Origin of the sequence: Mariniflexile maritimum, from assembly GCF_009746565.1 — a bacterium.
Classification (GTDB): Bacteria; Bacteroidota; Bacteroidia; order Flavobacteriales; family Flavobacteriaceae; genus Mariniflexile; species Mariniflexile maritimum.
This window is the reverse complement of record NZ_WRPN01000002.1, coordinates 1-57,671: the sequence shown is the minus strand read 5'-3', so window position 1 is coordinate 57,671 and position 57,671 is coordinate 1. Positions and strand designations below refer to the sequence as shown.

Sequence of the window (57,671 nt, the reverse complement as noted above, 5' to 3'; positions counted from 1 at the left end):
TAAAATCAAGGGTCCACGCATATATTTGTTCGGCAAGCATATTGGTAAGTACGGGGCTTATCCCTTTTTGGTCCAGTGTTTGTGAAATGCTATTGTTAATAACGCCGGTTACTGTTTTTTCAACATATTTAATGGGTTTCCTACTGGTGTAGGCATGAATGGAGTCGTGAAAACTGATAACCAAATACTCCTCTTGATTGGGCTGATAAATAAAGGTTTTTGGTGTTTGCAAGGAATCTTTTGCGCACAACATCGTATAGGGTTTACCTATTTGAAGATTTCGTATATCAAAGGTATCCTTCGCTTTTTCAGCAATGGAAAATATTTTTGTATAGTCTAGTTTGTAGCGTTCTAAAATGGCACCAAAGCTATCGCCTTTTCTTATCGTATCCCTTTTTACAACAAAGTTGCTTAGGTTGAAACCGAATTCATAAATATCGGCAGGTTTTTCAACTATTACTTCTTCAACGGGTTGTTCGTTTTGTTTGCAGCCTACAAAAACCGACACGATTAGTGCTATTAGTATGCCGTTAATGACTGTTTTTCGAGCTATAAATTTGAAATTAAACTTCTTTTTTAATGCTTTGGATGCATGTATTTTACCCATTCAATATTTTGTTATATCGGCAACTAAATCCGGTTATTATGTAATTATTTGGTGTTTTGGCAAGCAAAATCCCGTTCGTTTGGTTTAAACCCGGTAAAGGCCAATGGAATTGTGCTAAAAATTTTCCAAATTTAGTGAATTCGTATTTATAACTTTCTTCAAAAACTGTTAATATGTTGCTTTTTTTAGCCGAATTATAACGGTTTTTAACAAGAAATCTACGGATAGACAGCGGCCAACGCGCTATAAGGCGTTTTTCTGTCTTTTTTGAATCAAATAACCTTGTTTGAAGAAACCGGTAGGTTATTAATTTTACAGATGGCTAAGAGGTTGCCAGTTAATTGTTAACCTGTATTTTAAAGGGGTATTTCAAACCTTTAAAAGCATCCAAATCGGCGCGTAATGAGCCTATCCGTAAATCGGCCTTCAAGCGTAAAGGCACTTTATTTTTGTCTTTCGATACCCAAAGCGTTAGGCTTTCTTCTTCTTTAAATACGCGTCCTGCCATTACATAGGGCCTAAATTTAAGGGCTTCAACTTTGCCAAAATCGGTATCAATAACATCCTCGCCTAAATATTGCAGTTTAAACCCGTAGCTCTCTTCATCAAAAAACATATTGGTTCTAAACTCATCGCCCACTTTAAGTTTGTTAATATCGATGGTATTGCGCAAATAATAATACGTTGAAACCATGTCCTGGATGTTTGCCGGTGTGGAAAACTCTTTTTTGGTATTGTTTTTTTTATCGTTTACTAAAGCCTTGTTTGCACTTTGGTTAAAATCAATCTCAATATCTTTCGTGTAGCCACCTTCGTCAATATTCCTGATAAACTTATAGGGCACCAATGCTTTCTTATCAAAATAGCTTTCATAGCGATCCTTCACCTTAAAAAACCATTTAATCATGCCCGATGTCCAGCCTTTTCCTACCACATGGTACACATCTTTACCGTTAAATTTTGTTTCGTTTACCGTAAGGGTGGCGGTGCCTGCTTTTAAAAAACCGCTATAACTCATTTTAAACCTAATCCATTCGCCCTCGGCAAATGCCGATTCTTGTTGTGCAAAAGCTAGTTGCGCCACACATATTGTTGTTAGTATAAGTAGTATCTTTTTCATTTCTTTATTGGGGAATTGTAATGTGCTTTTATAAACAACTCTTTTTTAAACCAGTGAATTACAATTACTGTTCCAAAAATATAAAATTTCTTTTAGTGTTCTTGGTTTCCACATATTATTGTTTTTGCGATATGCTAGAGGCTGAAAGAAAGACAGAAAACAACACATCATGGCCGAATATAGGTTTTAAGCATGGCATGATCTGATTTGAAAGTGTGTATTTTTTTTGTTTTAAGAATTTTTAAATCTTTTGATATCCAAATATGATCGAGCGAAAGCAATGGCAGGTTCCAAAACCATGTTTCCCTAAAGCCATTCCCCTTTTTATTAAATGCATGGTTAAAATTTGTTTTTAGGCGCTTTAGGTGTTTGGATTCGTATGGCAAATTGAAATCGCCCAAAATAACGGCTCTTTGGTTTGTGCTAAGCAACTTGTTAACAAAACCCAGTTCCCATTCACGGGGTACATCCATACTACCGGTAACATCGACGGCATAAAAATGAATGTTGCGTGTTTGGAACTGTATGACCGTTGAATTGTATGGGGAGGTATGCTGACTTTCAATATGAAGGGGTGTTTTAGAGAACACGTACATTTCCCGTTGCGATTTATAAAGGTAATACGATGGGTATTTCGCTTTAAAATTTTCAATGTTGTTAGGTTTCGATTCTACCAAAACCAGAATATCAGGAATACCTTCATTTTCACTAAAGGCACCTTCAAGGCCGTTATCGCGCGATGCATTCCAGAACACGATTTCTAAATCGGTGCCATCAACCGTTTCCGGAATATGTATTTTAAAACTTCGCCCAAGCCAAATAACCAATAAAATACCTGCCAATATCACATTGTATTTTCGTTTGTAAAGAAAAATGGACAGTCCTAAAATAACCGCAATAATTACGGGCAAAGGATATTTATAGAAGTTTATCGAATCGGTATAACTACGTTCCTTTATAATAAAATGAATGGCCAAAAGCCTTGTTATTATTGCAATATTTACAATCCAATAACCAATTTTTAAAATCTTGAGCATTATCTAAGTGAAAATCCTTTAGCGGCCCACCACGGGTGTATTTCTATAACCAAACGTCCTGCTTTAACCATGGGGTCGGCATTTGCCAAACTATCGGCCATTTTAAGTGTAGGCACATTGTAAATGGTTATGCCCCTAATATCGCCGTTATCTCCAAAAGGACCAGAAATATCGGCATACCCTAACTTGTACATCTTGGTTAAATGTGCTAAATGTAACGTTTGAAGACTATCCGCTTCTTTTTTTGTTTGAGAACGGGTGGGGCCGCTTTTTAAAAAGGCCATAAAATATTGCTGCATTAAAATGGTGTCCTTTGTTGTTTCATCAACATAATCGAAGGTCTGGAAGCCTTTTGCACTGAGTGCTTCTTTCATGTCCTTCATCGATTTTTTTACGGGTTCACGGTGCGTTTTGCAAGCAATAAACCCAACAGTTGCTATTAAAATAAATATAATACGTTTCATCTTTTTTCAGTATTTAAAGAAGGTGTTTTGCGTTATTCCCCATGCTTTCAACAACCAAAGGTAGTCAGTATTTTAAACATCATTCAGCCTTATTTGCTTTTGAAACTATTCAAAATTTTATTGACCCTACCAACTCATCTCAATGGTCCACACACTAAATTGCCCATAAAAATATGGCATTTAATGCCTAAATTTACACTATGTTTAGCGATTTACCAATTCGAAAAATCATTCATGTTGATATGGATGCGTTTTATGCGTCTGTCGAGCAAATGGATAACCCCCAATTAAAAGGAAAACCGCTTGCGGTGGGTGGCCATGGCAAACGTGGCGTTATTAGCGCTGCCAGTTATGAAGCACGAAAATTTGGCGTAAAAAGCGCCATGTCTGGAAATTTGGCAATAAAATTATGCCCGCAGCTCATTTTTGTCAGACCTAATTTTGAACGTTACACCGAAATTTCAAAAAAAATACGCAAAATTTTTTATGATTACACCGATTTGGTAGAACCGCTTTCGCTGGATGAAGCTTATCTGGACGTTACAAACAATAAAAAAGGCAACCCAAGCGCATCGCTAATTGCAAAAGAAATTCGGGAACGTATTTTTAATGAAATTGGGCTAACGGCCTCTGCGGGCATTTCCATTAACAAATTTGTGGCCAAAGTTGCTAGCGATTATAATAAGCCCAATGGCCAAAAAACCGTAAATCCTGAAGATGTTATTGCTTTTTTGGAACAACTGGATATTAGGAAATTTTATGGCGTTGGAAAGGTAACTGCCGATAAAATGTACCAATTGGGCATTTTTACAGGAAACGATTTAAAACAAAAATCCATCGATTATTTGGATGAACATTTTGGAAAATCGGGCAGATACTATTATTATGTGGTTCGAGGCATTCATAACAGCGAAGTGAAGCCCAATAGAATACGGAAAAGTTTGGCTGCCGAACGTACTTTTAATGAAAACCTGTCAAGCGAAATCTTCATGCTTGAAAAATTAGACCATATTGCCGATGAAGTATCGCGCCGTTTAATAAAAAGTAAAGTTTCAGGCAAAACGGTAACCTTAAAAATAAAATATAGCGATTTTACGCTTCAAACACGCAGCAAGACCTTGCCCTATTTTATTAATGATAAAGCCTTGATTTTTGAAACCTCCAAAGAGTTGCTGTACCAGGAACGGTTGAGCAATTCGGTTCGTTTGTTGGGTATTTCGTTATCGCATTTGAATACTGAAACCAAAAAAACAGCAGAGCAAAAAACGGTGAGCGTACAGTTAAAATTCGAGTTTTAACACGTGTAAAAAAAATTAGCCATTACGCAACAACTCTTTTTGCCTCAACTTCCTGTTTCTTGACAAAAAGCGTAATTCCAGTAAATGCCACGATAAAACTGCCAAAACAAGCGTGGTCAATAACACCAACACACCCACCAGAAATGGTTTGTTTGAATGAAACAACCCAAGAAACACCGCTAGTTGAATTAATGGAAAATGGTAAATATAAATGCCGTATGTAAAATCGCCATACTTCCCAAAATTATTTAAAAAGCTAAAACCATAGGCAAAATAAAATACCATAAAACCGTAGGTTATGGGCTTTAAAAAGTGGGTGCCCCAAACGTACTGTTCCAAAAAGAACAAGACCAAACAAGGCACAATAACATAGTGCTTTTGCTTAAGCAAATATGAAAAGTTTTTATAAAACAGTATGCCAACTACAAAAAAGGCAAGTGCACCGGGCAATTGCTTGGCAATTCGGTAGTGGTCAATGGCTACGAAATAATTAAAATAAGTAACGGAGCCCACATAAACGATGCCGCTCAAAACAAAAATATTTATTTTCTTGTTTTTTACCAACCAATAAAAAACAGGCAATAAAAGGTAGAAAGCCTCTTCAATTTTAATGGTCCACAAAGCACCGTTTACAGCACAAATGGCATTGGTTTGAAACACACCGGGTAGGCATGGCTGTAAATAATTTTGGAAGGTTAAATTGGCTGCCAAGTAGCTCCAAAATTGACCACTAAAAAAATAACTTTGAATGGAATAACTTGAGATTAACGAAAAAAGCAGTGCGCAAAATACAATTACAAAAAAATAGGCCGGTACAATCCTTTTAACTCTTCTAAAAATGTAATCATTGACACTTTGACTGTTTTCATAACTTTTAGCAATTAAAAACCCACTAATAACAAAAAACCCGTCTATTGCTAAACGGGTATTAAATAAGTTTAAATAGGGCTGAAAAACAGAAACTTCACTTAATTCGATAAGATGGGCAATTGCTACGGTTGCAGCAAAAACAACCCTTAAAAAGTCAAAATTATTCCTGTTTATTTTATTCAAAAAAACTAAATCTTGCAGTTTGTTATTTCGGTTACACGAAGGGTGTTAACCATTCCTTTATCTTGAATTGGCATAGCGGCTAAACTAATGAGCATATCTCCTTCTTCCAAATATCCTTTTTTGCAGGCTATTGCATTCACATCTTCAATCGTTTCGTCGGTGCTTACAAATTTATCATAGTAAAAAGCGCGTACGCCCCAAAGTAAGCTCAATCGTGTTAAGATGCGCTTGTTTGAGGTAAATACCAAAATATGGCATAGCGGTCTCCATGCCGAAATTTGAAAAGCGGTATAACCACTGTTGGTTAATGTTGAAATGGCCTTGGCGCTAATTTCATTGGCCATATTTGCCGCATGGTAGCAAATAGATTTGGTTATGTAGCGGTTTGTACGAATATGCGGAGGCAATTGTGGCACCTTTATTAACGAGGAGTTTTCCACACTTATTAAAATATTGCTCATTTGCCTAATTACCTGAATAGGATACTCACCTACCGATGTTTCGCCTGAAAGCATCACCGCATCGGCACCGTCCATTACCGAGTTGGCTACGTCGTTAACCTCGGCACGGGTTGGTGTTAAACTATTAATCATGGTTTCCATCATTTGGGTGGCTATAATTACAGGGATTCTAGCTTTTTTTGCACGTAAAACCAACTGTTTTTGAATAAGTGGCACTTCCTCGGCAGGAACTTCCACACCCAAATCGCCACGTGCCACCATGATCCCATCGCAGTGCGCCACAATTTTATCGATATTGGCAACCGCTTCGGGTTTTTCAATTTTAGCAATAATGGGAATTTTGTGGTCGCTATGCTTTTCTATTAAATCGCGAAGTTGCATTAAATCTTCGGCATGGCGCACAAAGGAAAGCGCTATCCAGTCCACATCTTGCCCAATGGCAAAAATGGCATCTTCAATATCTTTTTCGGTTAAGGCGGGTTGTGAAATGTTGGTATTGGGCAAATTAACCCCTTTTTTAGATTTTAAAGGACCACCTTGTATAACACGTGCTTTAACTTCTGTTTTCTTATCGGTTGAAACGACCTCAAAAATCAGTTTTCCGTCATCCAAAAGAATGCGCTCACCGGGTTTTGCATCTTGGGGAAACCTATCATAAGTCATGTAAACGCGCTCTTTGGTGCCTTCAAAACGTTTGCCCGTTACAAAGGTTATTTCATCGCCGGGGTTTACAAAAACTTCTTCTTTCATAACGCCCACACGAAGTTTAGGCCCTTGTAAATCTGCCAAAATTGCCGCGGTATAGCCAAATTCTTCATTAAGTTCACGTATCATTTTAATGCGTTCGGCAACATCGTTATAATCGGCATGTGAAAAGTTTATTCTAAAAACATTAGCTCCTTCTTCAAGCATTCCTTTTAAAACTTCCTTATTGCTTGTTGCGGGTCCTAACGTGGCAACTATTTTGGTTTTTTTTCTTATTGGCATTAGCTAAAAATTAAATTGTGTTTTGATTTTAATTGATCACTATCAACACCAAAGGCCGTAGCTATTTGAGGTATCTCCACTATTTTATTTAAAATATATGTTTCGTTGCTTTCGCTACATTCATTTTCTATCTTTAAAAAATAGTTAACAGCCTTGAACTCTGGTATTAGATAGGTTGTTTGTATTATTTTTTCTTGTGCATCGAACAATGATTTTTGATTGCCTTGATGCACGATTTCGTTTTTGCAGGTATTGGACACTAAACTCCATGTAATAAGTCGTTTTGCGTCTTCCCATTCAAAAATTGAAAAGCCTGTTTTTCCGTTACCGCCATCTAAATCGGAACGTTTTCTGGCGAGACTGATGTTCAGTTTTTTGTTCAAAAGATATGCCAAACGGTAATCTTCGATGTTACAATGGATGCCTATTAACGTGTAATCGGCATCATCAAAATCAGCATCCAATATAAGTTTGTGAACAGCCATGTTTCATTTTAAATGCCGTAAATATAGTATTTAAAAAACATATCAATAAAAAACTAATACGAATATTGAGGAACAGAGCAACTAAAACGTTGTAGTTAACAGCTTATTTTAAAAAAATCAAATCATTTTCGACATTTTGTTCTGGAACACAAAAAACGCGCGTTTTGATGCTTTTTCTTCGGCTTTTTTCTTTGAGGTTGCTCTTGCCTTTGCAACTACTTTATTGTCTATGGATAGTTTTACCGAAAAGTGTCTAATATCATCATTGCCAGTATCTTCGTAAACATGGTAGCTAAATATTTTCTTTTCTTTTTGGCACCATTCAATAAGAAGGCTCTTATAGCTGATAACCTTGCCTTCTAGGGTTTCAATATCAACATACGGTATGATGATTCGATTGTAGATAAATTTTTCACAGTAGTTATAGCCTCGGTCCAAAAAAATGGCGCCCACTAAAGCCTCAAACAAATTTCCGTGGATATTGTCGCCAAATTGACCTGGCGGAATTTTACTTTCAACCAAGCCAATTAAGTTGAGTTCTTTTCCAAGTTCGTTCAAATGTTCCCTGCTTACTACTTTAGAGCGCATTTTGGTTAGGTAGCCTTCATCGCCCGATGGTACTTCGCGATATAAATGCGATGCGATAACGGCGCTTAACATGGCATCGCCCAAAAACTCCAAGCGTTCGTAATTAATGGCGTTCCCTTTGCTGTCCTTGATGTTCATGGAACGGTGCGTGAAGGCTTTTCTATAGAATTTTTCGTCCTTGGGCTTGAACTCCAGAATCTTGATTAGGGCCATAAAAAAATTCCCGTTGCGTTTAAAACGGGAATTCAATATGTTACGAATGTACTTCATTCGGGATTTAGTCTAATTTCTTGAATAATACACAAGCGTTATGTCCGCCAAATCCAAATGTATTACTCATTGCTACTTTTACGTTGCGTTTTTGTGCCTTGTTTAAGGTTAAATTTAATTCTGGGTCAATGTTTTCATCTACCGTTGTGTGGTTAATGGTTGGAGGCACGATGCCGTTTTCCATGGCCAAAATGGTAGAAATGGCTTCAATAGCACCGGCAGCACCTAATAAGTGGCCGGTCATTGATTTTGTTGAATTAATATTTATGGTCTTTGCATGACTGCCAAATACTTCTGAAATTGCTTTTAGTTCTGCAACGTCACCTAGCGGTGTTGATGTGCCATGGGTATTTATATGGTCCACATCTTCTGGTTTTAAACCTGCATTTTCTAAACAATTTCTCATAACGGCCATAACGCCAATGCCATCAGGGTGTGGCGCCGTCATGTGGTAAGCGTCGGATGACAGACCGCCTCCAACAAACTCAGCATAAATTTTGGCACCTCGCGCTTTGGCATGTTCGTATTCTTCCAAAACGAGTGCGCCAGCGCCTTCACCAAGAACAAAACCATCTCTGGTTGCGTCAAATGGACGTGAGGCCGTTTCTGGACTTTCGTTTCTGGTTGAAAGGGCATGCATGGCATTGAAGCCACCCATTCCAGCAATGGTAACCGCTGCTTCGCTTCCGCCAGTTATTACCACATCACAATGCCCCAGCCTAATGGCGTTTAAAGCATCGAACATGGCGTTTGCAGATGAGGCGCACGCAGAAACCGTTGTGTAATTAGGCCCCATAAATCCATATTTTATGGAAATGTTACCTGGCGCGATGTCGGCAATCATTTTAGGAATAAAAAACGGATTAAACCTGGGCGAACCATCTCCTTTGGCGAAGTTTAAAACTTCATCTTGAAATGTTTCCAAACCGCCAATACCTGCTCCCCATATAACACCTGCCCGCAATTTATTAATGGCGCCAAGGTCTAGCTTTGCATCGGCAATGGCTTCATCGGCCGCTACCATGGCGTATTGGGTAAACCGGTCCATTCTGCTTGCCAGTTTCCTATCGATAAAATCGGTTGCCACAAAGTTTTTTAGTTCGCAAGCAAATTTGGTTTTAAACTTTTCGGTGTCAAAATAGGTTATAGGCGCAGCGCCGCTTTTACCACTTATTAAGCCGTTCCAAAAATCATCCTTGGTATTGCCAATAGGTGTTAAAGCCCCTAATCCTGTGACTACAACTCGCTTTAATTCCATAAAATGTTTTTGCTTATTTTGCAGCTTCTATATAAGAGATAGCTTGACCAACTGTTGCGATATTTTCAGCTTGATCGTCTGGAATCTGGATATCGAATTCTTTTTCAAATTCCATTATTAATTCTACAGTGTCTAAAGAGTCTGCTCCTAAATCGTTAGTGAAGCTCGCTTCAGTTACAACTTCGTTCTCATCAACTCCTAATTTGTCCACGATAATCGCTTTTACTCTTGATGCAATGTCTGACATAATCTTTTAATTTAAGGTTTTAATTAAGTCGCAAAAATAAAAAACTTTATTTTTAAAACACATCTTTACTACAAAAATGTGATTGTAATTTAGTAAATAAGTTTTAACTATTTTATTTTAGCTATTAATTTGTTAATATTTATTCTTTTTTTTGCCTGAACAAGTTCGCATTATTGGTTGTAATGTGATAAAAAAAATGAAAAAATCTGGAAAACATAGGTTGTTTAACGTGATAATGCCCCTAAAACTTAAAAAAAATAGAAGTTAACATGAAACGAATAGTAATTTTTGCGTCTGGAAGCGGTACGAATGCTGAGAATTTAATCAAATTTTTTCAAAACAGCGATAAGGCGTGTGTTGTTCAAGTGTTAACTAACAATCCTCATGCCAAAGTTTTAGATCGTTGTAAAGCACTTGGCGTAAGTGCGCTTTCATTTAATCGTATTGCATTTAGCAAAACCAATGATGTTCTCAATATTTTAAAGGCCTCCAAGCCCGATTTGATTGTTTTGGCTGGTTTTTTATGGAAATTTCCTGAATTTATTCTCAATGAATTCCCAAATAAGGTTATAAATGTGCACCCGGCACTACTTCCAAAATATGGTGGCCAAGGGATGTTTGGTATGCATGTACACGAGGCCATTGTTGCCAATAAAGAAACTGAAACGGGCATTACCATTCATTATGTTAATGAACATTATGATGAAGGCACCGTTATTTTTCAAGCAAGATGTGAGGTTGAAGCCCATGATTGTGTTGAAGATGTGGCCGCAAAAATACATGAACTGGAAATGGAACATTTTCCGAAGGTGGTAGAAGGAATTTTAAATTCTGAAAATGGAAACTCGAAAAAACCAAAATAGATTATTTTCAAACAAAGAAATTTAGCAAAAAAATTTTGATGAATTGAGGCTTCTACCAGAATCAGAACTGTCGAAGTATTGCGACAAGAGTTACTCAAAAAAGCAATTTAATATTGACTTTCCGCTTTTAATCAGAGCATCAAAGAATCTTTCTAAAGTTGAAAAAAGGGAACTAATAAGAAATCAAAATGTAAACAGATGGACTTGGAAATTTGAAATCGAACATGATAACTATTCCTATGCTATTTCAACTCAATGGTATCCACATAATGATAAATATGTAAGAGATTAGTTAAGAAATTTTCAATAATCTGTAAAAATCCGTGAAATCTGTGTCAAAAAAAAAGAAAAAATACTATACCGTTTGGAAAGGCCACAAAACGGGCATTTTTGAAACCTGGAACGACTGTAAAGCACAAATAACCAATTTTGAAGGTGCACAATACAAAGCGTTTGAAAGTTTTGATGCCGCCAAAGAAGCTTCAAAAGGCAACTATTTTGATTATATTGGAAAGAAAACCGAATTTAAAACCAGTTTATCAGCCGAACAATTAAAAAAAATAGGGCAGCCTAACCTAAATTCCATAGCGGTTGATGCCGCTTCCAGCGGAAACCCCGGAAAAATGGAATACCGCGGCGTGGACACCAAAACCAAAAAGCAACTTTTTATTCAGGGCCCTTTTGAAGAGGGCACCAACAACATTGGCGAGTTTTTGGCCATAGTACATGGGTTGGCATTACTTAAAAAAAACAATAGCGACCGTATTTTATATACCGATAGCAAAACCGCCATGAGTTGGGTTAAAAAAAAGACCTGTAACTCTAAATTAGTTCCCAACGAAAAAAACAAAGCACTTTTTGAGTTGGTTAACAGAGCTGAAAACTGGCTTAAAACCAATACTTACACGACTATTATCGTTAAATGGGAAACCAAGGCATGGGGCGAAATTCCTGCCGATTTTGGAAGGAAGTGATCTTATTTTTGTTTTATCGTTTTTCCCTTAATATTTGGATTTCTGTTGTTATTCCAAAAATATTCAATTTCAATAATATCATTATTTAAAATCCTGTAAAACAAACTGGTATGCTTCGTAATAACTGCTTCTCTACTTTCTTTATCAAAAACAGAAGCTTTAAATAATTTTGGATTTAATGCTACTCTATCAGTAATCGCTTCTGTTAAGTCGATAAAATTTTTGGACTCTTTAACCGTCCAAGTTTCCAACAAATAATCTATAGTTGCACTAAAAGAATCTTCAGCTTGCTTTGTCCACACTATGCGCATTTACTCTCTTTTTTGCAGCATTAATAACATTTTCATTGGTTTTTACCAATCCCGCTTCACTTTGGGTCCTACTTAAAAGTAAGGCTTTTCGTATCTCTAAAGCTTTGGGTTCTTCTAAAAAGCTATTTGCATCCTCACACAAAACAAACTCCATATAATTTTTCAGGTTTCTTCCTTGTCTTTTTGCCTTTTCTTGAAGTATCGCTATCGTTTCTTCATTTAAAATAACTTCTTTGCGTTTTTTATTTGATGCCATATCGTATTATTTACGATAAATATACATATTTTATACATTAAAAAACAAAATTTCATATTGTTTTACATTCCAAAAAATATTCGTGCATTAGTGGCTAAAAAACTTATATTTGCACAAAAATATCACACACCCTTTAATGAGCAAATTAGTTATTGTTGGCACCGTAGCGTTTGATGCTATTGAAACGCCTTTCGGGAAAACCGACAAAATTCTTGGTGGTGCTGCCACATTCATTGGCTTAGCGGCTGCCCATTTTGATATCGATATTGCTGCTGTTTCGGTGGTTGGAAGCGATTTTCCACAAGAATATTTAGACCTTCTATCTCGCAAAAACATAGACATTTCGGGCATTGAAATTGTTAAAAATGGTAAAACTTTTTTCTGGAGCGGTAAGTATCATAACGACATGAATTCGCGCGACACCCTTGTTACGGAATTAAATACCCTGGCCAATTTTAATCCCGTTGTTCCAAAACATTACCGCGATGCCAACATTGTGGTGTTAGGAAACCTGCATCCCATCGTCCAATTAAGTGTGTTGGACCAAATGCTGAACAAACCAAAATTAGTTGTTTTGGATACCATGAATTTTTGGATGGATAGCGCCTTAGAAGACCTGCACCAAGTTATGAAACGCGTTGACGTTATTACCATAAACGATGAAGAAGCCAGACAACTTACCGGAGAATACTCGTTGGTTGTCGCTGCCAGAAAAATACATGCCATGGGGCCAAAATATGTAGTCATCAAAAAAGGAGAGCATGGTGCCCTGTTATTTCACAATGAACATGTGTTTTACGCCCCAGCGCTACCTTTGGAAGAAGTTTTCGATCCCACGGGCGCCGGCGACACCTTTGCGGGCGGTTTTGCGGGCTACCTATCCAAAACAGGCGATATTTCTTTTGAAAACATGAAAAACGCCGTAATTTATGGCTCGACTTTAGCATCATTTTGTGTTGAAAAATTTGGAACACTGCGCATGGAGCACTTGAAAAACGAAGAAATCCATAAACGCTTGTTACAATTTAAGCAATTAACACAATTTGAAATAAAATTAGGATAAACCAGCGCGCTCAAATCAGGGCGCGTTTTTAATTTGAATAAAAATTTAGCATATCTGTGAAACCAAGGGTTTATAAATTCAACAATTTCACACAAAATTAATTCAGTAAAGCCAAAATCTTTTTAAAATGAGTGATGCAATAAAACACGAATGTGGCATAGCGGTAATCAGACTTTTAAAACCGTTGGAATTTTATAAGGAAAAATACGGAAGCGCATTTTATGGTGTTAATAAAATGTACTTAATGATGGAAAAACAGCACAACCGTGGGCAAGACGGCGCGGGTTTTGCAAGTATTAAGCTAAACACCAAACCGGGCGAACGCTACATTAGCCGTGTGCGCTCCATTGCCCAACAACCCATTCAGGATATTTTTGCCCAAATAAACGAACGCGTAAACAACGAGCTCATGGCACATCCTGAATATGCCGACGATGTTGCGCTTCAAAAAAAGCACATACCCTACATTGGCGAAGTACTATTGGGGCATGTGCGCTATGGCACCTTCGGAAAAAACAGTGTGGAGAGTGTCCATCCCTTTTTAAGACAGAACAACTGGATGCACCGAAACCTTATCATGGCAGGAAACTTTAACATGACAAACGTTAAAGAGCTATTTGCCAACCTTATCCGTTTAGGGCAACATCCAAAAGAATATACCGATACCATTACCGTAATGGAAAAAATCGGGCACTTCCTTGACGACGCTGTGAGCAAAATTTATAAAGACGTAAAAAAAGAAGGTTACAGTAAAATGGAAGCGTCGCCCTTAATTGCAGAGCGTTTAAACGTTGCCAAAATTTTAAGAAAAGCCGCAAAAAATTGGGATGGTGGGTATGCCATGGCAGGACTTATTGGCCATGGCGACGCCTTTGTTTTACGGGACCCCGCAGGTATTAGGCCCACGTATTACTACCAAGATGAAGAAATTGTGGTGATAGCTTCAGAACGTCCTGTGATACAAACCGTTTTCAACGTTGCTTTTGAAGATGTGAAAGAATTAGAGCCCGGACATGCCATCATCACAAAAAAATCGGGCAAAGTTCTCATCAAAAAAATATTAGAGCCCTTAGAGCGCAAAGCCTGTTCGTTTGAACGTGTTTATTTTTCCCGCGGAAGCGATGCCGAAATTTACCAAGAACGGAAAATGCTAGGAAAACTATTAATGCCAAAAGTTTTGGAAGCCATTGATAATGACACCAAAAACACCGTGTTTTCATATATACCAAATACAGCGGAAACTTCCTTTTTTGGCATGATAGAAACGGCCGAAGCAGCACTTAACAAAAAGAAAACCGCAGCTATTTTAACGGGGCAACGCTCCATTTCGGCAGAAAAGGTAACCGAAATCTTATCAGAGCGCATCCGTGTTGAAAAAATAGCCATTAAAGACGTAAAGCTAAGAACCTTTATTACCGAAGACAGTAGTCGCGACGACCTAGTTGCCCACGTGTACGACGTAACCTATGGCGTTATAAAACCAACCGATAACTTGGTAATTATAGACGATAGCATTGTAAGAGGCACGACCCTTAAAAAAAGTATCTTAAAAATGCTAGATCGCTTAAACCCTAAAAAAATAGTAGTGGTTTCATCGGCACCGCAAATTCGCTATCCCGACTGTTACGGCATTGATATGGCAAATCTTGAAAGTTTGGTAGCTTTTAGGGCTGCACTTGAGTTATTAAAGGACGCCAATAAATACCATATTGTAAAAGAGGTTTATGATAAATGTGTACAACAAACGGATTTGGACGACAAACACGTGCAAAACTTTGTAAAAGAGATTTACGAGCCCTTTACAGATGAACAGATCTCGGCAAAAATAGCCAGCCTTTTAAGCGATGAAAGCATTAAGGCTGAGGTGAATATTATTTTCCAATCGGTTGAAAATTTACATAAAGCCTGTCCCGACCATTTAGGCGATTGGTATTTTACAGGAAACTATCCAACCGATGGTGGTAACCGTGTTGTAAATAGGGCATTTATTAATTTTTACGAAGGCAATAAAGAGCGCGCCTATTAATTGCGCTATACCTAATTTTAAGCACTAAACATTGCTAAAATTACATTTAAACCTAAAAAATATACCGTTCATCTAATAAATAATAAGAATTTCTAAAATACCTATAAATTGGTAGTACCATAACATAAGTAGGTTAAGTTCATGGTAGATTTGGGGCAAAAAAAGCTGGACAAACGTCCGGCTTTTTTTATGCGCTTTAATTGGCAAAACCGGTTAATCTTTATAAAAACACCCAACGTTGCTTAGGCCTACCTAATCAAAAAAAAAAAAAAACCACTACTCCTGTAAAAGATAGTGGTTTTTTTTATAAAAGCATATTTAAAATGCTTTTATAATTTTTTAGAGAGGTATTCATTTATTTCCAGTGCAAGGTTTCCATAATGTGTGCCATATCTTTTTGCAAGTAATTTGCTGCTGGTAAAATGGAATCGTAGTTTGGTTTGGCGTAAAAATAAAGCGAGCCGGTTAAAAAATGCTTTACGCTATCGGTTACATAAAACTGTGCTGGCGATGCCACATTTCCTTTTACTTCTGAAAAAATGCCGTACACCTTTCGCGCTTTATTCTCATAAGGAAACACAGGAATTTCATCGGCTTTAATGGTATGTTCCAAAGTAAATTTTTGGGCATCGGTTAAAAAATCCACCAAATTTTTTTCATTTGCAATGGCTTTATAAGTTAAAAAAATGGTGCCTTTTAGTGTTGGGTACTCGATGTTGATGCCAAAACTTTCGGTGGGAGCCGCCAATTGTTTCACCTTGATTTTTGTTGCCAATGCGTTCACTTCAAAAGAAAATGGTGTTTCTAAATTGATGCTTCTATAATGTGCCTTTGGATATTCCAACCTTAAAAATGCATTTGGTTTTGGCACGTAATCTTGCCCGCACGATTGAAGCATCAAGAAACCCAAAATTAAGAAGCTTTTTATGTTATTAATAGAAATTGGTTTTAAAATCATAAGGGTTTTTGGTTTTTTTGAAATCTTATGGGCCGTTTTTTAGGTGATGGTAAACTTAACCAATTTGATGCGTTTTTTGTCTAATGCCTCAATTTTAAAAACGTAATTTTTAAAATGTATTTTACTGTTTAATTTTGGAAAACTGCCTGATATTTCGAGCACAAAGCCTGCAATGGTCTCTGCTTCGCCTTTACTGGTTTCAAAAACCGAGTCGTCTTCAATTTTAATGATTTTATAAAAATCCTTTAACGCCGTTTTGCCCTCAAACACATAATTGTTATCGTCTAATTTGGAATAGGTTAAATCGTCGTCGTCAAACTCATCGCTTATATCGCCTACAATTTCCTCGATGATGTCTTCCAAGGAAATAAGTCCCGATGTACCGCCATACTCATCGACCACCACTGCCAAGTGTACTTTTTTCTCTTGGAACTCAAGCATCAAATCGTCTAGTTTTTTGTTTTCGGGCACAAAAAAAGGTTCCCTTATCAAGGTGGTCCAATCAAACTGTTTCCGTTCTAAATACGGCAGTAAATCCTTAGCATATAAAATACCTTGGATGGAATCAATATTGTCTTTATAAATGGGGATTCGGGAGTAACCGTTTTTTACAATTTCCTGCATGACCTCGGAAAATTTCTGCTCGATATTCAAGGCAAAAATATCAATGCGGGGGCGCATGACCTGTTTGGTATCTGTGTTTCCAAAAGATACGATTCCCTGCAATATTTTATGTTCTTCGCGGGTGGTGTCTTCTTCACTTGTAAGCTGTAATGCCTGTGAGAGCTGATCGACACTTAAATTGGATTTTTGCTTGCCCAACCTGCTATGAATGGCAATGGTAATACTGCGCATGGGCAAACTTAATGGTGATAAAAGCACATCTAAAGCCTTTAGCGGGTAGGCCATAAAAGTGGCAAATTTTAAATTGTTTCGGCTGGCATAAATTTTTGGCAGGATTTCGCCAAAAAGCAAAATCAAAAAGGTAACAATAACCACTTCAACCAGAAATTTTAGTATGGGTGAAGCAATAACCGTAAACAAATCGCTGCTTAAATAAGCAAATAAAATAACGATGCCAACATTTATAAAATTATTTGCCACCAAAATAGTTGCCAGGAGTTTTTTGGGGCGTTCTAACAGGCTCGTAATAATTTGGATGCGTTTGGACTTGGCTTCCAAACCATTCTCAATATCGGTTCTGGAAAGTGAAAATAGGGCAACTTCGGCCCCAGAAATAAGCGCCGAACACGCTAATAAAACAAACAATAATATATAACCTAGGGAAGTTGAAATATCAGTTTCCATTATTAAAATTATAAAACTCGTGGGGCCAGGATCCAAATAATGTTGTTTTAGTTATACGGGGTTATGATGGTTTCTAAGAATGAGGTTTTAAAATGGCAAATCGTTTTCTTCATCGCCTATGGGCTGCGGTGCGTCTGGTTCCTTAGTTTCGGCAGGCTTTGGCGGCGTTGTAACATTCGATGCATTGCCCTCGCTTTCTTTTTTAGTGCTTAAAAACGTAAAATCGGTGCAATAAATTTCGGTTGAATACCGTTCAGTACCGCTGTCATCTTGCCATTTACGGGTTTTCAATCGGCCTTCAATATACACTTTATCGCCTTTGCTTAAATATTTTTCGCAAATTTCGGCCGCTTTATTCCTAACAACAATATTATGCCATTCGGTATTGGTAACGCGCTCGTTAGTTTGCTTGCTGGTATAAGTTTCGTTTGTTGCCAAAGGAAACCGCCCTATGCAGCCACCACCCTCAAAATAATGCATTTTAACCTCATCGCCCAAATGCCCAATGAGCATCACTTTATTCAATGTTCCAGACATAATCGTTTTTTTTATCGAACAGCAAAATTACTCAATTGCTTTGCACTTTAAAGACTTGCTCTCCGTTTTTTTAAAATTAATAAAATTTTTGGTTGCTACCATGAAACCCGTCAAAAATTAAATTGCTCCATAAAATTGCCAATTAAAATGGGAACGGGATATTGATGTATTTTTTCTGTTGAAATACCTTTTTCCAAAGAACCATTCATGTTTACAATCCAAAATTTGGTATGTAAATGTTGGTGCGATAATTTATGAACGATGGCTTCTTCATTATAAAGAGACAGTTTAAACACACTGTTTTTTACCAACGGATGGGTTTCAACAAGAGCTTTAAACGCTTCAAACGAGAGGTTTCCGTTGGTCTCAATTAAAGGAAATTGGTACAGGTTTTGCCAGATGCCCTTGCCCTTGCGCTGTTCTAAAACGGTTTTTCCATCAGAACCAATGAAGACCAAAAAATTAAAATGCTTTATTTTCGCTTTCGCTGCTTTTAGCTTTACGGGCAAGGCCCCAACGCTGTTTTTATGCCATGCAATGCAGCTATCATTAAAAGGACAGATGGCGCAATTGGGGTTTTGGGGCTTACATTGCGTAGCGCCAAACTCCATAATGGCTTGGTTAAAGGTTGCGGGATTGGTTTTATCGATTAAGCTTTGTGCCAATTCCTTAAATTCCTTGGAACCTTTTGAGGTGTTTATAGGAGTAGCAATACCAAAATACCTTGCCAATACACGGTACACGTTCCCATCAACCACCGCAGTTGGCTCATCGAAACAAATCGATGCGATGGCGCTTGCCGTATAATCGCCCACACCTTTTAATGCCAACAAATCTTTATAGGTATTTGGAAATTTTCCTTGCAATTGGTTCGCCACAACCTTTGCGGTAGCATGCAAGTTCCGCGCCCTAGAGTAATAGCCTAACCCTTGCCATAACTTTAAAACGCTGCTTTCATCGGCGTTTGCCAAATGAAATACCGTGGGGAATGTTTCGGTAAAACGCATGTAATAGGGCAAGCCTTGAGCCACTTGGGTTTGTTGTAAAATAATTTCGGAAAGCCATATAAAATAAGGGTCTTTAGTTTGCCGCCACGGGAGCTCGCGCTTGTTGTTTGAATACCAGTTGATTATTGTTTTTGGGAATCTCATTTATTAAATAAATACAGCAAACAAAAATAAACGTTTATAATCTTAAATTTTAATGAATTAGGTTTGAAATATTGAATTTTAAATTCCTATATTTGCATCCCTTTAAGAATTTATAGTAACTTAAAAAATATATTAAAATGACGAAGGCTGATATAGTAGCAAAAATTTCTGATAAATTAGGAATTGAAAAAGGTGATGTTCAAGCAACTGTTGAAACATTTATGGAAGAAGTAAAATCTTCCCTTGAAAGTGGTGATAATGTGTACCTAAGAGGTTTTGGTAGCTTTATTATTAAAACAAGAGCTGAAAAAACAGGTAGAAACATTTCAAAGAACACTACCATAAAAATACCATCTCATAATATCCCTGCATTTAAGCCGGCAAAAGTTTTTGTTGAAGGCGTTAAAACAAATGTGGACGTTAAATAAAACATTCAAATAAATTATTAATTTAAAAGACACTATTTATGCCAAGTGGTAAAAAACGCAAGAGACATAAGGTAGCGACGCACAAACGTAAAAAACGTAGACGCGCTAACCGTCACAAAAAGAAAAAATAAGCCCTAAAAAGTAGTTATAAAAACTACTTTTTTCGGTTAAAAGCAAAAACGTTCTTTGAAATGAGTTCATTAAATTTTTAACACTTTTAAAGTGCTTTTTGAACTCCACGGATATTAAAAAATCCTGTGAAAAATATTGTATAATCCATCTGTACGGTTAAGCTGTTGGTTGTTGGTTGTTGGTTGTTTTTTGTTGGTTTTTAAGCTTTTGCTTAACACCTTTACAACTAAACACCTTTACAACTCTACAACTCCACAACTAAAAAGTATGGATAAAAATTAACTAAATGGATAAAGAATTGATCATTCGATCTAGTTCCGAGCACGTTGATTTTGCCTTATTAAAAGATGGAAAACTTATTGAACTACAGAAAGATGAAGATAGCAACAATTTTTCGGTTGGCGATGTGTTTATAGCCAAAATACGAAAACCTGTTCCTGGGCTTAATGCTGCATTTGTAAATGTAGGTTATGAAAAAGATGCATTTTTGCACTATCATGATCTAGGTCCAAAACTACCTTCGCTTTTAAAGTTCACGAAAAGTGTAAGCACAGGTAAACTTAAAGATTTTACTTTAAAAAATTTCCCATTTGAAAAAGATATTGATAAAGACGGCAAAATTGCCGATGTCTTAAAATCAAATCAATCGCTATTGGTACAAATAGTAAAAGAACCCATATCCACCAAAGGCCCTAGAATAAGCTCCGAGCTTTCTATTGCCGGCAGATATATTGTTTTAGTGCCTTTTTCTAGCCGAATCTCCATTTCACAAAAAATAGAGGACAAAGAAGAAAAAGACCGCCTAAAACGATTGGTAAAAAGCATTACGCCACCGGGGTTTGGCATTATTGTACGCACCGTAGCACAAGGCAAAAAAGTAGCCGAATTAGATAAAGATTTGCAAAATTTGCTAGGTCGCTGGACCGCAATGTGCAAAAAGCTACACAAAGCACATCATCCAAGTAAAGTATTAGGTGAAATGAACAAGGCCTCGTCAATTTTACGAGACATTTTTAACGACACCTTTACAGCCATACATGTAGATGATGAAGCGCTTTACATTCAAATTAAAGATTATGTGCACGAAATTGCACCCAATAAAGAATCAATAGTAAAATTGTATCAATCAAACGTTCCCATTTTTGAAAAATTCGGGATTGAAAGACAAATTAAAACCTCCTTTGGTAAAACCGTTTCCATGGCTAAAGGTGCCTATCTAATCATAGAGCACACCGAAGCCCTTCACGTTATAGACGTAAACAGCGGCAACCGCTCCAATAAGGCCAATAACCAAGAGGATACCGCACTGGAAGTGAACTTAATAGCAGCTACCGAAATGGCCCGCCAATTGCGACTACGCGACATGGGAGGCATCATTGTAGTTGATTTTATAGACATGACCAATGCTGAAAACAGGCAAAAACTGTTCAATCACCTTCGCGACGAAATGAAGGACGACCGAGCAAAACACAAAATATTGCCACCAAGTAAATTTGGTTTGATACAGATTACCAGACAGCGCGTTCGCCCAGAAATGAACATTAAAACACAGGAAGAAAACCCTGATGAGATAATGAACGGCTCTGAGGTTGAAGCACCCATAGGCATCGTGCAAAAAATAAACCACGACCTTGAAACACTATTTAAAAAAGACTATAAAAAGTTGACCCTAAACACACATCCTTTTATAGCGGCCTTTTTAACAAAAGGTTTTCCATCAACACGTTCAAAATGGTTTTTTGAACACAAAAAATGGGTTAAAATTTTACCAAGAGATGCTTACACGTATTTAGAGTACCACTTTTTCGATAAAGATGGTAATCAAATTAAATGATTATAAAAAGCCTTGCTATTAGTTTAGTGAGGCTTTTTTTGTTTAAACGCCAACAGCACATTACAGCGCTTTATTTTTAAAAAGATGCCGATGCAATCGTCATTGAGGTGTTACATACTTAACAATATAAGTTTTAAGAAATTAAAATTTCTACCCCTCTAACTACCTGTTGATGTTAACCTAAGCCATAGACTTAATATAGTTTAAATCACGTTCGTTAGTAATAACATCTTCAGCGTCCAAAATTAAATTGGCTATTTCTTCATCAATAATATTCCGATAGTTTACCTGTTCCTTATCCACAATCTTTTTTAGATGAAGAAGCATTATTAACAACTTTTCTACAATAACTACGTCGTGTTTGCAGTAAGTTCTTAATTCTGCCATTACCTGAAAAATCAATGTTTTAAAATTAACAGTCGCCATACTCACGTAGGCAACATCATCAATATATATAAAGCTTTTATCCTTTTTTTGAATGCGTAAGGCAAACAATTGCGATAAATAATCTATGGCATTTAAAGCGGTCCCGGGGTCGTTAATACCTGGCGACATGGCTTTAACGGCTACTTCAGTAATTTGTTTAAGGGCAAGTACATAGTTATCATCAACAAATTCACTTTTAGAAAAATCAAAATGCTCGGTTATGCTATCAATTACTTCGGCGTCCAGTGCTTTGTCGCATTTAAAAAGGGTGCTTTTTTCTGATATAAACAAACCTTTTACAGCAGCCACATCAATTTTCACCTCCTTATCTTTGGCTATTTTTGCAATGTTTTCTACTGAAACATTTTGTAAATATCCCGACTGTTTCGATTTGTATGCTTTCCAATTACTTGCGTTGGGAAAGTCGCCTTCATTGTACTTTTCGTTCTCAATCAAATACAACATTCGCTGTTTGGAAATACTGAAAATCTTGTCCATGATATTATTAATTTGAATTTCCTGAGAAATGGAATGAATAAAATAAATGAAGGCGGCAAGACTGATAACCATGAATACAATAGCAAAAAGCACTGCAAAACCCGGTAATTGGTATTTGTCTCCATTAGGTTCTATATAAACCAAAATGAAGGTGCAATAAAGTATGGAAGCAATGTATAGACCCAAAATTACTTGGTGCCTCCTGTTGCTTATCAAACCGGGCAATAACCTTGGCGAAAAATTACTGGAGGCTTGATTGAGCAATATCATCACCATAGAAAAGCTAAAAACCATAATGGAAATAAGCCCAGCGATAAAAGTTGTTAGAAGGCTTCTTGCCGTTTCTGTGTTGTTTATTACTAATGAAGGAAAAGTATCAAGAAGATATTTAGAAATTCCATTCTCTTCCAGATAAATAAGAACATAGGTAAAAAACAACCCCAAAACAGCTAGAAGTGTTGGGTAGAAAGCGATTTTATCTGTAAGGCGATAAATTTTTCTTAATAGGAAAAGCATTTTATCTTTCATAGAATTGATTTTACAGACTAAAGATAAGATTGTTTGATTATCAATATGTATGAAAATACTATTTTGTTTTATATTAAACTATACAACAACACATTCGCCGCTACCGCACGAATCCTTTCGCGTGGTCATGCAATCTCGTTACTAAAAATAGTGCATTTAATTTTAAAGTTTCCATCTACGAACTTGAAATTTATTGAACTAACAATTCCAAATCATTTGCGGTTAAAACTCTAATGTTTCAAAATTGTAATTTTTGTATATTTACCCAAACACCCAAACATGAAATTTCAACTGGTATTTATACTTATTCTTAGCTTTTCCTGCGCGCCATCAAAGCTAAATCCATTAAAAAAAGCCTTGGCTTCTTCCAACCAAAAAATAAAAACGGTAATGGACAATTTGGAACAGTACGAAGTCCAAATTTTGTTTACTGAAGTACTTCGAGGCCCTAAAAACAAAGTGGTTTTTAAAGATTATGCCTTTCAGGTGAACCACCGCAACTATTTCTATCCGGCAAGTACCGTGAAATTTCCAACAGCCATTTTAGCGTTGGAAAAGTTAACTGAAGACGGCCAGTTTAACAGAGATACGCCATTTTTTGTTGAAGGTGATTCATTAAACACCACTTTTGCCAATGAAATACGAAAAATATTTGCTGTAAGCGACAATGAATCCAACAATAGACTGTTTGAATACCTTGGGCAAGATGGTATTAATAACCGACTTAAAAACAAAGGCATAGACGCCCGCATAACGCATCGCTTGTCAACGCCCAACTCGGATAACCTTATTACGAAACCCTTATTTTTCTACTTGAACGATGGCACTAAAGTTTCAACAAAACCCATTATAAATACACCTTCAAAGCCCTTATCAATTGAAAAATTGAAGAAAGGAACTGGGTATTTAAAAGACGGACAATTAATTCGCGAACCTATGGATTTTTCATTTAAAAACTACATGCCCATAACCTCGTTGCACAAAACCATGAAGCAATTGGTGTTTCCTGAAAATTACCCCAAGAAAAAACGGTTTCATTTAACAGAAAGCGATAGGGCATTTTTAATGGCTATGATGAAAATTTCCCCAAAAGAAGCAGGTTATCTTGATGCCGATCATTACGATAGTTATGGGAAATTCTTAATTTTTGGCGACGATAAATCGCCCATGCCCAACACCATTGAAATTTACAATAAGGTAGGGTATGCTTACGGTTATTTAACCGATTGTGCCTATATAAAAAATAAAAACACCCATAAAGAATACATCATTACGGCAACGATACACACCAATAAGAACGGTATTTTTAACGACGGTATTTATGAAACCGAAACCATTGGTATTCCCTTTTTGGCCGAATTGGGAAGGCAGTTGGTAATAAGGCCTTGACGTTAATAACAAATGTTGATGCTGTAAAAAATATGTCTATAAAACAAAAAAAAAGCTATCCTAATTATTTAGAATAGCTTTTTTGGTATTGTAAGCTGCCTGCTTAAAAAGGCCGTTATTTTGATGCAATGATTTTAAAATCATCAATTTGGTAGGCACCATCAAGTGTAGTATCGGTTCCTGAACCTGTAACCTTAAACGCCACATAAAGCGTTCCTGTGTAAGACGACAGATTGATTAAGCCTGAATCGACAAATTCATACCAAGCATTGCTTTGTGATGCTAAACTAGCCGTAATGGGAACCCAAGTGGCTGCCAACACGTTGGAGCCGTTAAAATTTGTAGATACAAATACCTCTAATTTATTGTTGGGCGAATCTAAATGGTGTTGGGCCGATTTAAAGTTTAGGTACTCATTGGTTTGGGCGTTCATGTTGATGCCCGGGCTAATTAACCATGCAATGTTTGAAGGACTGCCTGAGTTGAAGGTGCTAAATTCGGCATAACCGTTTCCTGAAAATACTTTTTCTCTCCAAAGCCAAGTTCCGGCCTGTGCAAAGTTTGTCCATCCGGCAAAATCGAGATTGGTATTGTTTGTGGCCGTTTGAAAATCTTCTTGAATGATGGTGTTAAAATCGTTTACATTGAGCAATGAGCATCGGGTGCCTGTTAAATTCACATCGCTAGTACCGTTTAAAGCCAAAATTAAGCTTGCCCCATCAAATGTTTTGCTTACCACTGCGGTAACGGTACCATTTCCTGTTGGCAATAATTCATCTTTAAAACTGGCAAACGAACTGGTTTCTAGTTTAAACTGTGTGTAATTAAAACCGCCGCATGCTTGCAAAATTCTTTGGGTGTCATAAACTTGAATGGGGTCGAAATAGCGTTTCCCTGCCAAATCATCGGCAAATTCAACGTTATTAACGCTTACCAAAATCCCTACATGTGCAGGCGTAATTTGCGAGAAGGTAACAACTAAAGGTGTTATTTCCATGGTGTTTTCCGACCTAAGAACGTTTAGCTTGATTTGGTTTTCGTTTAAACTCACTACGGTGGTGCCGTATTGGTCTGTTTCGGTGCCACCACCAATAGTAATAACACCATTGCCTACGCGTTCTTCACCAATAAATAAGCCTTTTAAGTTAATATAAACTTCACGCCCAAAATTGAATTGGTTGTAAGTATCTACCCTGTTCAATATAACTTTTAAGCCCGATGTTGGACTGGTGGGACTGTCTTGAATATAAAATTCCTTAAAGAAATTACCTGTTTGATCGGAAGACGACACATAGCCTTTTACATAAATATCGGTTTCAATGGCTTTTATAAATGTGCCAGATTTGTACATGGCCTTTACTTCGGCAAAGGTTACTTCACTGGCTTTACCCAATAATGTTTGTAATTTGGCATTTTCTTCGTTTCCTAAACTGCTGGGTATGGTATAATCGTCATCTTCTACACAAGCGGTAAAAGCAAAACTGGCTACCATAGCAAGTAGCAACATAATTGTTTTTGTTGTTTTCATCGGTTTAAATAATATATTTTTTTTCATAATTCTTTTTTTTTAAAATCTTAGGTACATGTTCACAAAGTAATTAGCACCACGGCCGTACCAGTATTTATTTCCAAATACGCGTGTTGGGTTTGCATTATCGTCTCTTAACTCGCGATAATTGGCGTTTCTGCCCTGTTCAAAACCACCTGTTCTGTATTCCTTGTCCAAAAGGTTTCCAATACTGGCAATAAAGCCTATGTATTTATCGCCCACTTTCCACGATTTTCCACCCACGAGGTTGACAACCATATAATCGTCAAATTTCTCTTGTTTTAAAAGAGTTCTCGCAAGGGTTTCATCATAATCGTTAAAGGGCAATCCGTCGGCATCCAAATAAAAGTTTTTGGTTCGTGTTAGCGCATTAATATCCAAATAGGTATTTGTGAAGAAGTTTGTTGTAGCGGCAAACCACCAATAATCGGGGTCGCGGTACTCAAATCCAACCGAATAAGCACGTTGTGGGCCACCGGCTACTTTATAATTTTTTAAGTTGGCTTCTCCATAAGAAATGGAACCACTGGGCGAGTTAAAGCTTGCCGAGGTTAAATACAAATTGGGGTTATTGTCATAAGTATATTGGCCAACCGATGCGGCTCCTTTTAATTTGATGGTTGGCGTTACCTGTGCCTCAATGCCCAATTCGGCACCTATATTCTTTTTGTTGATGCCCTGTAACACTTCTTGAACAAAGGCCGAGGTGTCGTTGCCTTCAATATCTTCGCCACTTAATCCATCGGCAAAGTAAAATCCAACTTCATTGGCATCTTCAATTTTAGAGTAATATCCGGTTAATTTTGCTTTTACTATGGGCGAACGAAAAATATAACTGGCATCCATTGCACTTATTTTTTCTTCGCTAATGTTCTGTACAATGTTTTGGTTTTCGCGCGAATTTGAAAAGGTGTTGCGTAAGGATGGTGCTTTTGTTATGTAGCCAGCATTCACATCAAACAGGTGCTTTCCTGTAATTTTATAGGTAAATCCTGCCTTGGCACCATATCCGGTAAAGGTTAGCTCTTTACTTTTTCCTTTTGATAAATCGCCCGGGAAACGGCTATGTTCCCAAAGGCCTTCGCGTTGGTAACTTGTGTTGGTTAGGCTTCCCGACAGATAAAAATCAACTTTATTGAACTTAAACAGGCCTTGTGCATAGCCCGAAATAACATCGGCATACAAGTTATAATTGTATCGGTATTTATCGCCCACACCTACAATGCTGTTCGGGTTTTGGGTATTGTATTGGTAATTATCGAACGAATCTACATTTAAAATACCCGTATTGGATCCTAAAACATCCATGATTTCTGCAAAGTTTTCAGACTTCAAGTTTTTATAATCAATGGCTGCGTTTAGTTGTATATGCTGATTGATTTCGGTGTTCAAAATAGAATTCAGCGTAAGTTGTTTATCGTCATTTCTATCTTCATACAAGGCATAGGCGGCCGGTACCCCAGAAGCATTATTGGTTATGTTGGCATCGTAAATTCGGTTCCAATCTATTTGGCCGTTGTTCAAAAATTCCTGTTCCGCTAGGTAGGCACCTGCATAGTCAGGGCCATTGGGGTCTGAAACGAAGTAACTGGGCAACTTTTGGTAGTACGTCGGACTTGGGTTGGCGCCTCCGCCATAATCTAAACGGCTATTGCCTATTTTTCCAAACTGGTAGCCTACATTGGTGTTTAAGGTTGTTTTGCTGGAAATATCCCAGAAATGGTTAAGCATTAAAATGGGCTCTTCAATTTCCTTGATGCGTGAATTGCGCTTTTTACCATCTTGATAGCCCCAGTAATCATTATACTTTATACCCTTTAAGTCGTAAACCTCTTGGGTGTTGGGTGAAGATTTCCCGCGACGGTTAGGTGCGTAAATAGAAGTAAAGCTTAAACTGTGTTTTTTGCCGAATTTCTTTTCAATAGAAGCGAAAAAGGAGTTGGCATCATAAAAAGTAGCATCTTGGTAGCCTTCATTGCCCCAACGTCTGGACAGCATAAATGCCATGGACCAACCATCTTTCATTAAGCCGGTTGCGTAACTTACCATTGCCCTATTGGTGTAGCTTCTGTTGGAAGATGAATAGGTTATTTGTCCGCCCTCGCGGAATAAAGAAGCGCGGGTATTCATGTTGGTAGTTCCTAAAACACCTCCAAAATTATATGCCGATGGGGTTAAACCCGATGTAAGCTCTTGGTTTCTTAACATGTCGTTTAAACCGCCCCAGTCGCTCCATTGTGGTCGCCCGTCATAAATTTTGTTCATTTCAATACCGTTAATCAAAACCGAACCGTTTTCAGAATCGAGTCCACGCACCCTAAAAAATGAGGAACTAAACTCGAACGCAGCGGTTCGCTGGAAGACATCCAATGACGACGATAACAATCCGGAAATATTATCCGAACCACTGGTATCATCATTCAGCTCGTCATCAGAAAGTGTGATGGTAAATAAATCTTGGGAACTTGCTGTGTCAAGTTCCAAGGTCATATCGGTAATATTCACCGTTTTGGATTCGTTAACAACAATGGGGTACCGTTTGGTAACATAACCCACTTTTGAAACCCTTAAAACCTGTTCGCCCAAAGGCACATTCGCCGAAAATACAAAAGCCCCTTTAGCGTTTGTAGTAGCGGTTTGTTTTGTTTCTTCAATAGTTACTAAAACCTCTGGGAGAGGTTCAAAGGAAATCGCATCTTTTACACTACCTTTGATGATGGTCTGTTGTGCGAAAGCCGTAAAAATTGAAAACATTCCGAATAAAGAAATAAGTAATCTTTTTTTCATGCTTAATTATCAAGTTATATGTTTAAATAGCATTAAATACTATGAATTTAATGATTACAAATTTACATTATTTATAATTAATATTTACTTTTGATTTATATTTTGTAATCAAAATAACATTAACATAATATTTCAACAATGAAGACATTGAAAATTGCGCTAGCGGGGTTGTTCTTATGCTACGTTACCTTAACAGGTGCACAAGAAAAAAAACGTTTTAAAATACACACCATAGCTTTCTATAACCTTGAGAACCTGTTTGATACCATAAACGACCCTACTAAATTTGATGAGGCCAGCCCCATTATGGAGCTTAATACCAATCGTGCCGCGGCCTATAAAAAGAAAGTAGCGAATATGGCCCGTGTTATTTCTGAAATAGGTTTAAAGGACACCAACAACGCACCTGCCGTTATTGGCGTTTCGGAAGTTGAAAACAGAGAGGTTTTGGAAGATGTTGTAAACGATACTTTGTTGCGCGATAAAGATTATGGCATTATTCATTACCACTCGCCCGATGCCCGCGGAATTGATGTGGCGCTGTTGTACCAGAAAAAACTATTTACACCCATCTCAACAAGTAGCCATGAACTAAAAATTTACGACGACCAAACCAGAAAACGCGTTTATACCCGCGACCAACTACTGGTTAGTGGCGCATTGGATGGCGACCTTATACACCTAATCGTTAACCATTGGCCATCCAGAAGCGGCGGCGAAGCACGAAGCAGGCCCAAACGCGTGGCAGCCGCCAAACTTACCAAACACTTGGTGGATTCCTTACAGATTATTGACCCCTATGCAAAAATTTTTATTATGGGCGATTTGAATGACGACCCCACAAACGAAAGCGTTAAAAAAGTTTTAAACACAGAAAGAAACAAAGAAAAGGTTGGACTGAAAGGCATTTACAACCCGTACGAAAATTATTTTAAAGACGGTATAGGCACTACGGCCTATAGAGATGCTTGGAGCTTATTCGACCAGATATTGCTAACAAAACCGCTGTTGGAAAAAGATTATTCATCATTCCGGTTTTATAAGGCGGGTATTTTTAACGAAAACTTTTTAACCCAAAAAACCGGCCAGTTTAAAGGCTATCCATTCAGAAGTTGGTCGTACAGTGGGTTTACCGATGGTTTTAGCGACCATTTTCCGGTGTATGTGTATGTTGTTAAGGAAGTTGAATGAAATAAAAAACCGGTTCATTTAGTATCTGTTCAAAAAAACAATTTCCTTATTTTCAAACTATATTTTCAATTATGAAGGATTGTTTATTGAAACTAACACATTCACCTATGGTTTTCCGCATTAATAATTGGCCAACAGGTGTGTTTGGTGAAATAGCATAAAACTCAACCTCATCTACTTCCAGTTTACCTGCGCTAATGCCAATAAAATAGTTGGTTTTATTGGTGAATACAATATTGCCCAAACCAACAAAGCCAGACGAATTTGTTGAAAGCACTATTTTCGACAAGTGTTCCCGTATCTTTTGAATTTCGGCCAACTGATTCCCTGCCTTTTCGCGTTCTAACTGCAACATGGCCCTGCCGGTTTCGTGCTTATCGCCCGCGCTACTTTTCGTTTCAGAGGTTAAGGACTCTTGAATTTCAGTGATGGTATCTTGAATGGTTTGAAAGCGGTTTTCAACAAAGGCAACACATTGCAAATACAGGTTTTCCTTAATTTTTAAACCTTCAAGCATACCTTAAAATAACTAATGTTTATTTGGAATTTGCCCTTTAATCGTAGTTTAAAGGCCCAAAAAAATTGATTTGGCGTGATATCCAATTTTTTCGCCCCTGAATATAGTTGGTCGCAGGATGCGCCCGATACCTTAACGGGTTGGGAAGTACCGCTGCAATGGCTGCCGCTTCTTGTTTTCTTAATTTGGAGGCTGGTTTTTTAAACCAATATTGCGCCGCGGCTTCGGCACCGTAAACCCCTTTGCCCATTTCAACGCTGTTTAAATAAACTTCCATAATACGCTCCTTGGACCAAATTAATTCAATCAAAAACGTAAAATAAACCTCCAAGCCTTTGCGCAGCCAACTTCTATGGGGCCACAAAAACACGTTTTTGGCGGTTTGTTGGCTTATGGTGCTTGCCCCTCGTGTGCGTTTCCCTTTTTTATTGTATTCAATGGCTTTTTCAATGGCTTTCATATCGAAACCACTATGGTTTAAAAAATTTTGGTCTTCGCTGCAAATAACCGCTAGTTGCAGGTTCTTTGAAATATTGTCTATTGGTTCCCAATCGTGTTTCCAAACAATTTCATCGCCATTAACCGTTTGTTGCACGGTGCGTATAACCATTAATGGCGTAACGGGAACAGGCATCCATTTGTACAAAATAACCAAGCCTATGGAAATGGCAAAAAACCAAAGCATGCATTTATATAAAAACCGAAATACTTTTCTAATCATGTTTATCTATCAAATTGCTGGCAAAAATAGTGAATTTAAGGTTTATTTTTCTGGGGTTGGCAACAACTTACTTTAAATCAATTAGAAATATAAAGCATATTTCCTGTTTTTTCAACGCGGTAATTTTTCAGCCCGCATGGAAGCACCTTGCCTTTTAAAGCATACCCGTTAACCAAGCTATACGTGTTTCCGTCCTCGCAACCACAAGTGGCTTCCAAATTAGAATTTATCAATCGGGAGCAGTCGCTTGGTATATGGTTTGGGTCGGTTGCATCCCAAGCTAAAAAATCGGCACCGGTATTGGCTACAATCACACCTTTATTACCGCCCAGGTTAGGAATGTAAATGGAATTGCCCGCAAATTGCAGTTGGCTATATTCGGGCAAGCTTAAATTTATATTGCGGGTAAAACTTACGCTTAAAAGATATTTACAATTCTCGTTTTCGGTAGAATTGCTACATGTAAACAAAAAAACAAAACAGGCAATATATAAAAAAGGCTTCATAATAACTTCAATGCAAATTTTCAATATACAACATTAAGCAAAATCCGTTAAATAGTTGGCATAATTCCTTTTAACCTTTAATTTTTTCAACCAAAGCGCCAATTAGTTTTTGAAACATTCCTATCGAGGTAACCAAATATTTTGTACTTTTGTTATTCAATCTCGTGTGAACGGGATTTTTTTTATATGCTGATTTCCTACACAAGATATTGATGGAGTGGGTTTCAGCATCTTTTATTAAATAAAACGATGAAGCTATGAGTAAAGTATCATACTATACACCAGAGGGGTTAAAAAAATTAAGGGATGAACTTAAACAACTAAAGGATGTTGAGCGCGTAAAAGCGTCGAGGGCCATTGCGGAAGCTAGGGATAAAGGCGATTTAAGCGAAAATGCCGAATATGATGCCGCCAAGGAAGCCCAGGGCATGTTGGAGATGCGCATTTCTAAACTGGAAGAGGCTTTAGCTGGCGCACGCGTTATTGATGAATCGCAGTTGGATAATTCAAAGATATTGGTTTTATCGAAAGTGAAGATAAAAAACCAAACCAATGGCATGGAAATGGTTTATACCTTGGTTGCCGATGGTGAAGCCGATTTGGCCACCGGCAAAATATCGGTAAACTCGCCTATTGGTAAGGGTTTATTGGGCAAATCGGTGGGCGATGTTGCCGAAATACAAGTGCCCAATGGCATATTGAAATTTGATATCATAGAGATTTCAAGATAATAGAACCGTTATTGCAAAGTATGAAGCATTTTTTTTATTGCTTACAAATAACCTACAGATTGTTTCCTGCCTCGAAATGACTCAAAACATTATTTATAAGCAACTTCGTTTCTAAGCATGGTCAACATAAAAAAAAGGTTGTTTATTTTGTTTACCCAATATTCTAAAATTATTTAATCATGGCATCCATCTTCACTAAAATCATTCAAGGCGACATACCAAGTTATAAAATTGCCGAAACCGACGATTTTTTAGCTTTTTTAGATGTAAACCCAAACAGTATGGGGCACACGCTTTGCATCCCAAAAAAGGAAGTAGATAAAATTTTCGATCTGGACGAAACCACCTATTTGGGCCTCATGCAATTTTCACGGCGCATAGCCATTGCCATTGAAAAGGCCATACCGTGCAAACGCGTTGGCATGACCGTTATTGGTTTGGAAGTACCGCATGCGCACGTCCATTTAATTCCACTACATTCCATGGAAGATGCGCGTTTTATTCAGAAAACCAAATTATCGCCCGAAGAATTCCTATCGATTGCCCATAGTATTAAGGCACAGTTATAATTTCATATAGATAAAAATGGCCATGATACCAATAGCCATTAAAACCACTGAAGCTAATGCTATCCAAGAAGCTTTTTTTAAGTGTGTTGAAGCTTTTCGCGGGGTAACCGCTTTTTTATGGTAATCAAAAACGCGTTCCATATCATCGGTCCAGTTTACGGGATAAATAACGTTATTACAGTTTTTGCATACCATTTCGTGCTCAATTTTAGAAGTAACGGCCTTACAAAACCTGTTTTCAACGGTTTTTTGTTTAAAGGTTAGCCTTAGCCCTTCTTGGTTGTAACATATAGGGCAATGGTTGTTTAAACCAACTTCTTTTATGGCAACAAAGGTTTCAGTCATGCATCAAGCGCGTTTTAGGGTAATTTGAAAGGTGGTTCCTTTGCCTATTTCAGAATGTAAAACCTTTATTTTGCCATTGTGGAAATCTTCAATAATCCGTTTTGCAAGCGATAGGCCCAAGCCCCAGCCTCGTTTTTTTGTGGTAAATCCGGGCTCGAATATTTTGTTGAAGTTCTTCTTTGAAAGGCCCTTCCCGGTATCGGTTACACTTACCATAATAGCGTCTTCCAATTGTGAAATGGCTATGGTAAGCTTTCCGCGGCCTTTCATGGCATCTATGGCGTTTTTTACTAAATTTTCAATGGTCCAACTATACAATTGCTTGTTAAGGTTTACCATAATTTCATCATCGGGACTGTCAATTTCAAAATCAATTAACTTGGATGATCGGGCTTTTAAATAATCGAATGAATCGATGGTTTCTTTTACAATGTCGGTCTTTTCCAAAGTTGGCAAAGACCCTATTTTACTGAAACGTTCGGTAATGGTTTGCAGCCTGTCGATATCCTTTTCAATTTCAGCAATATATGTGGGATTGATGTTTTCTGATTTCAAAATTTCGGTCCAACCAATCAAGGACGATAAGGGCGTGCCTATTTGATGCGCCGTTTCCTTTGCCATACCCGACCATAATTTATTTTGGGTCGCGTTTTTATTGCTTCTATAAAAGAAGAAAATAACGGCACCAAATAAAAACACGATAAGCAATAAGGCTAAAGGATAGTATTTAAGTTTGTTGAGCAATTCGGAATTTCCATAGTAAATGGTGCTCACAATACTATCGCCCAATTTTACGGGAATGGGCTTGTTTTCTTCCTGAAACTTTAAAATTAATTTTTTAACATAGGCCGAATCAGAAATCTTGGTTTCGTCTAAATTGTTATAACTTACCAAAGCGCCCTCTTCATTAACAACCAACATGGGCGTGGTTTTGTTACTGTTCAGTATTTTTAGGGTAAGCTCCAAATTGGCATTGGTATCCGAATTTATAAAATCGGTTTGTGCAAACGACCAGTTTTCCATTTTGGTACGTTCTTCCTCTTTAAAATGCTGAAAAAACTCGTAAGTTTTCCATAAAATTAAACTCACAACAGCAAAAGAAGCCACTATAATTACCCAACGTAACGTGTTACCGTATTTTGTAAAAACCATTGTACATTAAAATTACATGTAATATAATGCAAATCTGTTAATATTATTGTTCAAGTTGTTTATAAATTGATTTTTTTTGCTGTTGATATTGGTTACTTTTGTACAATAAGTATTTTATTTACAGCCGTAAAAAACTAACATCCCTATTTATAAAGTATGTATAAAAAAAATGTTAGTTTTGTTGAAACCAAAAAAGTTCAATGCCGTCTTTAGATCCAAAAAGCTTATCAACCAGTAAATTACATAGTTATTTGTTAAGTGCGGTGGCACCACGGCCCATTGCTTTTGCGAGTACCATTTCATTTAACGGGGAGGTAAATCTGGCACCGTTTAGCTTTTTTAATGTATTTAGCGCCAACCCGCCCATAGTGGTTTTTTCGCCAGTGCTACGCGAAAAAAACAACGCGGAAAAACACACCTTAAAAAACATTAAAGCCACCAAAGAGGTGGTTATTAATGTGGTGAATTTTGACATGGTGCATCAAACATCGTTAAGTAGCGCCGATTTTCCGGAAGGGGTTAACGAATTTGAAAAATCGGGACTAACCATGTTAAAATCGGTAGTGGTGAAACCGTTTCGGGTAGCAGAATCGCCCATACAGTTGGAATGTAAAGTAACCGACATTATTGCTTTAGGAACGGAAGGGGGCGCGGGCAACTTAGTGATTTGCGAAGTACTTAAAATACATATCGACGACGAGGTTTTAAATACCGATGGTAGCATAAACCAAGAAAAACTGGATTTGGTTGCCAGGGCAGGTGGAAATTATTACAGTCGTGCAAAAAAAGGGTTTTTTGAAATACCAAAACCGGCAGCAAACTTAGGTATTGGCGTAGCCAATTTTCCGGACGACATTAAAAACAGCATGGTTTTAACAGGAAACGATTTAGGCCTGTTAGGAACTATTGAAAAATTACCAAGCAAAAACGAGGTGAAAACATTCATTAAAAATATAAGTGAACGCTACCCAAACATACAAACGGCAAGCCATAGAGAAAAACATAAATTGGCACGCAATTATTTAAGTTTTGGCGATGTGGAAAGTGCTTGGAAACTATTGCTGTCCTGAATTTGACAGCGACCATTTCAAGTTTTGGATTTTACCAATAAAAATTAAAGATTAATAATAAGAATAAACAACAAAAACATGGAAGTTCAAGGAAGAATTAAAATGATTAACGAAACCCAAACAGTGGGAAGTGGCGGATTTAGAAAACGCGAATTGGTAGTTACTACTGAAGAGCAATATCCGCAACATATTTTAATTGAGTTTGTACAAGATAAAACCGATTTGTTAAATAACTATAAGGTAGGGCAACAAGTAAAGGTTAGCATCAACTTACGCGGTCGTGAATGGGTAAACCCACAAGGCGAAACCAAATATTTTAACGCCATTCAAGGATGGCGCATAGAAGCATTACAAGCGGCAAGCGCCGAAGGTAATTTACCACCGGTACCACCTATGGATGCTTTTGAACCTGCGGGTAATTTAAACGAAGACGACCACGACGATCTGCCATTTTAACCAACCAATATCGTCATCCTGCGCACAGTTGAAGGAACTAAAAAAACAACCTCTCTGTTTACCAAAGCAAAGAGGTTTTTTATTTTTTAAGCCATTGCGAAGGAAGCATGATTGAAGCAATCCGTTCTTGTTTTATAAAACAATTAAAATATCGATTTTTTGATTTATTATAATGCAATTCCTAACCGAAGACATAAATTTCCCCAGCGTTAACCAAGCAACGCCCGATGGTTTGCTGGCTATTGGTGGCGATTTATCGGTGCCCCGTTTGTTACAGGCCTATAAACAAGGTATCTTCCCTTGGTTTTGTGATGATGAACCCATTTTATGGTGGTCGCCCAACCCACGTTTTGTCTTGTTTCCAGAAAAGTTGAAAGTATCGAAAAGCATGAAACAAGTGCTACGGAATAAACATTACACTGTTACAGTTAATCAAGCTTTTAAAGCGGTTATTAACGCATGTTCAAACGTAAAACGTGAAGGGCAAGCCGCTACATGGATAACCCATAGCATGGTTGAAGCCTATACAAACCTTCACAATTTGGGCTACGCAACTTCCGTTGAGGTTTGGCAAGATACCGAACTGGTTGGAGGCTTTTACGGCGTTGATGTAGGTAATGGCGTTTTTTGTGGCGAAAGCATGTTTGCCAAAAAAAGCAACGCCAGTAAGTTGGCCTTCATCACTTTTATCCAAAACACAAACTACAAACTTATAGACTGCCAAGTTTACACCACCCATTTGGAAAGTTTGGGGGCCGAAAACATTCCAAGGGATGTTTTTATGGAGTATATCACCCTAAAATAGATTCTATTTCACAAGAAAAAACAGCTTGTTTTAACTTTTTTAAATCGAAATTTAGTTGTTAATTTATTGGTGAAAAATCCTCGAAGGAATAGATTAATTTTTTTGAATTCAAAATGAAAAATTACCACAAACTTAGCTTCATCTTAATGGTTGCCCTATTTTTTAACTGCGCAACACAAATGAAGGTTAAAGGCGATACCGTAACAAGTTTACAGCCATTGAAAAAAACGGAAACCGTAGTTATTGTTGAAGAAAACAAAAACCTTGATAGCAGCCAAAACCCTGTTAAACTAGGGGAATTCGATATTAAGGACGGTGGTTTTAGTATAGATTGCGATTACGAACGGGTAAAAAACCTAGCAAAAAACAAAGCGCGAAGCATAGGCGGAAATACTGTAAAAATAATAGCGCATAAATTACCAAGCGCGTGGTCCACCTGCCATCAAATTAAGTTTGAAGTCTATAAAATGGATAACATTGCAGAGTTTCAAGAAGATATTATTTGGAGTACCGATAATAAATTAACCTGGGATAACTTTAAAGGCGTTCCAAAAGTAGATAAATCGTCTTTCTTTTGTGGTTATATTGACGTTCAATTTAACGATGTGAAATTCTTGAACGGCAAAGGTGAAGTCTCTATTATCCCAATATTTTTGTTGCCATGTTCCTATGTACAACCTTTAAAAAAAGACAAATACCTATTGGAATACAACCAGTTAAAATTCGATTTGCTAGAGTTTTATTCAAGGAAAATGAGAAAGGAATTTGCTGCATCTGAAATAGATACCAATGAAAAATGGCAAAAATTCGCCAAAAGCATCTACGATAAAATTTATGCCGAACACGATACCGATATTTTCAATCTAGAAACAGAAACAAACTTTGGTGAAGATTATTCTGCATTGCTACCTTGGAAATTTAAAGTTGAAAACGATTTAAAAACGCTCACAGAATTTTCAACCGAAATCTATTAAAAATAAAAAATTGGCCAATTGCCATTCGTAAATCAAAAATCTCCCATATCTTTGTAACGTTCTCAAAAAAGGGGTGCTTTTTTTGATTGACGATGGTAGATTTACGATTAACGAATTAGCTGTTCAAAAAATCTGGAATCTAAAATCCAAAATCGAATGGGCTGAGATCATACCCATTGAACCTGGAACAGGTAATGCTGTTTAGGAAATGCAAAACACCATGCGTGTTAGGTAATCGTGCTTAGCTTGCCAAAGCATATTACAAAAAATCAATTATTAACAACGAAGAATAATTACCTCTTTTTATTCGATTATAAACAACATAATCGTAATGAAATCTACCTTTAAAAGATTCTTCAGCAATCCAAACAATTTTCATTTTTTTGAAAAGCAATTCAATTTTAAGCGACCCATCTCGAGCTTCAAAATTAAAAATTCTGTCGCATTTTTAGCGCTTTTAACGCTATCCCATTTTAGCAACGCGCAAGAAAACCAAGTACAACAAGACTCTACAACATCCCATCGCGACAACTATCGTGGGTTTTCAGAACAAACGCTGGACGAAGTGCTGGTAAAGGCCGTTCGCGTTAATGCCAATTCGCCCATAACCTATTCAAACATTACCAAAAAGCAATTGGAAAAACGCAATTTGGGTCAAGATTTGCCCATTTTACTTAACCACTTGCCCTCGGTAGTTACAACCAGTGATGCAGGCGCAGGGGTTGGCTACACCGGCATTCGGGTACGTGGTACCGATGCTACCCGCGTTAACGTAACCATTAACGGAATTCCTTATAACGATTCCGAAAGTCAGGGCACGTTTTGGGTGAATTTGGGCGATTTCGCCTCATCTACCGAAAGTTTGCAACTGCAACGAGGCGTTGGCACATCAACCAATGGTTCGGGCGCTTTTGGAGCCAGTTTAAACATTTTGACCGATGCTTTTTCGGAAGTCGCTACCGGTGAAATCTCGAACAGCTTTGGAAGCTTCAACACACGCAAGCACACCATCAAATTAAGTACGGGCCTGTTAAACGACCATTTTGAAATATCCGGACGTTTCTCCAAAATTGATTCAGATGGGTATATTGACCGTGCATTTACCGATTTAAAAGCCTATTTCCTGCAAGGCGTTTATAAAGATGGAACAACCTTAATTAAGGCATTGGCCTTTGGAAACAACGAACAAACCTACCAAGCTTGGGCTGGTTTAACAGCAGATGAACTAAAGGAAAACCGTCGCCAAAACCCCTACACTTATAAAAATGAAACGGATAATTATTGGCAAGACCATTACCAACTGCATTGGAACGAGCGCTTAACCAACCAATGGTCCACCACTGTTGGGTTGAATTACACCAAGGGACGCGGTTATTTTGAACAATATAAAAACGATACCGATGATATAGCCCTTTATAACGGCATTGTTGTGGCAACAGGCACCAATGATGACAACAAACCCATTACCGATGTCATTAGAAGACGCTGGCTAGACAACCATTTTTATGTAATAAACGCCAACGCAACCTATAAAAACAATGCTTTTGAAATTATTTCGGGAATATCCTATAATACTTATTCTGGAAATCATTTTGGGGAAGTTATTTGGGCGCGACAGTTTGCTGAAAACGCTTCTATTAACGACCGTTATTATGAAGGAGATGCCGATAAGACCGATGTTAGCATATTTTCAAAAGCAACCTTTAAACTGATTGAAAACATAACCGGATTTATTGATTTGCAGGGGCGTTTTGTAGGATATAAAACCAATGGATTGAATTCGGACAGAAACGCTTTTGTAACCAATGCCCATTTTAATTTTTTCAACCCAAAATTTGGTATCACTTATCGAAAAAATGAGGCCAATAGTTTTTACACCTCGTATGCACGGGCCAACAGAGAGCCCAATCGGGATGATTTTGAAGCGGGCATCACCGAACATGAGCAGCTTAACGATGTGGAATTGGGGTGGCGCCACCAATCGGATAAATTTAGCCTAAACTCAAACATATACTACATGTTCTATAAAAACCAATTGGTATTAACGGGCAAATTGGATGGCGTTGGAAACCCCATACGTGCCACTAGCGGTAAAAGCTACCGATTAGGACTGGAAATGGATGCAACCCTTCTCATTTCAAACAAATGGCGCGTGCAACCCAATATTGCCATAAGCGACCATGAAAACATCGATTTTGTGAAAGCGATCAATGCTACAAACAGCGACATTGCCAATACGCCTATTGCATTTGCGCCCAACGTGGTTGGAGGCAATACTATAATATTTATGCCACAGGAAAACCTCCAGCTTTCCTTTTTGAGCAAATATGTTGGCAAACAGTTTTTGAACAATATCAACAATAAGCAATCTATGTTAAAAAGCTATTTTGTAAACGACTTTAATGTTGTTTATGAAATATCACCAAAGGCCATTTTTAAATCGGTTGTATTTTCCGGACTGGTAAACAATATTTTTAACGAAAAATATGTGTCGAACGGTGCCGATTATGGTGGCGGCTATATTTATTACTATCCGCAGGCAACTACAAACCTACTGTTGGGCTTAACGTTGAAGTTTTAAGATTCTATGAATTTATAACCCCATAAACCACAAAAAACCCATCCTGATTTATGTTCAGGATGGGTTTTTTATTTGAAGTTTTAGGTACTTCGTTTATTTGATTGTGAACACCGTTAAATTATAAATCTGTAATGGGTCTATATTTTGGAACTAAGGTTTTCATAACCACCCAACCTATTAAGTAACAAACGGCACATATTGAAAAGACAATAAAATATCCCGCTTCAATACCTTTGAACCCCATAAAGGCCATGTTTGTAGTTTCAGTAAAATCGAATAGAACACCAGAACCTTTATTGATTAGGGTAGAGCCTACTCCTCCAGCCAAACCTCCAATACCCGTAACGGTGGCAATTGCCTTTTTAGGAAACATATCGCCCACTGTTGTAAAAATATTTGCAGACCACGCTTGATGAGCCGCGCCAGCAATTCCAATAATGATTACAGGAATCCAATAGGTGTAATGGCCTAAAGGCTGCGCGATTAAGGCCAACAATGGGAAAAACGCAAAAATTAACATGGCTCTCATTCTGCCTTCATAGGGGTTCATGCCTTTATTATCTACAAAATAAGTTGGCAACCATCCGCCAATAATTGAGAGTAGCGTAATCATGTACAATACAAATAATGGGAACGCTGCTTCGGTAGAATCCATGCCGTAAACCGAGCTTAAATAGGCGGGGGTCCAGAATAAGAAAAACCACCAAACGCCATCGGTCATAAATTTACCAAATGCAAAAGCCCAGGTTTGTTTGTACTTAAAGCAGTCCATTAAAGTAACTTTTTTCGTGGTTTCTGGCACATAGCCTTCAATTTTACTATCTGCTATTATATCTTGCTGAATGTATTCTAGTTCTGCTGCATTTACTTTTGAATGTTTTTCTGGTTTTTCATACATAAAAATCCAAAAACCCATCCATACAAAACCCAAGGCCCCTATAATGATAAAGGCCATTTCCCACCCATAAGCTTTCGCAATAAAGGGAATTGAAATGGGTGCAGCTAAGGCGCCAACCGTTGCGCCTGCATTAAAGATACTTGTAGAAAAAGCACGGTCTTTTTTTGGGAAATATTCTGCAGTAGCTTTGATTGCCGCTGGAAAATTTCCGGCTTCACCTAAAGCCAACACAAAACGGGCAAAAATAAATAGCGTAACGCTTATAGAAATTACTAAACCTGTATCGTTAATGGTGCTGATGATATCTTTTGAACCTTCAAAACCTAAAAACCACTCTCCGGTGATATAGCCCGCAGTTGCAATACCAGCAAATGCATGCAAACAAGCCCCAACAGACCAAACACCGATGGCCCAAAGAAACCCTTTTTTAGTATCCATAATATCTACAAAACGACCTGCAAATAATAAAGAAACAGCATAAAAAATTGAGAACAAGGCTGTTATGTTTCCATAATCATTGTTTGTCCAATGAAATTCTGGAGCTATAAAATCTTTCCATGTTAAAGAAAGCACTTGCCTGTCTAGGTAATTTATGGTGGTGGCCATAAATAAAAGTCCACAAATGTACCATCTGTACTTTGTTGGTTTTGTTGCTGTATTTTTATTCATATTTATTTGGTTTATGCGTGTTTACTTGATTTCTCCCAAAGCTAACCCATTAATGGATTGTTTCAAAATTTAAAATAGTTTTTGGCGTTGTTATAACTTATATCGGCTACCATGTTGCCTATCCATTCCATGTCGTTTGGCAGCTCACCTCTTTTTATTTCATCTCCTAAAAGATTGCATAAAATACGTCGGAAATACTCGTGTCTTGGAAATGATAAAAAGCTTCTCGAATCGGTTAACATCCCAACAAAACAACTAATTAAACCCATGTTTGAAAGTGCGTTCAATTGCTTGGTCATGCCATCCTTTTGGTCTAAAAACCACCAACCAGAGCCAAATTGTACTTTTCCTTTTACGCTTCCGTCGTTAAAGTTACCAATCATGGTAGCCATCACTTCATTGTCGGCAGGATTTAAGTTGTAAATAATGGTTTTGGTTAATGTATCCTTGCTATCCAGCGCATTTAAAAAAGCAGATAGTTTTTGTGCTTGCGGGTAATCGCCAATGGAATCCCAACCGGTATCGGGGCCTAAAATACGGTGCATACGGGCATTGTTGTTTCTTAAGGCTCCTAAATGGAATTGTTGCACCCATCCAAACTCGTGGTAGGTTTCACATAAAAACACCAATACAGCACTTTGGAATTTTAAAGCTTCCTCGTTGCTAATGGCTTTGTTTTCGCGTTTCTTTTTGAAGATGGTATTGACCTCATTTTCGGTGTATTGCTCAAAATATATTTGGTCTAGGCCATGGTCGCAAAGTTTGCAGCCGTTTTCGTTAAAAAACACAATGCGTTTTCTCAAGGCATCACATAAATCGGCAAATGAATTGATGCTTACTCCTGCTACGTTTCCTAGAGTGTCGATATAATCATTATAGCCATCATTGGAAATTAAGATGGCTTTATCGGGCCTAAAAGCGGTACTTACCTTCACGTTAAAATCGCTTTTGGCGAGTTGTTGGTGGTATTGTAAAGTATCAATGGGGTCTTCGGTGGTACAAACCAATTCCGCATTCACTTTTTTAAGCAAACCCCGACAGCTATACTCGCTGGAATTTAATTTTTCCTGGGTGATTTCCCAAACTTTCTCAGCCGATTTTTCATTTAGCAAATCGTAAATATCAAAATAACGTGCCAATTCTAGGTGTGTCCAGTGGTACAGCGGGTTGCGCATGGTGTAAGGCACTGTTTTTGCCCAGTTTAAAAATTTGTCCTTATCGGAAGCTTTTCCGGTAACAAATTCTTCATCGATTCCTAAAGTGCGCATGGCGCGCCACTTGTAATGGTCGCCATTTATCCAAACATTGGTAATATTGCCGAATGTTTTGTCTTCAGCAATTTGCTGTGGCGGTAAATGGTTGTGGTAATCGATAATTGGCTGATGTTTAGAATAGGTATGGTACAATTCCTCAGCGTATTTATTCTCTAGTAAAAAGTTGTCGTGAATAAATTTTGTGCTCATTTTATTAGTGTGAAATATTAATTTTCGTTTGAAGGTTTGCCAATGGTTGCCAAAATACCGCCATCCACATACACTATATGGCCATTTACAAAATCGCTGGCTTTTGAGCTTAAAAAGATGGCTGCTCCTTGCAAATCGTCTGGGTTGCCCCAACGTCCTGCCGGTGTTCTGCTTATAATAAATTCGTTAAACGGATGGCCATCCACCCGAATAGGTGCTGTTTGGCTAGTTGCAAAATAGCCGGGACCTATACCGTTGGTTTGAATGTTGAATTTTGCCCATTCGGTAGCCATACTGCGGGTTAACATTTTAAGTCCGCCTTTTGCCGCTGCATACGCGCTTACGGAATCCCTTCCTAATTCGCTCATCATCGAGCAAATGTTTATTATTTTTCCGCCGCCGCGTTTAATCATGCTTTTTGCGACATGTTTCGACACTATGAAAGGCCCAACCAAATCGATTTTAATGACCAATTCAAAATCGGCTACTTCCATATCAACAATGGGGGTTCTTTTTATTATGCCGGCGTTGTTTACCAAAATATCTATGGGCCCCACTTCAGCTTCTATTTTTGCTATGGATGCGGCTACCGCTTTTTCATCGGTAACATCAAACACGTAGCCAAAAGCATTTAAGCCAGATGCTTTGTATTCAGCAACCGCTTCTTCCAATGCCTCTGCGGTATTATTATTTACAACAATGGTGGCACCTGCATTGCCTAAGCCTTTTGCCATGGACATTCCCAGTCCATGAACCGCTCCTGTTACTAATGCAACCTTACCTGTTAAATCGAATAAGTTAATAGACATAATTAATTTTTAAGAAGTTATTTGTATGTGATTTTTATTTTTTTTCAATATATGCAAACTTATTATTTATACATCTTAAACACACCGATTAAGTACTTTTGGTGCCGTATTTATATACTTTTCATACCAACAACGAAACAGAACCATTTATTTCCGAATGTAATTACGTTAAAAGACCATTTCACCTTCTTTTTTAGGTAACGAAAAAAGACAGGGCTGCCAATGCTTCAATATGCAAATCTTGTATATTTTCAATTATTTACTACCACGGTTTCTCCAGCAAAAATTACAGAAATGCAATCGATTACACAAATATATATAAATAATTATTAAAACCAAAAATATATCGGCTATATATCCCAGGTCTTGGGGTGGTTATTTCATGCGTTGTTTGTGGTGTCTGTAAAAAGTAGTGTCAATAAATTAGCGTTAGAATAGCAAAATGTTGTACCTATGTTGTACCTGACTTTTTTTAAAGGCCAATTTTAAACAAAAAAAAACCGAAGATTGCTCTTCGGTTTTTGTGCGGGCGGGGACAGCACAAATATATATTTTAATTAAATTTCATTCTACCAAAAATTAATGAAAACCCCCTAAATAACAGACTATATATAGGTTTCAAAATAGAAATAGATTTAAAGCAATTGAAATAAAAAGAAATTTTACGTACAATTAACGTACAATTATCATAAATTAGCGTACAGAAATTGTAACAACAATCTAATTATGGCAAGAGTTTATTTTCTATATCGTTCTACAAAGGAAAAAGCAGCATTGAAAGTACGTTTGCAGCTAAAATCTAATAGAGAGCAATTTGAGTCAAATACCCAAATCCATATTTCAAAAGGAGCATGGAAAAAAAAGAAAGGTTTAACTGGCGATGAAAAAAATGAAATAGCAAGCGTAAATAAAAAATTAGCTCCGTTAGAAGACTATATTCTTGAACGGTTTGAACAAGAAAACCCAAATCCAAACCAAAAAGCGTGGCTTAAAGACATAGTAAATGATTTCTACAATAACTCTAAGAAAACTGAACTACCTATTTATTTGGTTGATTTTATTGAATATTACATTGAGAGTAAAAAAACCAATAACGAAATCAAGGAAAGCCAAATAAAACGCATCACAACAACAAAAAATAAAATTATTAGGATTCAAAATGAATACAACACAATCTTAAGGGTAAAAGACATTGATGAAGATTTTAAAACTAACTACATTAAATTTTCTAACAAGTATAGCTATGCGGTAAATACTCAAAACAAGGAGTTAGAACGCATTAAAACCATTTGTCGATATGCTAACAAAAAAGGTATTGAAATAAGTGATAGCTTAAATGATTTGAAAATTAAAACTGAAAAATCACCAAAAACATACTTAACATTAGAAGAGATTGAAAAAATAAAAAATGTTGAGTTAAAACACAGCTATTTAGAAAACGCAAGAAATTGGCTTCTGATAAGCATATATACGGGACAGAGGATTAGTGATTTTATGCGGTTTAAAAAGGAAATGATAATTACAGATGAGAACAAAAAAACGTTTATCAAGTTTGACCAAATAAAAACAGGCAAATCTATGTATGTTCCTGTTTCAAAGGAATTAAAAACGTTATTGAAATCCCTTAAAAACAATTTCCCTAAACCAATTTCTGACCAAAAATATAACGACTATATTAAGGAGGTCTGTAAAGAGGCTAAAATTAATACAATGTGTGAGGGCAAAAAGAGAATAAGTATAGCTGAAGAAGGGAAAAAACCTACTAAATATGATTTTAGAGATATTTCAGGAAATTTCCCTAAATGGGAACTTGTTAGCAGTCATATTGGGAGAAGGACTTTTGCTACAAATAACTATGGAAAAATACCTACACCCTATCTAATATACATTACTGGGCATGGTACTGAAAAAGAATTCCTCAACTACATTGTACTACCTGATTATGAAAAAGCTAAGCAAGCCTTTGACCATTTCAACTAATAAATAAAGAATCAACTAAATGAAGAAAGAAGACAAAAAACTTTCAAAAAGTGAAAAACAGCTATCTAAAACTTGGGCTAAAATGAAAGTTAAAGAAAATAAAAACTTCACAAAATACTTTAGTGGCCTATATAACTCTTTATCCCAAAGGTTCAATCAGGAATTAAGTCTGCATACCGATTTCAAAGATAAAATAGACTTTATACAAAACCTTATAAATGAAATTATCGAGGCTTTACATGATGCAAAAAACAATTTTCAAATAACTGAACTTGCAGAAAGACAAATTACCCCTCTTATTGGCCTTAGGAATGTCTTTGAGAAAGAATTAAACGACATCTACTTGAACCCTAAAAGCACAAATACTAATACGGATGGTCAAAACATCAAACATTCTGATTACAACCCTAATCACTTTAGCAGCAATGGGTTTGAATTATTTAAGTATTTAGTTGAAAATTATGCTCTTGGAAAATCACATGGAACGGCAACACGTTTTATGAATATATGGCACTTTTTTAATAGTAATTTATACAACGACCCAATTTACAAAAAGCAACGTTTTTTAACTACAGAAGAATACAAAGCCTTCATTAAAAAAAGTTATGATGTTAAAATTAAAAATGTTGATAAAAAACATGCTTACGAAAACACTCACCTACCAATGTTAAATGACCATTTCTCTAAATTTAAAGAGATAAAAAAAGAATTAAATTGAATACGATTTAAAAAACACATAAAACACACTTTTTACCCCTTTTTTGACAGCATAAATGAATCCGTGATTTGCAGCATAACATTTAAAACGTTGCAAGCATGGAACAAATTCAATTCATTGGCTCAACACCAGACCAATTAAAAAAAGAAATTACTCAAGATGTAATTAAAGGAGTAACAATCTCTTTACTTAGCGAGTTAAAAAAAGAATTTCAACCTAAAGAACCCACCACCTATCTTCAACGCCAAGAATTGGCAAAAATGCTTAATGTCGATTTGAGTACAATACATAATTGGACTCGCAAAGGAATATTAACAGCATTTCAGATTGGTGGACGAGTTTACTACAAACGCTCACAAATAGAGCAACAAATTATTGAACTAAAAAAATAAAGGGCTATGGTAAAAAAATCAAAGCATAGCCCTCAAAGCATTTTATCAAAAGTTCAAGCTAAAAATAAGAAATTTAAAGGAAACATTTTTTGGAAAACACATCCAACTAATGGAAGACCTATAATAGAGCCTTCACTTTTAAGAGAGTTTCTTATTGCAAATGGCTTCTCTATCCTTAATTTTTTTGGTGGAACCTTTACTATAAAAACAACTTTCAATATTGTTGTTTTTTATAGTCCACAAGATGTTTTTAATTTCTGTTTGACGTATGTTAACTCACAAAAAAAAGAGGTTCTTACAAGTGAGTTTTTAGTCAATGGAGAAAGGTTTTTAATATCAAAAAAGGCTCTTATTGGCAGCTTACCTGAACTTGAGATAGAGAAATATAGAGATACTAAAAGCATATCACATTACTTCTATGAAAATATTGTTGTTAGAGTTAATCCAAAAGGAATATATGCAATTCCGTATAAAGAATTCAAAAAACAAAAGCGGTACATTTTTAAAAGTGCAATTATTAATAGACATTTTGATGGGAGCTGCAAATTAAAATCACAATTCAAGAAATTCTTAAAACTAACAACCAATTCAAAGGAACACTATTTGAATGTTATTATTGTTATAGGCTACCTATTACATAAATACAAAAATCCTTCTATTGCTAAAGCTGTTATAATAAGCGATGTTTTATCTCAAGCTACCAATGACCCTCATGGACGTAGCGGTAAAGGCATAATAATCAAAGCTCTTAGTGAATTAATAAATGTAATTGAGTACAATGGCAAGAATTTAGACTTAAAGCGAGACAAATTTGTTTATCAAAGCATAGAGCCTGATACCGATTTATTTGTAATTCAAGATGTAGGCAGAGAGTTTGAATTTGAAGACTTATTTAGCACTATTACAGATTCATTAAATATCGAACGTAAACATCAGAAAAAAATCATAGTTGATAATGCCGACAGTCCAAAAATAGCTATGACTACCAACTACACCATACCTCAAAATTCTGATAGTTATTCAGACCGTAAACAACTTCTATTATTAAATAATTATTTCAATTCCAGCAACAAACCTCAACAAGAATTCAAAAAGCTATTGTTTACAGAATGGGACGAAAACGACTATAAAGCATTTGACAAATTTATGATGAGCTGTTTGCAAATGTACCTAAAACTTGGATTAACCAATTACGATGACCCCGCTCTCAGAAAACAAAACCTAATTAATAACACTTCTAAGAAGTTTGTTGAATTAATGGAAAAGGAATACACCTCTAGCAGAGAATATTACAATCTTAAAGATCTTGCCAACAAATTAGATATTAGTTCAAATGACAATAGCGTAAGAAGCAAAATCACTAGTCAATGGCTACAGACTTATGCCGCCTTTAAAGGTCACAAATATGAAACTAGAATTTCTGGAGGTGTTACTAAATTTTCCTTAATTAAAAAACCTTAAAACTTAGAGAAAATGGAAAACAAAATTAAAATTAAAAATTGCCCTACTTGCTCTACACTAAATTGTAGAATATGTAGAGCTTCCCATTTATTACTCTACAAGTTACCCTACACAATTAACCCACCATAAATGCTGATTTTAAACCTATTTGTAGAGCAAGTAGAGTAATTATAAAAATAAATGCACATATATACATATATATAAAAGTTTTTAAAAATTACCCTACATACTCATTCATTAAAAAATTAACTAAAGCAGCATTTTTAATAATCTGCTTGATAAAACAAAAAACATTATGAACAGAAATTTAAAAATTGGTTACGACCAAAAAGGCTACAACGCCACAATTGAAAGAATCACTAATGCAGCTAACATTTACATTAATGCATCAAAGGAGTTGGAAAAATTAAAAGTCAAAAACATTAAATCAGAAGACCTGCTCAACGGCGGGTTTATGGACGTCTTTATGAAACATCAAAAAAACGAATATGACAATTCCGCTTCAGCTAAAGAATTGGATTTGACTTTTGAGAAGTTTTTAGAATTAAGAGACCTAAACACCTCTAGGTTAAAAGAACTTGAACAAATGCATGAAAGAACTAAAGACAGCATAATTGAATTGTACCAATACAACAATAGTTTCTTTCAGTATGCCGAAGTAAGGCAGAACAGCAACCAACAGTTAAAACGTGCGTTGGAAAAAGCTCCTAAGAAAATAAGCTATCGGATTTTAGAATTATTCAACATCAAAGATAATAAGGTTATAATAGCCTTAAGCAAAGAACCGTTCAGCATTTATGCTTTTCACAAAGACCAAGTCCAAATAATGCACGATGTCACAGACTTTATTAAGGCTTCTAAAGTGATTGGATTGACATATGATGATTTGTGGCCGCACGTTGGAAAATACCTCTATGATGACCACTCTTTAATTCAGCAGCAGCAAACAGGTGAACACGGTTTAAGCCGTGATTTATCAAAAGTGATTTTCAGTTTCAATAAAGTATTAACCTATAAAATTTAATCAAATGGACATTAAAAAAGTCAAAATTGTAAAAAGTTATGAGGCAAAAGATTTTGAAGAAGAAGTAAATAATTTACTGAAAAAAGGATATAAAATATCCAGTAATTTGGTGGTAACTCCCGATAAAGACTATTTTGTAATTATGGGAAAATAATGTTTGAACTCTGCATTTAGACCTGAAAGCCCTGTGATTTTATTGTTACAGGGTTTTCTTTTTTATAACAACATTAAAATACTGCTTCTTAGAGCCTCAAAAATGTTTTATTGCATAGACGTTATAAACTTCTTGACCTCTTCTATATGAACGCCTCTAAGCGAATTTTGGCTATTTCTAGGTAAAATTGTAACAGATAGCATAACAAGGCTCAAATCCGTGTGGTTTAAGTGAAGACTGGCGTGCGTAACATATTGCTTTTAAAATAAAAACCGAGCAAAGTAACTAAAAGTTTATATGCATTTTTTTATTAAAATGATATTTTATTTCCTACACAATTTTAAAGTTGGTATATTTAAATTTTTCAAGCAAAATAAAAAGTAACTCAAACTAATTTAACCATATTTGATGTCATATTTGGCTTAATGTTTCTATGAACAAGAAAACACTATCGGAAAGAGATATATGCACCAAGTTTATTACTCCTGCGATTGAAAAATCAGGTTGGGATAAATTAACGCAACTACTTGAAGAAGTTTCATTTACGGATGGTAAAATTTACGTAAGAGGAAAACTCACTGCCAGAGGCGCAAGAAAAAGGGCAGACTACATACTTTACTACAAACCAAATATTCCAATAGCTATTGTTGAGGCAAAAGACAATAAGCATTCTGTTCGAGCAGGTATTCAACAAGCTTTAGACTATGCTAGAATCCTCGACATCCCTTGTGTATTTAGCAGTAATGGAGACGGTTTTGTTTTCCATGACCGAACAGCGACCAATGGAAATATTGAAACTGAATTAGATATTAACAGTTTCCCAACCCCCGAAGAGCTTTGGCAGAAATATAAGAAATACAAGGGAATTGAAACACTAGAAGCAGAAAGAGTGGTAGCTCAAGATTACTACTTTGACGGAAGCGGAAGAAGCCCAAGATACTACCAACAAATTGCGGTAAATCGAACAGTCGAAGCTATTACAAAAGGACAAGACAGAATTCTTCTTGTTATGGCAACTGGTACTGGAAAAACTTACACAGCTTTTCAAATTATTCACCGCCTTTGGAAAAGTGGAAAGAAAAAAAGAATATTATTCTTAGCTGACCGAAACGCCCTAATTGACCAAACACGAAGAGGTGACTTTAAACATTTCAAGGATAAAATGACGGTTGTAAAACACCGCATGATTGATAAAAGCTATGAGGTCTATTTAGCTTTATACCAAGGTTTGTCAGGTGCTGACGAAGAAGCGAACGCATACAAGCAATTTTCTCCTGAATTCTTTGATTTAATTGTTATTGATGAGTGCCATAGAGGAAGTGCTAAAGAAGACAGTGCTTGGAGAGAGATACTAACCTATTTCAAGAAAGCAACGCATATTGGTTTGACTGCTACACCAAAGGAAACTAATGAAGTTTCAAATAGTGAATATTTTGGCGAACCACTTTATACGTATTCACTTAAACAAGGAATTGATGATGGTTTCCTTGCTCCTTACAGAGTTGTTAGAGTAAATCTGAATGTTGATGCTGAGGGATGGCGGCCAGAAAGAGGCAAAACTGATAAAGATGGGAATGAGGTTGAAGACCGAGTGTATAACCGAAAGGACTTTGACAGAAACTTGGTAATTGAAGAACGCACCCAAGCGGTAGCACGAAAGCTAACTGAATTTTTGAAAGGTTATGACCGTTTTGCAAAAACCATTGTTTTCTGCACCGACATTGACCATGCTGAACGAATGCGTTCTGCTCTTTCAAACCTTAATTCAGACTTAGTGGCTCAAAATTACAAGTATATCATGCAGATTACGGGCGATAATGATGAAGGAAAAAGAGAACTTGACAATTTCATAAATCCTGAAGAACGCTTTCCCGTAATTGCAACTACATCGGAATTAATGACTACTGGTGTTGATGCTCAAACATGTAAAGTTATTGTGCTAGATGCCGAGATAAAATCCATGACCAAGTTTAAGCAGATCGTGGGTAGAGGCACACGAATCAATGAAGAATTTGGCAAAATGTATTTTACCATTCTCGACTTTAGAAATGTAACAGACCTGTTTGCCGACCCTGATTTTGACGGTGACCCAATTCGTATAAAACCAGTCGCCGAAGATACCGATTTGAGCTATATTGTTGACGAAGAAGAAAATGATACCTCTCTAATCGTTGATGAAATTTCAGGTGAAGAAATACAAATCAAACCTGAAATCCGACAACCTGAACCGCAAACATCTACAGACAGGATAAATGAGCCAAGACAAAAGGTTTATGTAAACGGTGTTGATGTTTCTATTTTGATTAGTCGTGAAATGTATTTCGACAATGACGGAAAACCAATCACTACAAGCTTAAAAGACCACACAAAAGAATTGATTAAAGGCAAATATGCTTCGCTTGATGACTTTTTGAATAAATGGAACAATTCCGACAAAAAAGAATCAATTATAAAAGAGTTGGAAGAACAAGGTGTTTTGGTTGAAGCGTTGCGAGATGCCGTAAACCGCGAAGTTGATTTGTTCGATTTAATCTGCCATGTTGCTTTTGACCAACCACCGCTAACAAGAAAAGAGCGAGCAAACAATGTGAAAAAACGTGATTACTTTACAAAATATGGTAAAGAAGCCCGAAAGGTTTTAGAAAGTTTGCTTGATAAATATGCAGACGAAGGTGTTACCAATATTGAAAGTATGGATATTCTAAAAGTAAAACCTTTAACTGATTTTGGTTCTCCAATGGAAATCATAAAACAATTTGGAAGTAAGGCAAAATACTTGAAAGCAATAAAAGAACTAGAGCAAGAATTATATAAATCAGGAGCTTAATGGCTAAAGTTGAAATATATAATAGTATTGAACAAAAGAGTAATTATTTTGAGCATATAAATGTAGATTCAAAAGAACACCTTAATGAATTGTTAGCAGCTTATAAAAAGGAACAATCAAAATACGGTTTGGTCTTTAGAGGTATGACTGAGGCTAAATATAAACTCTATAATTCAGCTCAAAGGCATTGGTTAAATCTTGAATTGCAAAAACTTGGTCATAGTTTTATTGATTTTATAAGTCTTGAAATAAATAATGCAAAAAATTGGCAGAATAGATTACTTGAAAAATTTTTCAATGCTTTTGGACAGCCAGCTTTTGATATTTCGGTATTAAGTTTTTTGCAGCATTATGGTGCGCCGACCCCATTATTGGATTGGACTTACAATTTTGAAAATGCATTGTTTTTTGCAACCGACGGTTTAAAATATTCAAATTCCGATAATAGTATTGACAATTACTGTTCTATTTATATTATTGATACTAAATGGAGGGACTTAATTAATTATCTTGAATACATTCAATCTAGTTTATCACAAATTGATGATATTTTAGAAAATTCACCAAAGGTTAACGCTGATCAGGTATTAAATGATTTGGAAAATTTTAATTATAATAATTTAGCTCAAATCCAACTGGCTCAAATCCCAGGCTATAAAAGAAATGGGTTCGCCTTTAGTTTGAAAAATAGACCCTCTTTTAATTTAGTTTGGAATCAACAAAATTTGAATATAATTAATCAAAAAGGGCTTTTCATTTTTAACGGTAGTGAAGACAAGCCATTAGAATATTTTTTTCAAGGCCAAAATCAACGAGTTAAAGATAGCCCATACTATCTACCTAAAATTACTTGCTTAAATATTCATAAGTCTTTATATGAGTATATAACCTTAAAACTAACTAAAGGGAAAAGATTTCCAATAAATGCTGAGTATATTTACCCTCAGGAAGAATCAATAGCAAATAACTCATTTAAACATTATTTGAACCAAGATTTTTTTTAGAATAATATATGGCAAACTTAAAAGGAATATTGAACAGCATCCGCAAAATAATGTGGACAGATACTGGGCTGAATGGCGATGCTCAACGCATTGAGCAGTTGGGTTGGATGCTTTTCTACAAAATATTTTCCGACAAAGACAAGGAACTTGAATTAATGGACGACAATTATGTGAGTCCGATACCAGCCGAATTGCATTGGGACGCATGGGCTGGCGATGATGAAGGAATTACAGGTGATGAACTTCAAAGCTTTGTTGACAATAAACTTTTCAAGCAATTAAAAGATATTCAGCTTGTGCCATCGGAAGGTGTGAAGTACAAACGAGCGTTGATACTTCGTGAAGTTTTTGAAGGCAATAACAACTACATGAAAAGCGGAACTAATATCCGCAAGGTACTGAATAAACTCAATGAAATTGATTTTAACACAACCAAAGACAAACACGCATTTGGCGAACTTTACGAAACCATTCTAAAGGAACTTCAATCTGCGGGTAAATCGGGTGAGTTTTATACCCCTAGGGCAATTACTCAGTTTATTACCGAAATTATAAATCCGCAATTGGGCGATAAAATTCTTGACCCTTCTTGTGGTACTGGTGGCTATCTAACGGCAGCAATCGAACACTTGAAAAAACAGGCCAACAGCGTTGAAGAACGGCAAAGCATTGCAGAAAATATAATTGGTTGGGAATACAAGCCATTACCTTATTTGTTAGCTACAACCAACTTAATTTTGCACGACATAGAAGTTCCAAATATTATATTTCGTGATAGTTTAGAACAACCATTGAGCAATTATACAGAGAAAAACCGAGTAAATACAATTTTGGCAAATCCACCTTTTGGCGGTATTGTTGCAAACAATAATGAAAACAATTTTCCTCAGAATTTTAGGACAAAAGAAAGTGCTGACCTCTTTTTAATCTTGATGATACACTTACTAAAACAAGGTGGAAAAGCAGGAATTGTGTTGCCCGACGGTTCTTTAGCTGGTGAAGGTGTAAAACAAAGGATTAGACAGAAATTATTAGAAGATTGTAATTTGCATACGATAATACGTTTACCAAACTCTGTGTTTAAACCTTATGCAACAGTTGCAACAAACCTTTTGTTCTTTGAGAAAGGTTCCCCCACTAAAGAAATTTGGTATTATCAACTCTCCTATCCAGAAGGAATTAAAAGTTATTCCAAAACTAAACCAATGCAGTTAGAAGAATTTCAACCAATTAAAGATTGGTGGTATAACAGAAAAGAAAATGAATCTGCTTGGAAAGTTTCTATTGAAAAAATAGTTGAGAGAGATTATGATTTGGATATAAAAAATCCTAATTCAAAGCCTGAAAATAATGGTAAAGATTCAAGCACATTAATAGATGAATTAACTAATGATTTATCAAATATTCAATCTGACATAAGCGAAATACAATCAGCATTAACGGATATTGGCGAATATGAATATAAAACTATTGGAGAGCTTTGCAATGTTGTTAAAGGTATTACTGGTATCCAAAAAGCTGTAGAGGGGAAATATCCATTAGTTGTAACAGCCGAAGAAAGAAGTTCACATAATGAGCATCAATTTGATTGTGATGCAGTTTGTATTCCATTAGTTTCATCCAGTGGGCACGGACATGCATCTTTAAAAAGAATTCATTTTCAAACAGGTAAGTTTGCATTAGGGTCGATTTTGGCAGCAGCAGTTCCAAAAGACAAAACGGTGCTTTCAGCAAAATACCTTTATTATTTCCTTAGTAACTATAAAGACGAATTATTAGTTCCACTTATGAAAGGAATGGCTAATGTTTCACTATCAGTTACTAAAATCAAAACAGTAAAGGTTAAAGTTCCCTCTCTTGCTAAACAAGAAGAGTTGGTTTTTCTTATGGAAAAATGCGAAAAATTAAGAGAGACCTTAACTAAATCCTCTATTGATGCTGAGTTGATGATTAAAGCAACTTTAAATGAAACTTTAGGTTAATGATTACAAAAATCAACAAACTCAAAGACTTTGGCATATTCCAAAACTTCACTTGGAATGGCATAGATAATTTCAAGAAAAAGAATCTCATTTACGGTTGGAACTATTCAGGAAAAACAACCCTTTCAAAGCTTTTTCAAAACTTAGAATTTAAGGATAAAAACAAATATTTCACAGGGTCAGAATTTGACTTTACTACAGAAAAAAATAATTCACCTACAAACCATACCCACAATGATTTAGAAAACTTCCCGTATGACGTAAAAGTATTCAATACTAACTACATCAAACGGATTTTTACATTTGATGTACCAAATTCAGACATTCAACCGATATCATTTTATCTTGGTGACCCATCGGGTGAACTGGATAAAAAGATTAAGACATTAGATAAAAAGAAAGAGCAGTTAGAAAACATCAGAGATAATCGTTATCAGAAAATCGTTGATGAATTTGGAAAATATGACAAGAAAACTGGAAGCAAGTTTACTGACAAAGCAAAAAACATAAGAGAAAACTATTTAGATGGTAAATTAACAAGAGATGACTTTAATATTTCCCATTTTAGGGTAATTGCTAGTAAGGTAAAAAGTGATTTGACAAAATACACTCTATCCAATACTGAACGGGATAAAATAAAAGTAGATGTAGTTGCAACAAAAGATTTTGAACCACAAAAGGAAGATTATAGTTTTACAGAAAACCTTGAAAGCCTTGCAAACGAAGTAAAAAGGGTTTTAGAAGATACTGCTCCAAAATCAATTCCCTTTCCAGAATTAGACGGAGACCAAGAATTATTCGATTGGGTTCAAATAGGAATAAAACTGCACCAAAATTCAACAGAATGCAAATTTTGCACGAAAAATTTACCCGAAAATAGGATTAGCGATTTAAACTCATACTATTCAAAAAAACTCAAAGAAATACAAGATACTATTGCAAGCGTACATGAGGAAATAGATGTCGAAAAAGAGAAATTAAAAATAAAATTTCCTGATAAAAGGAATTTTGGAAAAAGTTTTCAGAAAGATTATCAAGAGGCAATAGATAATTACAGTAAAACTGTTAGAAAATATAAAACTCAACTGATAGTGTTAGGGAAGGACTTAAAACGTAAAACTTCCGATTATTTCAATAATATTCCTGCAACCGAAATTGAATTAATAACTTTTGAAGAAGATTTTAAGGAAATAAAAAAAGCTGTAAAGGCTCATAATGACTGGTTAGCTGAATTTGACGAGAATAAGAAAAAGGCATTAGCAAAAATTTTAAACCATTATGTCGCAGAATATTTACAAGCTGAGAATTATAATAAAAAAGAATCTGATAAAAACAAAGCAGTATCAATAATAACAAACATCAATTCTAAAATCACCACAAATAAAATTGATAAATTAGCTCTTGAAGCTCAGCTAAAAAGCAGTGTAAAAGGCCAAACGGAATTGAATGATATTTTAGAAATTTTTCTTCATCGAGATGATATAAAAATTGAAATACGAAACGAAAAGTTCACACTTGAAAGAAGTGGTCACCCTGCAACTAATTTGAGTGAAGGAGAGAAATCTGCAATTGCTTTTTCTTATTTCTTGACTGAATTAAAAGCTCTTAGAAAGGATGACCCTCCAAAATTACCAAATACGATTGTATTTATTGATGTGCAAAAAACGGGCATAGTATACCACCCACAGCGGATTAAAGTGAGCATAGTGCGGCGGGTGAAAGTGAACCACCTACAGCGGATGAAAGTGAACCACTAAAAATCGATTCTATTTGTAAAGC

At 36.4% G+C, this 57,671-nt stretch carries 53 protein-coding genes (1 of these 53 running past the window's edge); 26 read left to right on the top strand and 27 right to left on the bottom strand.

Annotation, left to right across the window (positions count from 1 at the left end; genetic code table 11):
• The 4 genes from GQO80_RS03050 to GQO80_RS03035 all read right to left on the bottom strand — a co-directional run.
• A protein-coding gene (locus tag GQO80_RS03050; RefSeq protein ID WP_157206866.1) for a peptidoglycan DD-metalloendopeptidase family protein crosses the window boundary here: on the bottom strand, positions 1 to 607 show its 5' portion. It extends 734 nt beyond the left edge of the window; 607 of the gene's 1,341 nt are visible here — the first part of the coding sequence; its start codon is at positions 605 to 607; the stop codon falls past the left edge of the window.
• Between the two features lie 337 nt (positions 608 to 944).
• A complete protein-coding gene (locus tag GQO80_RS03045; RefSeq protein ID WP_157206865.1) occupies positions 945 to 1,727 on the bottom strand; it encodes a DUF3108 domain-containing protein in 783 nt (260 codons plus the stop codon).
• A 167-nt stretch (positions 1,728 to 1,894) separates the two neighbouring features.
• On the bottom strand, positions 1,895 to 2,764 hold the full coding sequence (locus GQO80_RS03040; protein WP_157206864.1) for an endonuclease/exonuclease/phosphatase family protein: 870 nt from the start codon (positions 2,762 to 2,764) through the stop codon (positions 1,895 to 1,897).
• Positions 2,764 to 3,228: a YciI family protein gene (locus GQO80_RS03035; protein ID WP_157206863.1), complete on the bottom strand. Its 465-nt coding sequence runs from the start codon at positions 3,226 to 3,228 to the stop codon at positions 2,764 to 2,766. The genes GQO80_RS03040 and GQO80_RS03035 overlap by 1 nt, the downstream gene beginning before the upstream one ends.
• Before the next feature lie 200 nt (positions 3,229 to 3,428).
• Here GQO80_RS03035 and dinB point away from each other — a divergent pair, with 200 nt between their 5' ends.
• Positions 3,429 to 4,526 carry a DNA polymerase IV gene (gene dinB / locus GQO80_RS03030; protein WP_157206862.1) on the top strand — a complete coding sequence of 366 codons (1,098 nt, stop codon included), beginning with the start codon at positions 3,429 to 3,431 and terminating at the stop codon, positions 4,524 to 4,526.
• A 15-nt stretch (positions 4,527 to 4,541) separates the two neighbouring features.
• On the opposite strand, the gene GQO80_RS03025 is transcribed toward dinB, so the two are convergent.
• The 6 genes from GQO80_RS03025 to GQO80_RS03000 all read right to left on the bottom strand — a co-directional run bounded on the left by GQO80_RS03025 (position 4,542) and on the right by GQO80_RS03000 (position 9,875).
• Positions 4,542 to 5,579 (bottom strand): acyltransferase family protein, encoded by a 1,038-nt coding sequence (locus GQO80_RS03025; protein WP_198037718.1) that lies wholly within the window; start codon positions 5,577 to 5,579, stop codon positions 4,542 to 4,544.
• Between the two features lie 5 nt (positions 5,580 to 5,584).
• Positions 5,585 to 7,027: a pyruvate kinase gene (pyk, locus tag GQO80_RS03020; protein WP_157206860.1), complete on the bottom strand. Its 1,443-nt coding sequence runs from the start codon at positions 7,025 to 7,027 to the stop codon at positions 5,585 to 5,587.
• Positions 7,027 to 7,512: an IPExxxVDY family protein gene (locus GQO80_RS03015; RefSeq protein WP_157206859.1), complete on the bottom strand. Its 486-nt coding sequence runs from the start codon at positions 7,510 to 7,512 to the stop codon at positions 7,027 to 7,029. Before GQO80_RS03015 ends, pyk begins: the two co-directional genes overlap by 1 nt.
• A 117-nt stretch (positions 7,513 to 7,629) precedes the next feature.
• Positions 7,630 to 8,370: a ribonuclease III gene (gene rnc, locus GQO80_RS03010; RefSeq protein WP_157206858.1), complete on the bottom strand. Its 741-nt coding sequence runs from the start codon at positions 8,368 to 8,370 to the stop codon at positions 7,630 to 7,632.
• 7 nt (positions 8,371 to 8,377) lie between these two features.
• Entirely contained in the window at positions 8,378 to 9,628 is a 1,251-nt protein-coding gene (fabF, locus tag GQO80_RS03005) for a beta-ketoacyl-ACP synthase II (protein ID WP_157206857.1), read from the bottom strand.
• A gap of 13 nt (positions 9,629 to 9,641) precedes the next feature.
• Positions 9,642 to 9,875: an acyl carrier protein gene (locus tag GQO80_RS03000; RefSeq protein WP_007647141.1), complete on the bottom strand. Its 234-nt coding sequence runs from the start codon at positions 9,873 to 9,875 to the stop codon at positions 9,642 to 9,644.
• A gap of 269 nt (positions 9,876 to 10,144) precedes the next feature.
• On the opposite strand from GQO80_RS03000, the gene purN reads away from it, so the two are divergent.
• Positions 10,145 to 10,738 carry a phosphoribosylglycinamide formyltransferase gene (purN, locus tag GQO80_RS02995; protein ID WP_157206856.1) on the top strand — a complete coding sequence of 198 codons (594 nt, stop codon included), beginning with the start codon at positions 10,145 to 10,147 and terminating at the stop codon, positions 10,736 to 10,738.
• A 332-nt stretch (positions 10,739 to 11,070) separates the two neighbouring features.
• On the top strand, positions 11,071 to 11,712 hold the full coding sequence (locus GQO80_RS02990; protein WP_157206855.1) for a ribonuclease H1 domain-containing protein: 642 nt from the start codon (positions 11,071 to 11,073) through the stop codon (positions 11,710 to 11,712).
• 2 nt (positions 11,713 to 11,714) lie between these two features.
• On the opposite strand, the gene GQO80_RS02985 is transcribed toward GQO80_RS02990, so the two are convergent.
• Complete coding sequence (locus GQO80_RS02985; protein ID WP_198037717.1) at positions 11,715 to 12,014, bottom strand: type II toxin-antitoxin system RelE/ParE family toxin; 300 nt, start codon at positions 12,012 to 12,014, stop codon at positions 11,715 to 11,717.
• Positions 11,995 to 12,279: a hypothetical protein gene (locus GQO80_RS02980; RefSeq protein WP_157206853.1), complete on the bottom strand. Its 285-nt coding sequence runs from the start codon at positions 12,277 to 12,279 to the stop codon at positions 11,995 to 11,997. The genes GQO80_RS02985 and GQO80_RS02980 overlap by 20 nt, the downstream gene beginning before the upstream one ends.
• Before the next feature lie 136 nt (positions 12,280 to 12,415).
• Here GQO80_RS02980 and GQO80_RS02975 point away from each other — a divergent pair, with 136 nt between their 5' ends.
• Entirely contained in the window at positions 12,416 to 13,342 is a 927-nt protein-coding gene (locus tag GQO80_RS02975) for a PfkB family carbohydrate kinase (RefSeq protein ID WP_157206852.1), read from the top strand.
• A 127-nt stretch (positions 13,343 to 13,469) separates the two neighbouring features.
• Positions 13,470 to 15,368 carry an amidophosphoribosyltransferase gene (locus tag GQO80_RS02970; RefSeq protein ID WP_157206851.1) on the top strand — a complete coding sequence of 633 codons (1,899 nt, stop codon included), beginning with the start codon at positions 13,470 to 13,472 and terminating at the stop codon, positions 15,366 to 15,368.
• Between the two features lie 355 nt (positions 15,369 to 15,723).
• Here the strand turns inward: GQO80_RS02970 and gldD are convergent, their stop codons facing one another.
• The 4 genes from gldD to mutY all read right to left on the bottom strand — a co-directional run bounded on the left by gldD (position 15,724) and on the right by mutY (position 19,322).
• Complete coding sequence (gene gldD / locus GQO80_RS02965) at positions 15,724 to 16,326, bottom strand: gliding motility lipoprotein GldD (protein ID WP_157206850.1); 603 nt, start codon at positions 16,324 to 16,326, stop codon at positions 15,724 to 15,726.
• Positions 16,327 to 16,365: 39 nt separating this feature from the next.
• Positions 16,366 to 17,670, bottom strand: a complete 1,305-nt coding sequence (locus GQO80_RS02960; protein ID WP_157206849.1) for a gliding motility-associated protein GldE — start codon at positions 17,668 to 17,670, stop codon at positions 16,366 to 16,368.
• Between the two features lie 51 nt (positions 17,671 to 17,721).
• Positions 17,722 to 18,171, bottom strand: coding sequence for a single-stranded DNA-binding protein (locus tag GQO80_RS02955; protein ID WP_157206848.1), 450 nt, complete (start codon positions 18,169 to 18,171; stop codon positions 17,722 to 17,724).
• Between the two features lie 110 nt (positions 18,172 to 18,281).
• Positions 18,282 to 19,322, bottom strand: a complete 1,041-nt coding sequence (gene mutY / locus GQO80_RS02950; RefSeq protein WP_157206847.1) for an A/G-specific adenine glycosylase — start codon at positions 19,320 to 19,322, stop codon at positions 18,282 to 18,284.
• 137 nt (positions 19,323 to 19,459) lie between these two features.
• Here mutY and GQO80_RS02945 point away from each other — a divergent pair, with 137 nt between their 5' ends.
• Entirely contained in the window at positions 19,460 to 19,750 is a 291-nt protein-coding gene (locus GQO80_RS02945) for an HU family DNA-binding protein (RefSeq protein WP_117173525.1), read from the top strand.
• 418 nt (positions 19,751 to 20,168) lie between these two features.
• The gene (locus GQO80_RS02940; RefSeq protein WP_157206846.1) at positions 20,169 to 21,716 is read left to right on the top strand and encodes an Rne/Rng family ribonuclease; all 1,548 of its coding nucleotides are present in this window, start codon (positions 20,169 to 20,171) and stop codon (positions 21,714 to 21,716) included.
• A gap of 180 nt (positions 21,717 to 21,896) precedes the next feature.
• Here the strand turns inward: GQO80_RS02940 and GQO80_RS02935 are convergent, their stop codons facing one another.
• Positions 21,897 to 23,168 carry a DUF2254 domain-containing protein gene (locus GQO80_RS02935; protein ID WP_157206845.1) on the bottom strand — a complete coding sequence of 424 codons (1,272 nt, stop codon included), beginning with the start codon at positions 23,166 to 23,168 and terminating at the stop codon, positions 21,897 to 21,899.
• Positions 23,169 to 23,447: 279 nt separating this feature from the next.
• On the opposite strand from GQO80_RS02935, the gene GQO80_RS02930 reads away from it, so the two are divergent.
• Positions 23,448 to 24,557, top strand: coding sequence for a serine hydrolase (locus GQO80_RS02930; RefSeq protein WP_157206844.1), 1,110 nt, complete (start codon positions 23,448 to 23,450; stop codon positions 24,555 to 24,557).
• A 115-nt stretch (positions 24,558 to 24,672) separates the two neighbouring features.
• Here GQO80_RS02930 and GQO80_RS02925 read toward each other — a convergent pair whose 3' ends face one another.
• Together GQO80_RS02925 and GQO80_RS02920 are read right to left on the bottom strand one after the other, a co-directional pair.
• Positions 24,673 to 26,085 (bottom strand): DUF5689 domain-containing protein, encoded by a 1,413-nt coding sequence (locus GQO80_RS02925; protein ID WP_157206843.1) that lies wholly within the window; start codon positions 26,083 to 26,085, stop codon positions 24,673 to 24,675.
• 39 nt (positions 26,086 to 26,124) lie between these two features.
• Entirely contained in the window at positions 26,125 to 28,893 is a 2,769-nt protein-coding gene (locus GQO80_RS02920; protein ID WP_157206842.1) for a TonB-dependent receptor, read from the bottom strand.
• Between the two features lie 138 nt (positions 28,894 to 29,031).
• Between GQO80_RS02920 and GQO80_RS02915 the strand changes: the two genes are divergently transcribed.
• Entirely contained in the window at positions 29,032 to 30,084 is a 1,053-nt protein-coding gene (locus tag GQO80_RS02915) for an endonuclease/exonuclease/phosphatase family protein (RefSeq protein ID WP_157206841.1), read from the top strand.
• A 52-nt stretch (positions 30,085 to 30,136) separates the two neighbouring features.
• On the opposite strand, the gene GQO80_RS02910 is transcribed toward GQO80_RS02915, so the two are convergent.
• From GQO80_RS02910 to GQO80_RS02900, 3 genes are all read right to left on the bottom strand, one after another.
• Positions 30,137 to 30,601 (bottom strand): 3-oxoacyl-ACP synthase, encoded by a 465-nt coding sequence (locus GQO80_RS02910; RefSeq protein WP_157206840.1) that lies wholly within the window; start codon positions 30,599 to 30,601, stop codon positions 30,137 to 30,139.
• A 37-nt stretch (positions 30,602 to 30,638) separates the two neighbouring features.
• Positions 30,639 to 31,322 (bottom strand): monofunctional biosynthetic peptidoglycan transglycosylase, encoded by a 684-nt coding sequence (gene mtgA, locus GQO80_RS02905; protein WP_157206839.1) that lies wholly within the window; start codon positions 31,320 to 31,322, stop codon positions 30,639 to 30,641.
• A 77-nt stretch (positions 31,323 to 31,399) separates the two neighbouring features.
• Positions 31,400 to 31,828, bottom strand: a complete 429-nt coding sequence (locus GQO80_RS02900) for a Rieske (2Fe-2S) protein (RefSeq protein WP_157206838.1) — start codon at positions 31,826 to 31,828, stop codon at positions 31,400 to 31,402.
• Between the two features lie 257 nt (positions 31,829 to 32,085).
• Here GQO80_RS02900 and greA point away from each other — a divergent pair, with 257 nt between their 5' ends.
• Positions 32,086 to 32,559, top strand: coding sequence for a transcription elongation factor GreA (gene greA, locus GQO80_RS02895; protein WP_157206837.1), 474 nt, complete (start codon positions 32,086 to 32,088; stop codon positions 32,557 to 32,559).
• A 179-nt stretch (positions 32,560 to 32,738) separates the two neighbouring features.
• Entirely contained in the window at positions 32,739 to 33,128 is a 390-nt protein-coding gene (locus tag GQO80_RS02890; protein ID WP_157206836.1) for an HIT family protein, read from the top strand.
• Here GQO80_RS02890 and GQO80_RS02885 read toward each other — a convergent pair.
• Positions 33,123 to 33,473: a hypothetical protein gene (locus GQO80_RS02885; RefSeq protein WP_157206835.1), complete on the bottom strand. Its 351-nt coding sequence runs from the start codon at positions 33,471 to 33,473 to the stop codon at positions 33,123 to 33,125. The genes GQO80_RS02890 and GQO80_RS02885 overlap by 6 nt on opposite strands.
• 3 nt (positions 33,474 to 33,476) lie before the next feature.
• On the bottom strand, positions 33,477 to 34,625 hold the full coding sequence (locus tag GQO80_RS02880) for a sensor histidine kinase (RefSeq protein ID WP_157206834.1): 1,149 nt from the start codon (positions 34,623 to 34,625) through the stop codon (positions 33,477 to 33,479).
• 200 nt (positions 34,626 to 34,825) lie between these two features.
• Between GQO80_RS02880 and GQO80_RS02875 the strand changes: the two genes are divergently transcribed.
• The 5 genes from GQO80_RS02875 to GQO80_RS02855 all read left to right on the top strand — a co-directional run bounded on the left by GQO80_RS02875 (position 34,826) and on the right by GQO80_RS02855 (position 40,511).
• Positions 34,826 to 35,695, top strand: coding sequence for a flavin reductase family protein (locus GQO80_RS02875; protein WP_157206833.1), 870 nt, complete (start codon positions 34,826 to 34,828; stop codon positions 35,693 to 35,695).
• A 78-nt stretch (positions 35,696 to 35,773) separates the two neighbouring features.
• Entirely contained in the window at positions 35,774 to 36,151 is a 378-nt protein-coding gene (locus GQO80_RS02870) for a DUF3127 domain-containing protein (RefSeq protein WP_157206832.1), read from the top strand.
• Between the two features lie 172 nt (positions 36,152 to 36,323).
• Positions 36,324 to 36,956 carry a leucyl/phenylalanyl-tRNA--protein transferase gene (gene aat / locus GQO80_RS02865; protein WP_157206831.1) on the top strand — a complete coding sequence of 211 codons (633 nt, stop codon included), beginning with the start codon at positions 36,324 to 36,326 and terminating at the stop codon, positions 36,954 to 36,956.
• 113 nt (positions 36,957 to 37,069) lie between these two features.
• Positions 37,070 to 37,930 (top strand): hypothetical protein, encoded by an 861-nt coding sequence (locus GQO80_RS02860; protein ID WP_157206830.1) that lies wholly within the window; start codon positions 37,070 to 37,072, stop codon positions 37,928 to 37,930.
• A gap of 331 nt (positions 37,931 to 38,261) precedes the next feature.
• Positions 38,262 to 40,511, top strand: coding sequence for a TonB-dependent receptor (locus tag GQO80_RS02855; RefSeq protein ID WP_157206829.1), 2,250 nt, complete (start codon positions 38,262 to 38,264; stop codon positions 40,509 to 40,511).
• A gap of 118 nt (positions 40,512 to 40,629) precedes the next feature.
• Here the strand turns inward: GQO80_RS02855 and GQO80_RS02850 are convergent, their stop codons facing one another.
• The 3 genes from GQO80_RS02850 to GQO80_RS02840 all read right to left on the bottom strand — a co-directional run bounded on the left by GQO80_RS02850 (position 40,630) and on the right by GQO80_RS02840 (position 44,350).
• Positions 40,630 to 42,078, bottom strand: coding sequence for an MFS transporter (locus tag GQO80_RS02850; protein WP_157206828.1), 1,449 nt, complete (start codon positions 42,076 to 42,078; stop codon positions 40,630 to 40,632).
• A 62-nt stretch (positions 42,079 to 42,140) separates the two neighbouring features.
• A complete protein-coding gene (uxaC, locus tag GQO80_RS02845; protein ID WP_157206827.1) occupies positions 42,141 to 43,541 on the bottom strand; it encodes a glucuronate isomerase in 1,401 nt (466 codons plus the stop codon).
• A gap of 17 nt (positions 43,542 to 43,558) precedes the next feature.
• Positions 43,559 to 44,350 carry a gluconate 5-dehydrogenase gene (locus tag GQO80_RS02840; RefSeq protein WP_157206826.1) on the bottom strand — a complete coding sequence of 264 codons (792 nt, stop codon included), beginning with the start codon at positions 44,348 to 44,350 and terminating at the stop codon, positions 43,559 to 43,561.
• A gap of 726 nt (positions 44,351 to 45,076) precedes the next feature.
• Between GQO80_RS02840 and GQO80_RS02835 the strand changes: the two genes are divergently transcribed.
• The 10 genes from GQO80_RS02835 to GQO80_RS02790 all read left to right on the top strand — a co-directional run bounded on the left by GQO80_RS02835 (position 45,077) and on the right by GQO80_RS02790 (position 57,649).
• The gene (locus tag GQO80_RS02835; RefSeq protein ID WP_157206825.1) at positions 45,077 to 46,330 is read left to right on the top strand and encodes a phage integrase SAM-like domain-containing protein; all 1,254 of its coding nucleotides are present in this window, start codon (positions 45,077 to 45,079) and stop codon (positions 46,328 to 46,330) included.
• Between the two features lie 19 nt (positions 46,331 to 46,349).
• A complete protein-coding gene (locus GQO80_RS02830) occupies positions 46,350 to 47,048 on the top strand; it encodes a hypothetical protein (RefSeq protein ID WP_157206824.1) in 699 nt (232 codons plus the stop codon).
• A gap of 98 nt (positions 47,049 to 47,146) precedes the next feature.
• Positions 47,147 to 47,440: a helix-turn-helix domain-containing protein gene (locus GQO80_RS02825; protein ID WP_157206823.1), complete on the top strand. Its 294-nt coding sequence runs from the start codon at positions 47,147 to 47,149 to the stop codon at positions 47,438 to 47,440.
• 6 nt (positions 47,441 to 47,446) lie between these two features.
• On the top strand, positions 47,447 to 48,901 hold the full coding sequence (locus GQO80_RS02820) for a hypothetical protein (protein WP_157206822.1): 1,455 nt from the start codon (positions 47,447 to 47,449) through the stop codon (positions 48,899 to 48,901).
• Between the two features lie 295 nt (positions 48,902 to 49,196).
• Positions 49,197 to 49,925, top strand: coding sequence for a hypothetical protein (locus tag GQO80_RS02815; protein ID WP_157206821.1), 729 nt, complete (start codon positions 49,197 to 49,199; stop codon positions 49,923 to 49,925).
• Between the two features lie 4 nt (positions 49,926 to 49,929).
• Entirely contained in the window at positions 49,930 to 50,079 is a 150-nt protein-coding gene (locus tag GQO80_RS02810; protein WP_157206820.1) for a hypothetical protein, read from the top strand.
• 433 nt (positions 50,080 to 50,512) lie between these two features.
• Entirely contained in the window at positions 50,513 to 52,906 is a 2,394-nt protein-coding gene (gene hsdR, locus GQO80_RS02805) for an EcoAI/FtnUII family type I restriction enzme subunit R (RefSeq protein WP_157206819.1), read from the top strand.
• Positions 52,906 to 53,910, top strand: a complete 1,005-nt coding sequence (locus tag GQO80_RS02800) for an FRG domain-containing protein (RefSeq protein ID WP_157206818.1) — start codon at positions 52,906 to 52,908, stop codon at positions 53,908 to 53,910. The genes hsdR and GQO80_RS02800 overlap by 1 nt, the downstream gene beginning before the upstream one ends.
• Before the next feature lie 8 nt (positions 53,911 to 53,918).
• Positions 53,919 to 55,892 (top strand): N-6 DNA methylase, encoded by a 1,974-nt coding sequence (locus GQO80_RS02795; RefSeq protein WP_157206817.1) that lies wholly within the window; start codon positions 53,919 to 53,921, stop codon positions 55,890 to 55,892.
• The gene (locus GQO80_RS02790) at positions 55,892 to 57,649 is read left to right on the top strand and encodes an AAA family ATPase (protein ID WP_157206816.1); all 1,758 of its coding nucleotides are present in this window, start codon (positions 55,892 to 55,894) and stop codon (positions 57,647 to 57,649) included. The genes GQO80_RS02795 and GQO80_RS02790 overlap by 1 nt, the downstream gene beginning before the upstream one ends.
• Positions 57,650 to 57,671 lie beyond the last annotated feature (22 nt).

Bases quoted from the DNA above. Each gene is read 5' to 3' on its own strand.
- GQO80_RS02860 (WP_157206830.1), top strand. From the start codon at position 37,070: ATGAAAAATTACCACAAACTTAGCTTCATCTTAATGGTTGCCCTATTT.
- GQO80_RS02885 (WP_157206835.1), bottom strand. From the start codon at position 33,473: ATGACTGAAACCTTTGTTGCCATAAAAGAAGTTGGTTTAAACAACCAT.
- rnc (WP_157206858.1), bottom strand. From the start codon at position 8,370: ATGAAGTACATTCGTAACATATTGAATTCCCGTTTTAAACGCAACGGG.
- aat (WP_157206831.1), top strand. From the start codon at position 36,324: ATGCAATTCCTAACCGAAGACATAAATTTCCCCAGCGTTAACCAAGCA.
- GQO80_RS02900 (WP_157206838.1), bottom strand. From the start codon at position 31,828: ATGAAGCCTTTTTTATATATTGCCTGTTTTGTTTTTTTGTTTACATGT.
- GQO80_RS02980 (WP_157206853.1), bottom strand. From the start codon at position 12,279: ATGGCATCAAATAAAAAACGCAAAGAAGTTATTTTAAATGAAGAAACG.
- GQO80_RS02830 (WP_157206824.1), top strand. From the start codon at position 46,350: ATGAAGAAAGAAGACAAAAAACTTTCAAAAAGTGAAAAACAGCTATCT.
- GQO80_RS02800 (WP_157206818.1), top strand. From the start codon at position 52,906: ATGGCTAAAGTTGAAATATATAATAGTATTGAACAAAAGAGTAATTAT.
- GQO80_RS02945 (WP_117173525.1), top strand. From the start codon at position 19,460: ATGACGAAGGCTGATATAGTAGCAAAAATTTCTGATAAATTAGGAATT.
- GQO80_RS02810 (WP_157206820.1), top strand. From the start codon at position 49,930: ATGGACATTAAAAAAGTCAAAATTGTAAAAAGTTATGAGGCAAAAGAT.
- GQO80_RS02910 (WP_157206840.1), bottom strand. From the start codon at position 30,601: ATGCTTGAAGGTTTAAAAATTAAGGAAAACCTGTATTTGCAATGTGTT.
- GQO80_RS02920 (WP_157206842.1), bottom strand. From the start codon at position 28,893: ATGAAAAAAAGATTACTTATTTCTTTATTCGGAATGTTTTCAATTTTT.
- GQO80_RS02940 (WP_157206846.1), top strand. From the start codon at position 20,169: ATGGATAAAGAATTGATCATTCGATCTAGTTCCGAGCACGTTGATTTT.
- GQO80_RS02855 (WP_157206829.1), top strand. From the start codon at position 38,262: ATGAAATCTACCTTTAAAAGATTCTTCAGCAATCCAAACAATTTTCAT.
- GQO80_RS02825 (WP_157206823.1), top strand. From the start codon at position 47,147: ATGGAACAAATTCAATTCATTGGCTCAACACCAGACCAATTAAAAAAA.
- GQO80_RS02850 (WP_157206828.1), bottom strand. From the start codon at position 42,078: ATGAATAAAAATACAGCAACAAAACCAACAAAGTACAGATGGTACATT.
- GQO80_RS02875 (WP_157206833.1), top strand. From the start codon at position 34,826: ATGCCGTCTTTAGATCCAAAAAGCTTATCAACCAGTAAATTACATAGT.
- GQO80_RS03035 (WP_157206863.1), bottom strand. From the start codon at position 3,228: ATGAAACGTATTATATTTATTTTAATAGCAACTGTTGGGTTTATTGCT.
- dinB (WP_157206862.1), top strand. From the start codon at position 3,429: ATGTTTAGCGATTTACCAATTCGAAAAATCATTCATGTTGATATGGAT.
- GQO80_RS02840 (WP_157206826.1), bottom strand. From the start codon at position 44,350: ATGTCTATTAACTTATTCGATTTAACAGGTAAGGTTGCATTAGTAACA.
- GQO80_RS02870 (WP_157206832.1), top strand. From the start codon at position 35,774: ATGGAAGTTCAAGGAAGAATTAAAATGATTAACGAAACCCAAACAGTG.
- uxaC (WP_157206827.1), bottom strand. From the start codon at position 43,541: ATGAGCACAAAATTTATTCACGACAACTTTTTACTAGAGAATAAATAC.
- GQO80_RS02925 (WP_157206843.1), bottom strand. From the start codon at position 26,085: ATGAAAACAACAAAAACAATTATGTTGCTACTTGCTATGGTAGCCAGT.
- GQO80_RS02835 (WP_157206825.1), top strand. From the start codon at position 45,077: ATGGCAAGAGTTTATTTTCTATATCGTTCTACAAAGGAAAAAGCAGCA.
- GQO80_RS02880 (WP_157206834.1), bottom strand. From the start codon at position 34,625: ATGGTTTTTACAAAATACGGTAACACGTTACGTTGGGTAATTATAGTG.
- GQO80_RS02930 (WP_157206844.1), top strand. From the start codon at position 23,448: ATGAAATTTCAACTGGTATTTATACTTATTCTTAGCTTTTCCTGCGCG.
- GQO80_RS02820 (WP_157206822.1), top strand. From the start codon at position 47,447: ATGGTAAAAAAATCAAAGCATAGCCCTCAAAGCATTTTATCAAAAGTT.
- gldD (WP_157206850.1), bottom strand. From the start codon at position 16,326: ATGATTTTAAAACCAATTTCTATTAATAACATAAAAAGCTTCTTAATT.
- mutY (WP_157206847.1), bottom strand. From the start codon at position 19,322: ATGAGATTCCCAAAAACAATAATCAACTGGTATTCAAACAACAAGCGC.
- GQO80_RS03000 (WP_007647141.1), bottom strand. From the start codon at position 9,875: ATGTCAGACATTGCATCAAGAGTAAAAGCGATTATCGTGGACAAATTA.
- mtgA (WP_157206839.1), bottom strand. From the start codon at position 31,322: ATGATTAGAAAAGTATTTCGGTTTTTATATAAATGCATGCTTTGGTTT.
- greA (WP_157206837.1), top strand. From the start codon at position 32,086: ATGAGTAAAGTATCATACTATACACCAGAGGGGTTAAAAAAATTAAGG.
- GQO80_RS03015 (WP_157206859.1), bottom strand. From the start codon at position 7,512: ATGGCTGTTCACAAACTTATATTGGATGCTGATTTTGATGATGCCGAT.
- GQO80_RS02970 (WP_157206851.1), top strand. From the start codon at position 13,470: ATGAGTGATGCAATAAAACACGAATGTGGCATAGCGGTAATCAGACTT.
- GQO80_RS02915 (WP_157206841.1), top strand. From the start codon at position 29,032: ATGAAGACATTGAAAATTGCGCTAGCGGGGTTGTTCTTATGCTACGTT.
- GQO80_RS02955 (WP_157206848.1), bottom strand. From the start codon at position 18,171: ATGTCTGGAACATTGAATAAAGTGATGCTCATTGGGCATTTGGGCGAT.
- fabF (WP_157206857.1), bottom strand. From the start codon at position 9,628: ATGGAATTAAAGCGAGTTGTAGTCACAGGATTAGGGGCTTTAACACCT.
- GQO80_RS02815 (WP_157206821.1), top strand. From the start codon at position 49,197: ATGAACAGAAATTTAAAAATTGGTTACGACCAAAAAGGCTACAACGCC.
- GQO80_RS03040 (WP_157206864.1), bottom strand. From the start codon at position 2,764: ATGCTCAAGATTTTAAAAATTGGTTATTGGATTGTAAATATTGCAATA.
- GQO80_RS02890 (WP_157206836.1), top strand. From the start codon at position 32,739: ATGGCATCCATCTTCACTAAAATCATTCAAGGCGACATACCAAGTTAT.
- purN (WP_157206856.1), top strand. From the start codon at position 10,145: ATGAAACGAATAGTAATTTTTGCGTCTGGAAGCGGTACGAATGCTGAG.
- hsdR (WP_157206819.1), top strand. From the start codon at position 50,513: ATGAACAAGAAAACACTATCGGAAAGAGATATATGCACCAAGTTTATT.
- GQO80_RS03045 (WP_157206865.1), bottom strand. From the start codon at position 1,727: ATGAAAAAGATACTACTTATACTAACAACAATATGTGTGGCGCAACTA.
- GQO80_RS02795 (WP_157206817.1), top strand. From the start codon at position 53,919: ATGGCAAACTTAAAAGGAATATTGAACAGCATCCGCAAAATAATGTGG.
- pyk (WP_157206860.1), bottom strand. From the start codon at position 7,027: ATGCCAATAAGAAAAAAAACCAAAATAGTTGCCACGTTAGGACCCGCA.
- GQO80_RS02790 (WP_157206816.1), top strand. From the start codon at position 55,892: ATGATTACAAAAATCAACAAACTCAAAGACTTTGGCATATTCCAAAAC.
- GQO80_RS02975 (WP_157206852.1), top strand. From the start codon at position 12,416: ATGAGCAAATTAGTTATTGTTGGCACCGTAGCGTTTGATGCTATTGAA.
- GQO80_RS02935 (WP_157206845.1), bottom strand. From the start codon at position 23,168: ATGAAAGATAAAATGCTTTTCCTATTAAGAAAAATTTATCGCCTTACA.